We start from the raw sequence: 42,575 nt of genomic DNA on the forward strand, positions 1-42,575 counted from the left end.
CCCTTTTTAATCCACCTACAGCGACATTTGATTACATGCTGCTCGAGTTTGAGGCAGTTGGAGGAGGCTCAACCCTTGTAGAGCATGTTCTTACAGGGTTGCCATTGACTCTGTTGGCTTTTGCCGGTGAGAATGTTACAGGAGACACACCCCCCATCCAGATTAATGTCAATCAACTGTGTGAACTTGATATTACTTCAACAGTTACTCCTGCTCAAATTGGATTTGCAAGTGGTTCTGCAACTGTGTCTGTCACTGGTGGTGTTCCACCTTATTCATATCAGTGGAATGATCCTTTCATGCAAACAACAGCTACCATGTTCGGTGTATTTCCTGGGTTTTATACTTGCGTGGTTACAGATTCCCAGGGCTGCGTAGATGAAATTCAAGTTTTTGTCCCGCTTCAGATGGGAGTTGATCCAACAAGACTAGATATTCCCTTTTGTGACAATCCTGAGCCGTACTCAATTCTGGCTTTTGTAAAAGCCTTAACGGTGGCAAATGCCGTAGCCTACCAGTGGGAATTCAGAGACCTCGACAACAATTTAATCTCTGAATATACGAGGGTTGGCGGTAATCCCTGGATTCGGTTGGCTTGGGTTGACGGGCTTGAATTGGGGGAAACATACAACGTGCGGATTCGTGCACAGGTGGGAGCAGAGTGGGGAGTATATGATGTTGTATGTGCCATCACCATCAAGAACGATATTCCTCTGACCGAGCTGAGACCAGAATACACACCCACCAATGCTCAAGGGAATGAATACGTGTTTTGTGATTGGGCAATAGCATTCGCTTTAGAAGGCGCAGAGGCTTATGAATGGCGCTTTGATCCGGATACCGACCCTACAAACGGAAATGAAATACATTATATCAGAAATGCACCAAACCCATCGTTGCGCTTGTCCTGGGTTAACGGATTAATTCCTGGAACGACTTATAACGTGGCAATCCGAGCTCAATTTGGTGGTCAGTTTGGAGATTTCGGAAACGTTTTGCCTCTTACTATTTCATTGCCCCCACCAGTAAATGTTCGTCCACAGTTTTGCAATGTTACCCTTGCACCCAACGCTGTTGTGCTGTGTCAATCCGTATGCACGGCAGATTTTTATCAATGGGAATTTGTAAATACCGAAACAAATGTGGTGAGTGTGGCAAACAGACCGAATTATGGAATTCTATTGAATTGGAACGGAATTTCGCCGGCTCTTTCGCCAGGCAATTACGATGTGCGGGTAAGAGTGCAGCAAAGCGGTGTTATGGGCCCCTTTGGACAAGTTTGCAACTTTACTATTGATGCAGGACCGCAAGTGGGTGGAGGAACAGAGCAGGCTGCAAGGAGTTTGGAAGTGTCAGGATTTAAACTTTTCCCCAATCCAAACAAAGGACAGCAATTCCGTATTCAGATGGATGGTTTGGATAATGAGGGTCATATGATTCATGTACGTGTCTTTGACTCTTTCGGTAAGGCCGTTGCAGAGTCGGAGTTTGGTGAAATGGGTGAATTTGTAGATCGCGAAATCCTATTGCCCCAAAATCTTGCGTCAGGTTTATATCTGGTTAATGTATTTGTAGATGGTGAACGCTTCGCAACAGAACGAATGATTGTCCATTAAGCTTTAGATCCGGATGTTGGCTGCTGTTCGAGCATTTCGTGACAAGATCCATGTTGATTATACAAAGCCCCGATGATTGAATCGGGGCTTTTTCTTTCCAAACTGCATAGCGGAAATTGCTGCATTTGGAAGCAATCCAACGGGTGAGGCCTTTGCGATGTTATGGTTAAATACCTTCTGCATTAATTACGGATCACCTCCTAACCCGTGCAGTGGATACAAAAAACGCCCCCAATTCACCCCGGAGGTTCTTGGGGGCTTGTTTTGTTGTTTCACTTCGTTCGCTCAAACGCCTTGTGGAGGTGTTCCAGTGAGAGTTCTTGGGCGAAAATCTTGATTTCAATAGGTTGTACGTCCTCGGGATTACTTACGTGATCACCTCCTAACCCGTGCAGTGGATACAAAAAACGCCCCCAATTCACCCCGGAGGTTCTTGGGGGCTTGTTTTGTTGTTTCACTTCGTTCGCTCAAACGCCTGGCGGCGTTTGGCGACTTTGTGAAACAACAAAACCGCCACGGTTACCCGCGGCGGTTTGTATCATCAAGTGGAGCCGGAGGGATTCGAACCCTCGTCCAAACAAGGAACCATTCAGCTTTCTACATGCTTAGTTTCGCTTTGATTGTCGGGAAGCAGCAGGCAGCGCACAGCCAACTGAATCCGTAGTTCCTTAAGTCTCGTTGAGACGTCGGAACCTCGTCTCAACCAGCATCGAAAGATGTTGCCCCATATACCGAAAGTCCGATGCGACCTTTCAGCGGGACACCCGCCCCGGGTTACTGTGCTTCACCGCGGGCTAGAGCCATTTATCACAAAGTGAGATTAGGCTGCGAGGGCGTAGTTATTTTCGCCTTTTATGGTTTGAACAACCTGATTTACGAGCCCATTGTTCAACGCTCGGCATGCTTACTAAACGACTACTCTTGCTGTCAAAACCAGTCGGCCCCAAAGAACGTGTTGCAAAGATATGCCTAATATCATCAGCAAAAACCGTGCACTTTGCTCGGATGGCTTTCTTTACATTTGCAACAAATCATTGATGCATGAACTTGATAAAGGTTGCTTTGATTCGCGAAGGCAAAGTTCCGCCAGATAAACGTGTGGCCCTCACACCTGTACAGTGTAAAGAGCTGGTGGAGCGTTTCCCGTCACTTCAAATAGTGGCACAAAAAAGCGCCATCCGGGCCATCGAAGATGCGGAATACGCCAAACAAGGCATCGAATTGCGTGACGATGTGTCAGACTGCGACATCATGATCGGCGTAAAGGAGGTAAACATTGACGAGCTCATTCCCAATAAAACCTACCTCTTCTTTTCGCACACGTTTAAAAAGCAACCCTACAACCGCAAGTTGTTGCAAGCCATACTCAACAAGCGTATCCGATTGATTGACTATGAAGTAATGACCTACAGCGGAGGTGGCAGGGTACTGGGCTTTGGCAGATATGCGGGTATCGTTGGGGCTTACAACAGCTTACTGGCCTACGGACGAAAAACCGGCCTTTTCAGCCTGAAGCCCGCGCATAAGTGCTTCGATCGTACTGAGGTAGAACGTGAACTCTCCAAAGTGAAGTTTCCCGATAACTTTCGCATGGTGATGACCGGTTTTGGCAGAGTGGGCATGGGAGCCCGTGAAATCATTGATCTTGTTCCTGTGGAGCAGGTAAGCCATCACGATTTCCTGGAACGCGATTTTAATCGCCCGGTTTTCACGCACATCAACGTGGAGAACTACAACATTCACCGCGACGGAGAAGACTTCAGCCGGGAGCATTTCTACGCCTTTCCCGAGGAATACATGTCCACTTTTCCGCGATACGCCCACCGGGCTCAGCTCTATATTGCCTGTCATTATTGGGGTGCGGGAGCTCCGTACATTTTCACCCGGGAAGACACCAAACACCCTGATTTTGCCTTGCAGGTGGTGGGAGATATTTCCTGTGATATTGACGGACCGGTGGCCAGTACCCTGAGGCCCTCAACCATTGCCGACCCTCACTATGGCTACGATCCCCAAACCGAAACGGAGGTGGACTTTATGCATCCTGGGGCTATTGGGGTGATGGCCATAGACAATCTGCCGTGTGAATTACCGCGCGATGCCTCAGAGGATTTTGGTAGCGAGCTTATGGAAAAGGTAATGCCTTGCCTGTTGGGCCAAGACGACGATGGAATCATTGAACGGGCCGCGCAAACCACATTGCAAGGCGAACTGGCTCCTGCGTTTGCCTACCTCAAGGGTTATGTTGAGGGTAAGGATTAGGTTCTAAGGATTTTTCAGATGGGCAATGGCAGCAACCGGGTCATCGGCCCCAAATACTGCGTTGCCGGCTACGAGCACGTCTGCGCCAGCTTCCACCAGCTTTTTGGCGTTGCCGACCCCTACGCCACCGTCAATTTCAATCTTGGCTTTTGAACCATTGCGGTCAATCAGTTTGCGCAGTCGCTCAATTTTGCGGTAGGTGTTCTCAATAAACTTCTGCCCGCCAAACCCGGGGTTTACCGACATCAGGCAAACCAATTCTATTTCGCCGATAATGTCCTCAAGGTCGTTGATGGCGGAGTGCGGATTTACAGCTACTCCGGCATGCATATTCTCGGCCTTGATGGCCTGAATGGTGCGGTGCAGATGTGTGCAAGCCTCAACGTGCACGGTAAGTACGTTGGCGCCCGCCTCGGCAAAGCGCGTAATAAAAGGGTCAGGATTTACAATCATCAGGTGCACGTCCAGCGGTTTCAGGGTGTGCCTGTTTACCGCTTCAATCACCGGTAGCCCAAAGCTGATATTGGGAACAAACACTCCGTCCATCACATCCAGATGAAACCAGTCTGCATCACTTGCATTGACCATTTCAATGTCGGGCAGGAGGTTGGCAAAATCAGCAGAGAGCAGAGAAGGGGCTACAAGGTGTGACATATTTCAAGGGCTTGATTGAAGGGCAAAGTAACAAAAAAAGGAGGCCCAATGGCCTCCTTCTGTTTTCATAGCAAAGGTAATGTGCGTTAACCCAGGTAAGCTCTGAGAACCTTGCTTCTTGCGGTATGTTTCAACCTTCGGATGGCTTTTTCCTTGATTTGCCGAACGCGCTCACGGGTGAGGTCAAAGCGCTCACCGATTTCCTCAAGCGTCATGGAATGTGTATTGTCAATTCCGAAGTAAAGGCGGATAACATCTGCCTCGCGGGTGGTGAGTGTGTGAAGCGAACGTTCAATTTCTTTGCGGAGCGAGTCGGCCATGATGCGGGTCTCGGGCCCTGGTACGTCATCATTGCTGAGGATGTCGTACATGTTTCCCGATGAGCTCTCATCATTGGTGAGTGGGGCGTCCATGCTTACATGGCGTCCGGAGTTGCGCAATGTTTGTTTTACGTCTTCGAGCGACATTTCCAGCACCTCGGCCAGTTCCTCCATCGATGGCGGTCGCTCAAATTCCTGCTCCAGTTTGGAAAATGCGCGGTTTACCTTGTTGATGGAACCGATTTTATTGAGCGGAAGCCTCACGATTCGCGCCTGCTCGGCCAATGCCTGAAGAATCGACTGGCGAATCCACCAAACAGCGTATGAAATGAATTTAAACCCCCTCGTTTCATCAAATCGCTGCGCGGCTTTTATCAATCCGAGGTTTCCCTCATTGATAAGATCTGGTAGTGTAAGTCCTTGATTCTGGTATTGCTTGGCCACCGAAACCACAAAGCGAAGGTTGGCCTTGGTGAGCCTTTCCAATGCTTCCTGGTCGCCGGTTTTTATCCTGCGTGCCAATTCTACCTCCTCTTCGGCCGAAATCAGGTCCACCCGACCAATTTCCTGCAGGTACTTATCGAGCGACGCCGTCTCCCGGTTGGTAACCTGCTTCGATATTTTTAACTGTCTCATAGCTTTGTTTTCGAATGCGCTTTAATAAACGACAGGCGCTGATTTAGGTTACACTTCAGGAAGTCAAGGGCACAAAAAAAGCCCGCAATTACGCGGGCTTTTTCTTTAACGGTAGATTTAACCGATTGATCGGTATTAGTTTGCTGATTCAGGTTTAGGAAGCAAAACTTTTCGCGAAAGTTTAAATTTACCCGACTTGGGATCTTTTCCGGTAACCTTAAATTTCACCAGTTCGCCTTCTTTGATGGCGTCTTCCACGCGATCGAGGCGGTGCCATTCAATTTCTGAGATGTGCAGGAGTCCGTCCATACCGGGGAGGATTTCTACAAAAGCCCCGTAAGGCATAATGGACTTTACTTTCCCTTCGTATTCTTCGCCAACTTCAACGGTAGGAGGGAAGGCAATTTGCTTCACCATCTTCTCGGCGCGCTGAATGTCTTCCTTGTTTTGCGACATAATGGCTACTACACCAACGCCGTCTTCCTCATCAATGGAAATAACCGTATTGGTTTCCGCTTGAATCTCCTGAATGATTTTTCCACCGGGTCCGATAACCGGCCCGATGAATTCCTTGGGAATGGTGAAGGAAATAATACGGGGAGTGTGGTCTTTGTAATCCGCGCGCGGCTCAGAGATGGTTTTGAGCATTTCGTTCAAAATGTGCTCTCTTCCGTCTTTGGCTTGAAGCAGGGCCGTTTTCAGGGTCTCAAATGTGAGTCCGTCCACCTTGATGTCCATCTGGCAGGCAGTTATTCCCTGAGATGTTCCTGTTACTTTAAAGTCCATATCTCCCAGGTGATCTTCATCACCTAAAATGTCTGACAGAATGGCTATTTGCCCGGTTGATGGCTTGGCAATCATACCCATGGCTATACCGGAAACGGGGCGCTTGATTTTTACACCACCATCCATCAGCGACAATGTTCCGGCACAAACGGTAGCCATTGACGAAGATCCGTTCGATTCGAGAATGTCCGAAACGATACGAATGGTATATGGGTTTTCTTCCTGTGGAGGAATTACCGGCTTCAAGGCGCGCAATGCCAGGTTTCCATGACCGATTTCTCTTCTGCTGGTAGAGCGTATGGGGCGGGCCTCACCGGTACAGAACGGCGGGAAGTTGTAGTGCAGCATAAAGTCTGAACTTCCTTCAATTAATGCGCTGTCAATGGTTTGCTCATCGCGACTGGATCCGAGTGTGAGGGTGGTAAGCGACTGGGTTTCGCCACGGGTAAAGATGGCTGATCCATGGGTCATGGGCAGGTAATCCACTTCGCACCAGATAGGACGAATGTCAGTAGTTTTACGACCATCCAGACGAATGCCTTCGTTGAGCACTGCATCGCGAACAGCTTCTTTTTCAACTTTTTTGTAATATGTGTTAATGTACCAAGCCTTTTCAGCGAGCTCGTCTTCAGAGAATTTCGATACGTATTCCTCTTTTACGGCAGAGAACAATTCCTTGCGGAGAACTTTGGATGGATGTCCACTCTTGGCAATGTCATAACATGCCTGATAGCAAGCAGCTTTTACGTCTTCGTAAAGTGCTTCGTCAGGAACGGGTTCGTGCTGATATGTGCGCTTGGTGTGCGATTTAGGAACAGCTTGACCAAGCTCCACTAGTGCTTGGCACTGTTGCTTTACAGCAGCATGCCCTACTTCAATGGCTTTGAGCATGTCGTCCTCACTCACTTCACTCATTTCACCTTCCACCATCATGATGTTGTCTAGTGTACCAGCGATAATCATGTCCATGTCCGAATCTTTCATTTCGGTAGCGGTAGGATTCACCACGTACTCGCCATTGATTCGAGCTACGCGCACCTCTGAAACAGGGCCATTGAAAGGTATGTCGGATACAGCAATTGCGGCGGATGCGGCAAGGCAGGCCATGGCATCGGGAACATGCTCGCGATCACCTGAAATCAGGTTGATGATCACTTGAACCTCTGCGTGAAAATCATCGGGAAATAGCGGGCGCAGAGCGCGGTCTACCAATCGCATGGTTAATATTTCATCCTCCGACGGACGGGCTTCGCGTTTGAAAAACCCACCGGGGAATTTTCCGGTAGCGGAGTATTTTTCGCGGTATTCTACAGTAAGTGGCAGAAAATCTACGCCTTCACGTGCTTCCTGGGCTGCAACAACAGTTGCGAGTAGCATGGTGTTTCCCATTCGGGCTACTACAGCTCCATCTGCTTGCTTGGCAAGTTTTCCGGTTTCGAGGGTAATGGCCTTTCCATCACCGAGGTCAATTGTTTTTGTTACCAATTCGTAATTCATCTTCTTCTGGTTGTTAATTAATGCTTCTTCTTTCTTCTTGTGTTTACTTGTTCAATGGGGTGCAAAACAGGAAAAGGCAACCACTTAAGCAGTTGCCTTTCCGTTTGTTTCATGAAGTATGTGCGTGTGCTGGACGATCCTTACTTTCGGATGCCAAGATCCTTAATAAGGGCCCGGTACTTCTCAATGTCATTAGCTTTCAGGTAATCCAGCAAACGGCGACGCTTACCAACCAAACGCACCAACGACCGCTCGGTGTTGAAATCCTTGCGGTTGTTCTTCAGGTGCTCGGTAAGGTGCTGAATGCGGTAGGTAAAAAGGGCGATTTGCCCTTCGGTGCTTCCGGTGTTAGTCTCCGACTCTCCGTACTGCTTAAAAATCTCTTTTTTCTTTTCGGTAGTTAAATACATGCCAATATTGTTGAAATGATTCTTATGTATTTGGGGCGGCAAATATACGCCTATTTTCGGCAAAACCAATTATGCGTGATATTTTAACATGCTGAGCACATTGGCCAGATTGTCTTTGAGCTTGCGGCGATCTACGATGTAGTCCAAAAAGCCGTGTTCCTTCACAAATTCAGCAGTTTGAAAATCTTCTGGAAGATCACGACCTATGGTTTCGCGCACCACTCGCGGACCGGCAAATCCAATCAGGGCACCCGGTTCTGCTATGTTCAGGTCGCCCAACATAGCAAATGATGCGGTTACGCCCCCGGTGGTGGGGTCAGTGAGGATAGATATAAAAGGCAGTTTTGCGTTGGCCAGTTGGGTGAGTTTGGCAGAGGTTTTGGCCATTTGCATCAACGAGAAACCGGCTTCCATCATCCGGGCTCCCCCCGATTTGGAGATGATGATAAGGGGTATTTTTTTCTTGAGGCAGTGGTCAATGGACCGAGAGATTTTTTCTCCAACCACAGAGCCCATTGACCCGCCAATAAAACGGAAATCCATGGCTGCCACCATGACTTCGGTGCCATGTATCAATCCATAGGCTGTGCGAATAGCATCCTTAAGACCGGTTTTCTCCTGGGTTTGGGCAATCCGATCGGTGTACTTCTTGGTGTCTTCAAAATTGAGCGGGTCGCCGGAAGATAGATTTTTGTTGACCTCCACGTATTTGTGTTCATCAAACAGAAGGTAGAAGTATTCTTCTGAACCGATTTTTTCGTGGTACTCGCATTTGGCACAGACCCAAAGTGTGTCATAGTGCTCCTCGCTGGTTACTACATGCTTGCACTTCGGGCATTTGTACCACAGCCCTTCAGGGGTTTCCCTTTTGTCTTTGGTGGAGGTGGTAATCCCTTCTTTGTTTCGCTTAAACCAACCCATGGTGTTGTTTTTTACCCCTATGCCAGGGTGATATCCTTGTTCAAATATACCGATTGAATGGCGTTGAGCAAAGCTACCCCCTCATTCATGGGTTTTTGAAATGCCTTACGACCGGAAATCAGTCCGTGACCACCGGCTCTTTTGTTGATCACTGCGGTTTCGACGGCTTCTGCCAAATCGGTCGATCCCGCAGATGCTCCGCCTGAGTTAATCAAGCCAATGCGCCCCATGTAGCAGTTGGCTACCTGGTATCGGCACAGATCAATGGGGTGATCGCTGCTGAGCTGGTCGTAAACTCTGGTGTGTGTTTTTCCAAAATTCAGCGCGGTGTAACCTCCGTTGTTCGTGGGGAGCTTTTGTTTGATAATATCCGCCTGAATGGTCACACCCAGGTGATTGGCCTGAGCGGTGATGTCGGTGGCAGTATGATAGTCGGTACCGTCTTTCTTGAAACCGCTGTTGCGAAGGTAGCACCACAAAATGGTAGCCATGCCCAATTCATGAGCCTCTTCAAAAGCCTCGGCTATTTCTATAATTTGTCTTGAAGATTCCTCAGAACCAAAGTAAATGGTAGCACCTACAGCCGCTGCACCGAGGTTCCATGCTTCCCGAACGCTTCCAAATGGAATCTGGTCGAACTTGTTGGGGTAGGTGAGCAGTTCGTTGTGGTTAATTTTCACCACAAACGGAATTTTATGTGCGTATTTGCGCGAGTTGGCTGCCAGTACACCAAAGGTTGAGGCCACTGCGTTGCATCCTCCTTCAACCGCAAGCTTCACAATGTTCTCAGGGTCGAAGTAGATGGGGTTGGGCGCAAAAGATGCACCTGCGCTGTGCTCAATTCCCTGATCTACCGGCAAAATGGAAAGGTAACCTGTGCCGCCGAGGTTTCCATGCGAATAAATGCGCTCCAGATTGTTCAATACCTGAGGATTCCTGTTGCCGGGACCAAATGATCGTTCTACAAAATCGCCCCCCGGCAGATGGAGCAGTTCACGCTGAATGGTTGTGCATTCGTGCTGGAGTAGGTTGTTGGCTTTATCGCCCAGCAATTCAGTGATTTGGTTCAGAGTCATGGACGTCTTTTTGAGGGTCTTGAAAACAGGGGGCAAAACTAATAAAACTTTGAAGACTCCTTCTGTCTAGAACGGATATCCAATACCCAGATTCAGGTTCAGGCGCGGGCTGTAATAATTGGCCCTCCTCACGGGATTGGCCGCGTTGAAGTCATCTACTCTTCGGTTGTAGTCGTCTTTGGGTTGAAAGGCCCAGCGTTCCCCGGGCGCCATGGATGGGTCGCGCATTTGCATGGCCAGATCAAAGCGAATGATGAAGAAGTCAAAGTTCAATCGCGCTCCTACGCCTGCACCAATGGCAATCTCTCCTGCAAAGCGGTCAATGGCAAAGTGCCCTCCCGGACGAACTGGATCCGGACGGAGCAACCAAATGTTTCCGGCATCTATAAAGAAGGCACCTTCAAGGATGCTGAAAATTTTCTGTCTGTATTCAATGTTTCCTTCCAGATGTGCTTCTCCAATTCGGTCAAAGGTGGTGAAAACTGTTCTGTAAGAACCCGGCCCCAACGTTTGAATTAGCCATGCCCGAATGCCGTTGGCACCTCCTCCAAAGAAACTGCGCTCAAAGGGAAGTACCTCCAGGTTGCGCAGCGGAACTCCAACACCGCCAAAAAACCGCAATACCAGGGAACTGTTCTCGTTAAAGCGTCGGTAGTAACGCACGTCGTGATCGGTGCGCACGTAATTGGCATAGCGAATGTCGAACAACCTGAAACTACCCAGTGAGTCGCGCTCCTGCCCCGTGATTCCCATAACACCTGTGAGCACATTTCCGGCCGTTTCAGCATTACCACGGTAGAAAAAGGTGTTGGTGCGGCGCGTAAGTATTTGGTTGTTGAATATGTACGAAACTTTGAAAGCCGAAATCAGGTGGTCGCTGTAACTGGCGTTCAGAAAAAGGTCGTTCAGGGCGTCGAGGCGCTGCTGAAAGGCATCGGATTTGAAAATTTTAATAAAGCTGATTTCAGCAGGGGTTACAATCCACGTTTTGAAATCAGACTCGCGCCAGCGGTAGCTCATTCGCGCCCGGAGCATGTTTCTCGTAAAGTCGGGGCGTTGCTGAAAACCATAAGATAAACTCAGGTCGGTAAAGGGCCGCGCGGATTTGGCGATGCGGTCAATGCGAATGGGAAAAAGAAACTTTGGAATGGTAAGCGAAACCTCCGGCACAAATTCAACGGTGTTAAAAACGGTTTGATCCTGCAGCAAACCACTCAGTTCTTCCTGCACGCCCCCGCCTGTGAGCAACTGTTGCGCCTCAAACGCCCCGGAGAGCCGGATGCGGAAAACTTCGGCGCCGTTAAACAGGTTGCGGTTTCGGTAGGTTACGGATCCCGCTGTGCCGAAAAATCCGCTCTGATGGGTTCCGCGGGTTTCAAATACAATCTGTTGTCTTCTGGCAGGCGTGAGCAGCACCTGACAGTTGAGCATTCCCTCGCCTTCCGTCGTTTCTGGCAATCGCTCAAATCGTATGTTCACCCCGCTGAACGCTTCTAGTCCGGCCAGCGAGCGGTGTGTATTTTCCAAACGCTCCCGGCTGTAGAATTGCCCGGGTTCAAACCTGATCTGCTGCGCGAGAATTCCTGGCTTCACGTACACCGCTGGGTGACCTACAATGGTGTAGGGCTCGTACCGAACCGTATCAGTAGGAACCACGGCATCCATGCCCGGCCGAGGGGCTATATGTGTTCGGTTGATGATGACCTCGTTGAGTCGGTAGCGGATGTGGTTGAGCTCAATGAGCGAGTCGGGATTGAGAGCAAAAGGCCGCCGCAAGGGCTGAATACCCATCAGCACGTCCACTTGTAGATTGCCGATGGTGCTGTCCACCTGAAAGTAAATTTCCTCCTTGCTCAGGTCAAAAAAGCCTTCGTTCTTGAAAAAGCGCATGAGTCGGTCGCGCTCGCGGTCCATGCGTGTAACGCTGAACCTTTGCCCGGGGTGGATCAGGCTTCCTGCGGCTTCGCGGTCTGTAATGTACTTCAGGTTGAGGTCGGGTATCCTTTGGGTGAGGTTCCGTATGCGATGTGCCGGCCCTGATTTCACCGAATAAATAACCCTCGCACGCTTCCTTCCAAAGTATTCAACCTCATGTGTTACCTCATTTTGGAAGTAGCCTTCTTTCAGCATAAACAGGCTCATTTGCCGCGCCGCTTGCTCTGCCTGCATGGTGTCGAGCACCACCGGAGCTGTACCCAGCCCGTAGCGAAGCCACTCGCCAAAAGTCCTTTTGTAGCGTCGGGGCTGCTTGCCTTTGGCCAATCGTTGCTGATTGCGCTCCTCCAGCCTTTGGCGTTTTTTTGCTGCATTTCTCTCTACCACCTCTGGGTTGGGAAGGTTGTGCGCCCATACCGAAAGGTGAAACACACCCAAAAAATGTCGGTTGGGTTGTTGCCGAATGATTTCATTGAGCGCCGAACGGCGGATTTCGCTGTCGTCGAGCATCTCAATTTCGTTCTTGCGCAGCCAGTACTCATCGTCGGCAAGGCGCCGCGTAGGGCCGCAAGAAGCCATTACCACCGCCAATAAAACGATGGCCACAGTTTTATGTACCGAAGCTGTTCGCAAATGTTTTTCTTTGTGCTTCACGCGCCCCTTGGAGATACGCGCAAACTTAGTGATAAGCAACGCCGAAATAAAACGACTACGCCGACTTCATCAAAAAAAGTACCGCGACGCCGAGCGGCTTTTTCTGGCCGAAGGCACCAAACTCATGGAGGAAATGGCGCGTGCCGGTGTTAAACCCGCGGGCGTATGGGCTGCGCACAGCCTCAATGCTTCGCTGCCTTTTGAGGCTGAGCGGATTTCAGAGGAGCAAATGCGTAAAATAAGTGCCCTCAGTACACCTCCGGGAGTATTGGCTGTGGTGCCGTACTTGACTGATGAGGCGGTGACCCCATGGAGGGGATGGGCCATGTACCTGAGCGGCGTGAGCGACCCCGGCAATATGGGGACCCTGCTGCGCATTGCCGATTGGTTCGGACTGAGTGCGGTGTTTTGCTCGCCCGCTTGTGTGGACGTGTACAACCCCAAAGTGGTGCAGGCTTCGATGGGAGCGGTGTTCAGGGTTCCTTTTCGGCAAAATTGCGATTCAGACTGGCTTCAGGGTGTTGCAGAAAGTGGTATTACGGTGGTATCAGCTGAGATGCAGGGCACACCGGTTCAGGATTTTCAATGGCCTGAAAGGGGCTTGCTGGTGATGGGAAGCGAGTCGCATGGCGTAGAGCCCGGGGTTGAGGCATTGGTGAGTGAGCGCGTTACCATTCCGAGGGTAGGAGAGGCCGAATCGTTGAATGTGGCCGTAGCGGCAGGTATTATTTGTTCCCGCTTACCGGTTTCCGGCCGCTGAGCATTTCCGCACAAACCATTGCACATCGCTCGCCGTCCATGGCAGCGGATACAATTCCTCCGGCGTAGCCCGCGCCCTCACCGCAGGGATACAGTCCCGCCACCTCGGGGTGCTGAAGCGTGTCGGGCAAACGCGGGATGCGAACAGGCGATGAGGTTCTGGACTCAACACCTACCATCACGGCATCGCGGTGGAGGTAAGGCGGCATTTTGCGAACGGTTGCACGGAGCCCGTTTTCGAGCGCGGCGGCAACACTTGCCGGAAGTACCTGCCGCAGGTCATAAGGCACAATGCCGGGTTTATAGGAGCACTCCGGAAGTTCGGCAGAAGTCTTGCGATCCAGGTAGTCTTTTAGGCGCTGGGCAGGAGCGGATTGGCGCTTACCGCCTGCCTCCCATGCTGTTCGCTCTACTGCGCTCTGGTATTCGAGGGCAGCCAGCGGACCGGCATCTTTCCACGGCTGCCAGTCGTGCGGCAAAATGCTAACCACCACCCCCGAATTTGCAAAGGGGTTGTTTCGTTTGGAGGGCGACCAGCCGTTGGTGACCACCTCTTCCTGCGCGGTGGCGCATGGTGCGATGATTCCACCCGGACACATACAAAACGAGTAAATGCCACGGCCGTTGTGCTGGGCTGTCCAGGCGTAAGAAGCAGGTGGTAAAGTTTCGGGCCTTGTGCTGCATCTGTACTGCATACTGTCAATCACTTCCTGCGGGTGTTCTATGCGCACGCCCAGTGCAAAAGGCTTGGCTTCAATAGTAATGCCCTCGTTGTGAAGCAAACGAAAGATGTCTCTGGCAGAATGTCCCGTGGCAAGAATGACATGGTCAAAGCGGTGGCTCTCGCTTTGATTGATTTCTAGGCCGCGGATATTACCTGCTTCAATCACCAAACCGGTAAGTTTGGCTCCGAAACGCACCTCACCGCCGTGTTCAATGATGGTTTCTCGCATGGAGGTGATAATGCCCGGCAGTTTGTTGGTGCCGATATGCGGGTGGGCATCCACCAGAATGTCGGGGTGGGCGCCAAATTGCACAAGCGTTGCGAGTACGGAGTGTACGTCGCCCCGCTTTTTGGAGCGCGTGTAGAGTTTACCATCGGAATAGGTGCCGGCGCCGCCCTCGCCAAAGCAATAGTTGGACTCAGGATTTACAATGTGGTCGCGGTTGATGGCCGCAAGGTCGCGTCTGCGCGAACGAACGTCCTTTCCGCGCTCAAAAACAACGGGTTGAACGCCCATCTCCAGTAGCTTGAGGGCGGCAAACAACCCCGCAGGACCCGCTCCGATAATGGCGGCGCGCTTGGCCGTTTCGGGTTCTTTGAACACCCGCGGTGTGATGCCGCCCAATGCCGCTTCAGGCTTGTTGCTGAGAAGCACCCGCAACTGAAAGACCACGGGTTTTTTGCGCGCGTCTATTGAGCGGTGAATGATTTTGTGGCGGATGAACGAAGCCGCTTTGCCCCCCGTTTGTGCCAGTAGCTGCTCGTGAATTTTTTCGGGGTGATCCATGTCCTCCGGCCGCACGCGGATATCTACGGTAAGCTCATCCGGTTTTGCCATGGTGCTTTGCTTATCCCTCGAAAGTGAAGGAAATCATAAAGGTACGGGTGCGCAGCGACTCGATCGGATTGGAGAAAATGGTGTTGTCCTGAATAAGCATATTGGGTATTCCCACGCTTAACTTCAGCTCTATGCCGAACTTGAAGTAGGGCAGGAAAAAGTCAAATCCACCGCCCACTTCACCGGCAAAGTCGTGTTGACGCAGCTTTACGATCAACTCTTCGAGCAGCACGTTTCGCACATCTTTTTGCGTGGCCACATCCAGGCTGTATTTCCCGCCAAAGAGCACATACACCGCAAAGTTGTTGATGCGGTCTGAGCGATACTTAAAGTGTAGCGGAAAGTCAATAAACACACTTTCAATGCGCTTTTCGTAGCTCTGCACGTTGTTGAAGCCATCCGACGAGTAGAACTCGTAATTCAGCAGGCGCTCCTGAAAGGTGAGCGTAGGCACAAAACGCAGAGCCAGGTTGTTCACGAGTTTAAGCTGCGTTACAATACCGAGGTTAAAACCGGCCGCGCTTCCCGTGCTCAGGCTCAGGAGCGAATCCGAAAAGGCCGTGTTCAGGTTGGGGTTGATGTAACTGTTGGCGCTGTTTACACCTAGGGCAAACCCGAAATGATAGCGACGATCGTCGAAACCCTGCAGGTTGAGTTGCTTGTATTTATTGCGTTTCTGGCTGTGTGCCGGAAGCGCAGTAACCATGAGCAGCAGAACAAGTATGGTTCGGAAAGTACCCAAATCTTTTGCCTTGAGGGATGCAAAGGTATAAAAACGCAGCGCTGAGGAGTTTATTTTTCTGCGAGGTAGATGGTGGCAATACCGCCGGTAACGGGACGCACGGCACAGCTCTTAAATCCGGTTTTCAACACAATCTGCCGGAAGTCCTCTCCTTCGGGAAATGCCATCACCGACTCGGGAAGGTAGGTGTAGGCCGAGCTGTCTTTGGAAACGAGTTTACCGATAAAAGGCATCATCCTCCTGAAATAGAAGTAGTAAAACTGCTTAACCGGAAACTTGCGGGGCTTTGAAAACTCCAATATGGCCGCCTGACCACCGGGTTTCAGCACACGACTCATTTCACCCAGACCGAGTTCCAGGTTCTCAAAATTGCGTACCCCGAAGCCCACGGTAATCGCGTCGAAAGCGCCGTCTTCAAACTGCAGGTTTTCAGAATCGCCAATTTGCAGGGTAATGCGGTCGTCTTTTTTGCGCTTCTTCACTTTTTCCTTTCCCACCTCAATCATCCCGGCCGAAATATCTACTCCCACCACCTTGTCGGGGTTTAGGCGGAGCGACTCAAAGGCAAAATCTCCGGTTCCGGTGGCAATGTCGAGCACTTTTTTGGGCTGTGCTTTTTTCAGCAGAGCGATGGCTTTTCGTCGCCAGAGGATATCAATACCCAGCGAGAAGAGGTGGTTCAGAAAATCGTAGCGATGAGCGATGTTGTTGAACATGGTGGCCACCTGTTCTTTTTTGCTTCCGTCGGGGCGGTAAGGTTTTACGGTTTGTTCCGTGGATGAGGTCATGTGTGCTTAACAGCTTTTTAGGGTTGAGGTTCAGCGCGCGGGGTGTAATAGGCAGGCTTCGTTGTAGAGGTGATCAGCATCAATGGGCACTACACCCACCTGCTCGCAAACGAGTCCGCCGGCGAGGTTGCTTAAGGCCGCAATGATTCTCAGGTCGAGGTTCAGCGCCAGGCAAAGCGCCGCCACGCTGATAACGGTATCGCCCGCTCCCGACACGTCAATGATTTTTCGGTCGTGTGCGGGGAGGTGCTCAAAACGATTGCTTTCGGTGATGGCCACACCGCGTTCCGACAATGTGACAAGCGAAATGCGATTGCCGAGATTGTCGTGCAGCGTGCGCATGGCATTTCGCAGCGATACTTCGAAATCGGTGTCGAGGGGCAGGTTCAGGCCTTCACGCAATTCTTTGAGGTTGGGCTTGAAAAGGTCCACGCCGCGGTAGCTGAGAAACTGGTCTTTTTTGGGATCAACAGCTGTGGGGATGTTTCGAATACGGCACATTTCCGTGGTGCTTTCAATCACTTTTTCGGTGAGCACGCCCTTGTTGTAATCCTGCATGATGAGCACATGGGGCTCCACGTCGTTGAGCAATTGCTCCAGTCGCGCCAGCAGCTTCGCGCTCTCGTTGTCGCTCAGCAGATGGGTGTTTTCCTGGTCAACGCGCAGCAGGTGCTGCCCGTCGCTGATGATGCGCGTTTTCACCGTGGTGGGTCGTTCGTCGGAGCGAACGAGTGCTCCCGGATCCAGTCCGCTCTGTGCAAAACAATCTTCCAGAAGGGCGGTCTTGTCGTCGTTACCAACCACTGCGCAAACATGAACTTCGGCTCCGAGGGCGGCCACATTGAGTGCTACGTTGGCCGCGCCGCCCAGCCTGTTTTCGGTTTGGGTAACCGACACCACGGGCACAGGTGCTTCGGGCGAAATGCGTTTTACATCTCCCCAGAGGTAACTGTCAATCATCACATCGCCCAGCACCACCACCCGCAGGGTGCGGAATCGCTCAAAAATTTCTGGAAGCTGAGGGGTGAGCATGGTTAGTTGAGTTCAGCAATGGCTTGAGAAATGCGTTGTACTGCGTTTCGGAGGGTGTCTTCAGAGGATGCGTAGGAAATACGCAAGCAATCGGGAGCGCCAAAAGCACCACCCGATACCAGCGCTACGTGTGCCTTGTCGAGGATGTATTCGCAGAGGTCGTCGGCAGAGTTGATGGTCCATTCCCCGGCGCTTTTACCGAACAGGGCGGTTACATCGGGCAGCACATAAAACGCTCCGGGTGGTTGGTTTACCTTCAGTCCCGAAATTTCAGACAGCAGTGATACCACGAGGTCGCGACGTTTCAAAAAAGCTTCGCGCATGTAAGAGATTTCCGAAGGGTCGGCGTCCACAGCGGCTTTGGCTGCGCGCTGTGAAATGCTGCTGGGCGCGGAGGTAAATTGCCCCTGAACCTTGCTGCAGGCTTTGGCAATCCAGGTGGGCGCACCGAGGTAACCAATGCGGTATCCGGTCATGGCAAAGGCTTTCGATACGCCGTTCACCGTAATAACGCGCTCAGCCATTCCGGGCAGTGCGGCCATGCTGAAATGTTGACCGGTGTAGTTGATGTGCTCGTAAATCTCGTCACTGATCACATAGAGGTTGTTGTGACGCGCCACCACTTGCGACAATGCCTTCAGCTCATCGTGGGTAAACACACTGCCCGAAGGGTTGCAGGGCGAGCTGAAAATGATGAGTTTGGTTTTGGGCGTGATGGCGGCTTCGAGTTGCTCGGGTGTGATTTTAAAATCCTGCTCAATGGTGGTGGGAATAACCACCGGAACGCCACCGGCCATTTTTACAATTTCGGAGTAGCTAACCCAATAGGGGGCGGGTAGTACCACTTCCTGGCCGGGATTGATGAGGCTCAGGCAGGCGTTGGCAATGCTCTGTTTGGCGCCGTTTGACACTACGATCTGATCGGCGGCGTAGTTCAGTCCGTTGTCTCGCTTGAATTTGTGCGCGATGGACATCCGCAAATCCAGGTAGCCGTTTACCGGCGGGTATTTGGAGAAATTCTTGTCAACCCCTTCTTTGGCGGCCTCCTTGATGAAATCGGGTACGTCGAAGTCGGGTTCGCCAAGGCTGAGCGAAATCACATCAATACCTTGTTCGGCCATTTCGCGGCTGCGACGGGCCATGGCGAGGGTTGCAGATTCTTCCAGTTGATTGAGCAGTGCAGATAATTCTTGCATAAAAAGGGGGGATTAGCCGTTGGCGAATTCTGTTTTTGCTAAAGTGCGTCCGGGATATATCTTTAGTGCAGCATCCAGGCACCGCACCGCCTCGCGCAGTGAATTCTGGTTGAGAACGTAGGCCAAACGGACTTCCTGCTTGCCGAGGCCCGGTGTGGCGTAAAAGCCGGTGGCCGGTGCCATCATCACGGTTTGGTTGTCGAGTTCAAAAGACTCCAGCATCCACTGACAAAAACGATCGCAATCGTCAATGGGTAGGCGGGCAATGGTGTAAAAAGCGCCTCCCGGACGCGGGCAGAGCACACCTTCAATCTGGTTGAGGCCGTCCACCAGCACGTCGCGACGGGCCACGTATTCTTCAATTACATCGCGAAAATAGGCATGCGGGGTATCGAGCGCCGCTTCCCCGGCAACCTGTCCGAGGGAGGGAGGGCTCAACCGCGCCTGACCAAACTTGAGGGCAGTGTTGTAGATGTCCTGGTTGCGGGTTATCATAGCGCCTATGCGTGCACCGCACATGGAGTAACGTTTGGAAACCGAATCAATCAGCACCACATTGTCTTCAATGCCTTCGAGGTTCATCACCGAAAAGGGAGTGGCACCGTCGTAGCAAAACTCGCGATACACTTCGTCGGCAAACAAAAAGAGGTCGTGCTTTTTCACCACTTTGGCGAGTTTTTCCAATTCGCTTTGGGGGTAGAGGCGGCCGGTAGGGTTTCCCGGATTGCAAATCACAATTCCGCGTGTTTTGAGAGTGATTTTCTCCTCAAAATCGGCCATGGACGGAAGGGCAAAATCTTTTTCAATGTGCGCCGTTACGGGAATCACTTTTACGCCGGCCATTACAGCAAATGCGTTGTAGTTGGCGTAAAACGGCTCCGGGATAATCACCTCGTCGCCAGGGTTCAGGCAGCTCATAAAGGCAAAAACCAGTGCCTCGGAGCCTCCTGTGGTGATGAGAATCTGCTCGGGAGAAATGTTGATGCCATTGCTGATGTAGTAAGTGGCCAGCCCCTCGCGGTAGCTTTCATTTCCTGCTGAGTGGCTGTATTCAATCACCCGTGGCTCGTAGTTGCGGATGGCCTGCAGGGCCACGTCGGGTGTGTCAATGTCGGGCTGGCCGATGTTGAGATGGTACACCTTGCGACCCGCTTTACGGGCCATTTCGGCGTAGGGAACCAACTTGCGGATGGGGGAGGCGGGCATCAAGCGGCCTTTTTCAGAAATCTCTGGCATGGTTTGTTAGATATAATGGTGGGCAAATATCCGAATTTGGGGGGAACTGGTTGGTAGGGGTGAAAGTGTTGTTGCGCAGCTTGTTTGTTGGGTGAATCCGCTTCTCAGTCAGAGGGCTCTGTTGTTCTGACCCCCAAATCTCCACCAACGGCAAAGGAATGGTGCCGAGCCCAACAAGGCAATATGCCAACCAATGGCCCGTTAATTGACTGACCAACTTCACCAAACGCCATGCGCTGCAACACGTTTATCCTGACGTTTTTTGTTTTCCAAGTTCAGGTTGCCATCGGGCAGCAAATTCTGAACGGCGGATTTGAAGATATCCTCACTACAGACTCACCTCACGCCTTTCCTGTTCCTGAATTTTGGGAAAGCTATTCTTCCGAACTTGGATTCGGCGCAGCAAGCCTCGTTGATGACAGCCACGCCGGCGAGTGGTCGGTGAAACTAGAAACCTCCAACCATGCTGATTTGAAAGCGGCCAGATTGACCACATTGTTTCATGCACCGCAAATGCCGTTGGAAATATTCGCACACCCATTGAATCATTCACCCAATCAACTTTCCTTTTACCACAAGTACTCGCCCCAAGGGGGTGATACCGCACAGGTTTCGGTGTTGTTGTTTAACTTTCCAGACTCGCTGCCCTTTCACGATCCGTATCTTTCGTTTGTTGACACCCTTTTTTATGTTGAGCAGGGTATTGCAGATGCGGCAAACGCTTACACGCAAATGGCACTGGACCTGGATTATGAAAGCGATGTTGACCCACAATACATTCAAGTGGAATTTGTGAGCAGTAAGCATGCATTGGAAAACGGCAATCTTACTTCTGCTCAGGGCACCCCTGGCACCGCTTTGTGGGTTGATGATATAGAGCTAATGTACCCGGTTTCTACTGCCAACAGAAAAGATACGCATACCGATATCACGCTTTTTCCGGTTCCTGCGGTTGAATTCTTTGAAATTCAGAAACCTGAGAGCACCATTGTTCAGCTTGCAGTGCTTTATGATTTAAATGGACAGCAAGTCATGGTTTTGAATCCCGACCTTACCCAGCATTCGGTGAGTAATCTGCCCCGTGGAATGTACTTGCTTCATTTGGAATTGAATGAAGGCCATGCGGTAAAAAAGCTGTTGAAGCAGTAATGGAGTCATAGGGGTAATTTTAAAGGCGCTTTAGGAGGGCGCAGCTTTTCTGCCTCAACACAAGGTATCCACCCATATCGTAAAACCGTAGTCATGCCAGACCCCATTATCTACAAAACGCTCGAGTAAACGCCCTTTGTTTACAGAAGGGATAGGTTCAGGTTTATCAGGCTTACCAAAATAGTGAGCAGGGATGAGTTCCTTGCCGACGATCACCTGATTCCTTTGCTGGTATGTAATCAGCACAGGATTTACCCGGACGAGTTTCAGGATTTAAAACTGCTGAGGGGCAGAACCATTGCCCTTGTGGGAATAACCTACCTCTCGGGAGTGGAGTCCAACATAGAGAAGTATTACCTGGATGATACAACCCTCTTTATGCTCACCTTCGCTGAGGCAAACCTCATGACCAGGGAGTATGTAGACACCAAAAAATACAACTTGCGCTTGCGGAACTACTGGCAGCGAAACGTGTAAGCACGCTGTATAGGGGCTTTTTTCATCCGGTACACTCGGTCAAGCATAAAAAAAAGAGGCGCCATACCGACGCCTCTCTTATTTTGTCCAAAACGATGATAACCTAATGGACACGAAACGTTTACGTTGAAGTCCTCAAACATACCGTTGGGGTTGGCTTTCCACACCCACACGTGCAGCGCATAATCTGCAAATGGCTGAGGGAAGGGGTGAAAATGTACCTGTCCGCCAAACATGGGCGACTCTTCACCTACGTAGAGGTACTCTACTCCGGTGAGTTTGTACTCGCCGTTGTTCTTGATTTCGTAGAGCAGCACCTCGGGCTCAAGCGGGTTGAATACATCGTCAATCCAATCCATTTTTACAAAGTGCACTCCCATGGCTCCTGCTCCGGGAGGGCCTTCCACGCAGTCCATGGTGTTAATATAACCGGCAGCCAGGGCAGCTTCTACGTCGTGGTACTGAGTAGTGGCTTTTCGCACATCCGCCAGCAGTTTGTTGAGCGCTGAGGGATTTTTGGCAAGGTTATTTGTTAGTTCCGAAGTTGCTACGGCTTCTTCAGGAAGATCTTCGGCCTTTTGACAGGCGGTTACGCCGATCACCATCCCGGTGATGAGCGCAACATAGTAGTGTAGTTTTTTCATTTTAATGATGTTTGGTTTGTAATACAGCTGTTGTAATGCAAACCTATCACCATCGTAGCACGAGGCATTCCCTCTAAAGAGTGATTTTCAGATTGGGCCGGCGCCGGGAGTTTTTTGGCTATTTGGAGGGCGGCTTGCTAGGGCGTACCTCAATTTTTGAAGGCAGGGTGCGCGGATGCATGCGCAGCAGGTCCACAATCATCTGTCCGATATCTTCGGGCTGAATTTTCCAGGCGTCTTCCGGAACCGGCACGTGATCATTAAAATGGCTGGTTACTGAACCCGGGCAAATGGTGGTTACTTTTACGTCGTGCTGGCGCAGGTCGAGCATAATGGCTTGCGAAAATCCCACGAGGCCGAACTTGCTGGCGTTGTAGGCGCTTCCGGCTTTGAAAAAGTTAACCCCCGCCAAACTCGCAATGGTAACAATGTAGCCCTTCTGCTCAATCAAGGCAGGAATACACGCCTTTACGCTGTTGAATACGCCCGTGAGGTTGGTGTCAATCATCTGGTGCCAGTCGTCGTGTTCCATCTCCTGAATGGTGGCAAACTTGCCCAGGCCCGCGTTGGCAATCAGTACGTCGAGTCTTCCCCAAAGAGCAAGAACTTCCTCTACAGCCCGCTCCTGATCCTTGTAGTTGCGCACATCGGCCTCGATGCCCAGGGCGCATTTGGGATGGTTGGCACACAAGCGCTCGGCAGCTGCCTGTGCGTCGGCGAGATTTCTTCCGGTGATGGCCACCTTGTAGCCAGCGTTCAGCAGCACTTCCGCCACACCGTATCCGATTCCCTTGGTTCCTCCAGTAATCAATACCACCTTGCTTGTGTCTTCCATCTTTTCGGGTTTTAAATGATGCCCCGAAGTTAACTTTTAATGTGCGGCCTGCCTCGAAAAAGGGCAGCAACATTAAAGCCGATTCCGTAACTTTGAACGCTTAATCATTGCAATATGCTCAAACAAACGCTTCAGCAAAAGCTCCTGCAGAAACTCTCTCCTCAGCAAATTCAGCTGATGAAGCTCCTGCAGGTACCCACCATGGAACTGGAGCAGCGCATCAAGGAGGAAATTGAGGGAAACCCCGCGCTGGAAGAAGGTGCCGACGCCGACGAAGAAGAACTGCGCGAGCGTGAAGAGTACAACAACACCGATGACAACGACAACGATCGCGATGAGGAACGAAGCCGCGACGATGACTTTGATATTTCCGAGTACATGCAGGACGACGAAATGCCGTCGTACAAGCTCTCGGCCAATAACCACAGCCCCGACGATGAAGACCGCAGCATGCCCATTTCGTCAGGACGCACCTTTCACGAAAACCTGCTCACCCAGCTTGGGCTTGCCGATTTGGATGAGCACGAGCGAGAACTGGCACTCACCCTGGTAGGTAACCTCGACGACGACGGATATCTGCGCCGCGACCTCATTAACATTGTGGATGACCTGGCCTTTTCGCAAAATCTCTCTACCTCAGAGTTAGAACTGGGTGAAGTGCTCAAGGTGATTCAGGAGTTTGAACCTGCGGGCGTGGGGGCGCGCAATTTGCAGGAGTGCTTGCTCATTCAGATCAAACGCCGAAAAAACCAGGGTCCGGCCGTGCAACTGGCCACCCGCTTGCTCGAAGACCATTTTGAGAGCTTCACCAAGAAACACTACGACAAAATTACCAGGCGGCTGGATGTGAGCGAGGAAGAGCTCAAGGCCGCTGTGGATGAAATCATACGCCTCAATCCGCGGCCCGGCAACAGCATGACCGATACCTCTCGCAGCATTCAGCACGTAGTGCCCGACTTTTTGCTGAGCGTTGAAGACAACGATATCAAGCTGAGCCTGAACGGACGAAATGCCCCGGAGTTGCGCATCAGCCGAACCTATAAAGACATGCTGCAGACCTACGCCGAAAGCAAGGAAAAAAGCAAGCAGGACAAAGAGGCGCTGATGTTTGTAAAGCAGAAGATTGATTCGGCAAAGTGGTTTATCGACGCCATCCGGCAGCGTCAGGAAACCTTACTGTACACCATGAATGCCATCGTGGAAATTCAGAAGGAATACTTCCTAACCGGCGACGAGACCAAGCTCAAGCCCATGATTCTGAAAGATGTGGCCGAAAAAGTGAACCTCGATATCAGCACCATCAGCCGCGTGGCCAACAGCAAGTACGTGCAAACCCCTTACGGAACTTTTCTGATCAAGACCTTTTTCAGCGAATCACTCAGCACCGACAGCGGCGAAGAGGTATCCACCCGCGAGGTGAAGAAAATTCTGCAGGATGCCATCGACCAGGAAAACAAATCGAAACCCCTTACTGATGATCGGCTCGCCAAGCTGCTGAAAGACAAAGGCTACAACATTGCTCGGCGCACTGTGGCCAAGTACCGCGAGCAACTAAACATTCCGGTGGCGCGCTTGCGCAAGGAACTCTAAACCATGCTCAGGGCTACTTCGCACCTCGCCAGCTACTTGTTTCTGCCGCTGTTTATGCCTTTGCTGGCGTTGTACGTGGTGGTGAAGGTTGACCCCTTTTTGGGTTATTTTCTGGCACCGTCGCAGGCCCGGATTCTCTTTATAGTGGTATTGCTGAGTACGGTGGTTTTTCCACTGATTAACCTGTTTATCCTCAGAAAGTCGGGCATCATTACCAGCTATGGGTTGGTGCACCGGCACGAGCGACTGGCTCCTGCGGTGAGCACTGCAGTGTACTTTGCGCTCGGGTATTTTTTGATTCGCAAAGGGGCACTGCCTACGGTGATTTATTCGCTGTACCTGGGGGCGATGGTGTCGGTGGTGATGGCGCTCGTCGTAACCCTGAAGTGGAAAATTTCCATGCATGCCATTGGCGTGGGCGGGGTGCTGGGCGGTTTGGTAGGCGTGTTTGTCCTGCACGACTTTGTTCATTTTCCGGCCATGATTGCGCTGATTTTGGCCGGAGGCTGGGTGATGACGGCTCGACTGGCCTTGAAAGTGCACACTCCCGCGCAGGTGTATATCGGCTATGCCACAGGTTTTGCCATTACATGGATAAGCGTGGTGAATGGGTGGAACATATAACCGTGTGTAATCAGGCACAGACTCATTCCGGAGCCCTTTTCTGCCTTTTTGAGGGACCCCATGGCAGGAACCAATCGGGTATAACTTACAATCTTCTCGTACATTTACCGTACTGACATGCAGACCAAAGCTTCACTTCAGGATTACCTGTTGCACCATGCGAAGATGCGGCCCGAGGCTGTAGAGCGGCTGTTGCAACACACCCAAACCCGCGAATGCGAAAAAGGAGAAATCCTCATGCACGTGGGGCAGGTGTGCCGGCAAACATTTTTCGTTGAAACAGGCTTGTTGCGTCTGTTCTCTACCGACAGCAAAGGCCGTGAGCACGTGCTGCAGTTTGCTCCGGAAAACGGATGGATTACCGACCGAAGCAGCTTGTATTTCAATGAACCCTCAGGTTACCAGATTGACGCCATTGTGGTTACACGTGTGCGTGTGCTGGAAGAATCATTTTTCGGAAAAGCCCGCGAGCTCAGCCCCGTTTTCAGGCGTTTTAATGAACAACTGCTCCAGAACCACATCCGGCATCTGCAGCACCGCATCAACCTGCTGATTGGTGCCGACGCCGAAACCCGTTACATGGATTTTGTACAGCGCTACCCCGATTTGATGCTTCGGGTGCCACAGTGGATGATTGCCTCCTACCTGGGCATCACGCCCGAAAGCCTCAGTCGGGTGCGCCGCGACCTGGCCGAAAAGAATTTCAAAAAGTAATGCCCCAAAACCGAACTTACCATAGGTCAATGTGGGAGAAAAGGGCTTGAAATACCTTTGTATCACAATTCTAAAAACGACCCCTTATGGCAACAAGAAACATTGAAGCGGTGGTTACACCACGTCCGCCCCACTACGTAGGCGACGGATTCAGGGTGCACAACTTTATTCCCTCCGATCAGCGACTCAATATGATTCGCATGGATCCCTTTATCATGCTCGATTACAACGCCCGATTTTACTTTCCGCCCAGCGAGAAGCCACGTGGCGTAGGTGTTCACCCGCATCGCGGTTTTGAAACCGTTACCATTGCCTACGCGGGCAAAGTGGCACACCACGACAGCAGCGGCGGGGGAGGAGTAATAGGAGAGGGCGATGTTCAGTGGATGACCGCCGCATCGGGCGTGCTCCACAAAGAGTACCACGAAGAGCAGTTCAGTAAAGAGGGTGGCGATTTTCAAATGGTGCAACTGTGGGTTAATCTGCCCGCCAAACACAAAATGGACCCTCCCGGATACCAGGGCATCAAAGCATCGGACATGGGCCGACATATCCTTCCTGACGGTGCCGGTGAAGTTGAAGTTATTGCAGGTAATTTTCGCGGCACAGCCGGTCCGGCCCTTACCTTTTCGCCCCTGCACCTGCAACACGCCCGGTTGAATGCCGGGGGTGAAGTGGAGTTTGAGTTTCCCGCACAGTACAACACGGCCTTGCTGGTGGTTGAAGGCAGCGTTCAGGTAAACGACCGCGACGTTGCAGTGAGTCAGTTCGCGCTGATGGCTAACAATGGCGAGCGTTTCTCAATTCGCGCCACTGAAAAATCTGTGGTGCTTGTGCTGAGTGGAGAACCCTTGAGAGAGCCCATCGCCGCGCATGGTCCTTTCGTGATGAACTCTCGCGAAGAGCTGATTCAGGCATTTGAAGATTTCAATACCGGTAAGTTCGGGTATCTGGAGGATTGATTATCAATTAGCACAGGCGCAAAGGGAGCCAGGAGTACTTGCTGAAAAAGCACGTTTCCGCTGTCTTTGCGCCTTTTTTATGCTGCCCAACCTTCTTTGCAAGTAAGTCCGATGCGTCTCCTTAGAAGCGATAAATACGCACCCCCTCAAAATCACCAATCTGATGCTCGAGAAAAGGTTGCAGGTAGGGCGCGTTGAGCAGGTTATCGTCAATGATGATAAGATGTGTGGCGCCCCGCAGTTTCAAGTGCTCGATGTCTTCTGCTGTCTGAAAAAGCTCTCTGCCCGTCCAACCTTTGCGATTCAAGAGGTACAAGGTAATGTTAAACGATTCATCGGGCAGCACCACCACACGTGCGCTTTGGTCAACACCCAGTTCATTCAGGTACGATTCCATCCGTGTTAAACGGTTGAAGTTTGTTTCTCGCTCCCAGTTAAAAAAGTCTCTGATTTCAAGAAATGGCTTGTTGGTAATCAGCACCCTGCTCCAGTTCTTGTAATCGGATTGGAGATGTACCACGGCCATGCAGTACAACATATTGAATGCAAGAAACCCGATGGCAACGTAGCGCACTGGCTTTTGCAGCAACACTTTTGAGTGGTGTTCACGAAGGTGAAACAGGGCAGGTAAAAGAATGGCGGGCACCAGTATGAGCAGGGCGATGTAATAGTAGTCGTGGTGGCTCATCAGGGGTAACCACAAAAAGAAGTAGAGGGCTCCGCCAAAAGGTATCACTGTGGTGCTGAAGCGCGCCAGCCATGAAAGTTGTTGAAAGCGCGCCAGGTTGTAAATGAGAGTGAGCAAAAGGAGGGTGAGCACCGAAACATGATAAATAGACGAATAGGTGTACATCTCGAACATTTCGCCAAAGCGCTGCATCTCTTCGGTAGTGCCTTTCCAGAATGGATGAATGCTGTTGAAAGTGTATTTGAAATCTGATTGAACATTGTACAAGTGGGCGTAATAGTACCATGCAAAAATGAGCACCGGTACCCACATCAAAACGGCAGCCTCTCTGAGCGGGCGAGCGAAGAGTTTTTTGTTACCAAGCGCTTTGATGCCCAGTGCTTCCATGCAGAAAACAAAAACCAGGAACACAAAAGCTATTAGGCTCGACACCTTTAACAAGCCCGCCAGGGCAAAGAGCACCATGCTTCCTGCCAACCATCCGAAATGCCCATTTTGGTGATACCTCAGAAGCGCGTACAAAGCCATCAGTACAAATGAAAAGGCTGGCACATCGCTAAGAAAACTCACTCCGTAGTACACGTAAATGGGTGAGGTGAGGAGCAGAAAGCTCATCCACGCCGGCCGAATTTGCCGCCAAAAACCAAGCTTAGTGAGCGATAAAACGACCAGATTCCAGCCAAAAAAATCAACAGGTAAAATAGCCTGAAGCTGAGGTAAGATTTGCCAAACACCTTCCAGAACCCCGCCACCGCATAGTACAAAACCGGAAATTCGCCAGCTGACTTGCCCGAGGTGTATTGATGCCCGAGTTGGATGTGCATTTCTGGCTCCAGAAAAGAATTGCCGGTGTAGTAGTGGTGCGTGAGGGACAAACAATCGGCCTGACGCCACATGTGCGTGCGCATCATTCCTTCGCCCAACAGGGGTGTAAGGTAAACGAGTAAAACCAGAATCATCCCACCCAACACAAGTTTGTCAGCACTCAACGACCTGATGATTAAGCGCATGCGATGAATGAAGCCAGTGCGCGTTTGCAATGCGTGCGGTTTTGATTTGCTTTTCAAAGCCTTCATGGGGTGATGTTGCTTTATACGGGCATCAATATTACGGGGTATTTGGGTTGAATTGAAAGAACAGAAGTACTTTTTCGGGGGCGAATATCATACGCATGCCACCCCACTACAGATTTCCTACCTTTGCAACTTCCGGCCAGATAGTTGGCCGGGCAAGTGATTTGCCCCATGAATATAGACGACAACACCATTGATCACCTCGCTAAACTCTCACGCCTTGCGTTTACGCAAGAGCAAAAAGAGCAGATTAAGAGTGATTTGCAAAATATTCTGAATCTTGTGGACAAACTTGGTGAGCTGAATACCGAGGGCGTAGAGCCGCTCATCCACATGACCGAACATGTGAATGTGTTGCGCGACGATGTCGTAAAGGAGAGCATCACCCGCGAGGAAGCCCTTCGCAACGCTCCCAAAAAAGACTCCGATTATTTTAAGGTGCCCAAAGTAATTGCACAACCTTCACAAAGTCAATGAGCCATGGCCTCCATACGTCAGGAAAAAATAGCCAGTTTGATTCAGCGCGAAATGGCGCAGATTATCCAACGCGAGTCGGCACATTTTGGGCCGGGGGTGATGGCATCGGTTACTGTGGTGCGCGTATCGCCCGACATGGGTTACGCAAAGATTTACATCAGTCTGTTTGGCGCCAAAAACCCCGACGAGCTGATAGAACAGGCCAACCGCGACAAAGGTTTCTACCGTAAATTGTTGGGCGATGGAGTGGGAAAAGTGCTGCGCAAAGTGCCCGATTTGCGTTTTTTTCTGGATGACTCACTGGATTACTCCGAGCAGATTGACGAATTGCTGCAATAGGCACAGCGGGTGAATTTTCCGTTTTACATAGCCCGTCGCTACCTCTTTTCCAAAAAGTCGCACAACATCATCAACGTTATTTCCGCTATCTCACTTTCGGTGGTGGCAGTGGTAACCATGGCCATGATTATCGTGCTCTCGGCCATGAACGGCATTGAGGGCTTGGTAAAGAACCTCTACAGTATTTTTGAGCCGGATATTACCATTACCCCTGCACGGGGCAAAACCTTTGAGGTGGGTGCAGCCGATACAGTGGCCCTGGCAAATGTGCCGGGCGTGCGCTATGTGTTGCCCGTGATAGAGGAAAACGTGCTCATTGAATACGGCGGTGCGCAGCGCATTGCAACACTCAAAGGAGTACACGACAACTACGCCGACTTTACCCGCCTCGATTCGGTGCTGGTAGATGGCTCCTTTATGCTGCACGACCGCGGACTCTATTTCGCCATGGTGGGCTACGGGTTAAAGTACGAATTGGGCATGAACCTTTATCAGGCTTCCATGCGCCCGCTCAAGGTGTTTGCACCCATTCGAGGCAGGCGCATCAGCCAGAGCCAGGAACGGGCATTTAACCGCAAAGACATGATGATTGGTGGTATTTTTAGTATCAGTCCGGATTTTGATAACCGCTATGTGCTGGCCTCCATGGACTTTACCGCTGATCTGTTCGGATACCAAAACGAGCGAACGGCGCTGGAGATTGGGTTGCAGCCGGGCGTGGATGCCCGTCGCATGCAGCGCACCTTGAGTGAGGCGGTGGGCGAGGATTTTGTGGTGAAAACACGAATGCAAAAGAACGAGCTGATTTTTCAAACCAACCAGAGCGAAAAGTGGATCACATTCTTCATTCTGTCCTTTATTCTGCTGATCGCCTCGTTCAACATCATCGCATCGCTCACCATGCTCATCATCGACAAGAAGAAAGACACCTTTGTGCTCAGCAGCATGGGGGCATCGCGCGCGGCCATCCGCCGCATCTTTTTCTTCGAAGGGGTGCTGATCAATGCCATTGGCGCCGGGCTGGGGCTGGGGCTGGGCTACCTCTTTTGCGTGTTGCACCTGCAATTTGGTTTGATTCCGCTCGAAGGGGGAATCGTACCCTATTATCCCATGGAGATGCTTCCCGGTGATTTCTTTGCTGTGTTTGGTGTGGTGATGCTGGTGGGGGGAATAACCAGTTCGGTGCCTATCTACTACTTTACCAGAACCATGCAAGCGTCGTGATGGGGTGTTTTTACCTGCCGCCGGGTATTTCGAAATAGAAGCTACGTAGAACAGGCGATGAACAGCACGAAAAAATCGCGATTCGCCACACTCATATTTTGGCGGTTATCAAAAATAGTTCTACCTTCGCAGCCCGATTTTAGGAAGGAGTAGTTTTTAACAAAGCATTGTTGACGTGAACACCTTAAGTTACAAGACCATTTCGGCCAACCGCAACACCGTAAAGAAAGAGTGGGTGTTGGTAGATGCCGAGAACCAGACGCTGGGTCGTTTGGCCAGTAAAGTTGCCAAAATCATTCGTGGCAAAAACAAGCCCGATTACACCCCGCACGTAGATTGCGGAGACAATGTAATTGTGGTAAACGCCGAAAAGGTAAAACTGAGCGGCAACAAGATGCAGGACAAAGTGTACCTCCGTCACACGGGTTATCCCGGTGGCCAGCGCGAGCTCACGGCCCAGCAACTGCTCAACCGCAAGCCCATCGCCTTGGTTGAAACAGCCGTTCGCGGTATGCTTCCCAAGAACAAATTGGGCAGCAAGCTCTACACCAATCTTCATGTGTTTGAGGGCCCCTCGCACAACCACGAGGCACAAAAGCCCCGCACCATCAACCTCGACGATATTAAATAAGGAACAGCGATATGGATATCAATAACACAACCGGTCGCCGAAAAAATGCCGTAGCGCGTGTGTACCTCAAGGAAGGTAACGGAAAGATCACCGTAAACAAGCGCGACGTGTCGGAGTATTTCAACACCATGATTTTGCGCTATCGCGTGAACCAGCCCTTCATCCTTACCGAAACCGAAGGCAAGTTCGATGTGAACGTAAACGTACACGGTGGTGGTTTTACAGGTCAGGCGGAAGCTATTCGATTGGGAATCTCACGTGCTCTCGTTGAGCGCGACCCCGAATTCCGCCCGATGCTTAAAGTTGAAAGCCTCCTGACCCGTGACCCTCGTATGGTGGAGCGCAAGAAATTCGGTCAGAAGAAAGCCCGTAAGAAGTTCCAGTTCAGCAAGCGTTAATCCGGCTTCGGATTATCGTTGGTTTAGCATCCAAACCATCAGGACTGCGCATGCACTACCTGCTGGTTGACTTTCAGAGAACGTAAACCTAAATTAAACAAACATAATGTCACGTACCAATTTTCAAGAGCTTCTGGAAGCCGGAGTGCACTTCGGTCACCTCAAGCGCAAGTGGAACCCTAGCATGGCTCCCTATATTTTCGGAGAGAAAAAGGGAATCCATGTAATAGACCTTAACAAAACCGTACACAAAGTAGAAGAAGCTGCTGCCGCGATGAAGCAAATTGCCAAGTCCGGACGCAAAATTCTTTTTGTGGCCACCAAAAAGCAGGCTAAAGACCTCGTTGCCGAGCGCGTAAAGGCCATCGGAATGCCCTACGTAACCGAGCGCTGGTCGGGTGGTATGCTTACCAACTTTGGAACCATCCGCCGGGCGGTGAAAAAGATGAGCACCATCGATAAAATGCAGACAGACGGTACATTCGAGAATATTTCCAAGCGCGAGAAACTTCAGATCCTTCGCCAGCGCGAGAAACTCGAAAAGAACCTCGGAAGCATTGCCGATATGAACCGCATTCCCGCGGCTATTTTCATCGTGGACATCAACAAAGAGCATATTGCCCTTGAAGAAGCAAAAAAGCTCAACATTACCACCTTTGCAATGGTTGATACCAATGCAGATCCTAATATGGTTGATTTCCCTATTCCTGCCAACGACGACGCTACCAAGTCAATTGCGCTGGTGCTTGATATCATGATCAAGGCTGTTCAGGAAGGAATGGGTGAGCGCAAGAACGACCGCGATAAGAAAGAAGAAGCTCCTGCCACCGAAGCTGCAGAAGCCGACAAGCAATAACACGCAAAAAATTCAGGAAGCATGAATATTACTGCTGCAGATGTAAATAAACTGCGCAAGCAAACCGGCGCAGGTATGATGGATTGCAAAAAAGCATTGGTTGAGGCCAATGGCGACTTTGAAGCTGCTGTGGACATCCTCCGCAAGCAAGGTCAGAAAGTGGCTGCCAAACGCAGCGACCGCGATGCCGCCGAAGGTCTTGTAATAGCCAAAACTACTGCCGACGGCACCAAAGGTGTAATGGTGGTAGTAAACTGCGAAACCGACTTTGTAGCCAAAAACGAAGATTTCGGAAAATTCGCCAACCAGATTCTAGACGTGGCCATGGAGCACAGCCCAGCTGATATAGAAGCTCTAAAGGCCTTGCCCTTTGCCGGAAACGGTATCACCATCGGTGAGAAAATCATTGAGCAAACGGGTGTAATCGGAGAGAAAATTGACCTGAGTGGCTACGAGCAAATCAACGCCGCCATGGTTTACGCCTACAACCACCCCGGAAACAAACTGGCTTCGATGGTTGGTTTGAGCAAAGGTGGCGACTTCCAGGAAGCAGCCAAGGACGTGGCCATGCAGATTGCTGCCATGGATCCCGTTGCAGTGAGCAAAGAGGAAGTTCCCCAGGAAACCATTGACCGGGAAATTGAGGTGGGCAAGGAGCAAGCCATTCAGGAAGGTAAGCCGGCCGACATGGCTGAGAAAATTGCCATGGGTCGCCTCAACAAGTTCTTTAAAGAGAACACCCTCCTCAGCCAGGAATACATCAAAGACAACAAGAAAACCATTGAGCAATACCTCAAAGGCTTCGACGCTGAACTTACCGTCACAAGCTTCAAAAGGATAGCGCTCAGCGTTTAATCATTTCACAAAAAAGAGAGAATCACGGTTCTCTCTTTTTTTTGCTATCATTGGCAGCATTCATTTTAAAACCTACCGCAAAACACATCCCCCAATGAAATACCGACGCGTTCTGTTGAAGCTAAGTGGTGAAGCCCTGATGGGAAACCAGCAATTTGGCATCGATCACAACCGACTGATGCAGTACGCCTACGATATTAAAGCTGCTTGCGATCAGGGTGTGGAATTGGCGCTCGTAGTGGGAGGAGGAAATATTTTCCGCGGTGTGCAGGCCGTAGAAGGAGGCATGGAACGCACCCAGGGAGACTACATGGGAATGCTCGCCACCATGATCAACAGCATGGCACTGCAGTCAGCCCTCGAGTCTATTAATGTGCAAACGCGTTTGATGTCGGCCATTAAAATGGAGCAAATCGCGGAATCATTCATCCGCCGCCGTGCCATTCGCCACCTTCAAAAAGGCCGTGTGGTAATTTTTGGCGCCGGTACTGGTAACCCCTATTTCACAACCGACTCTGCCGCTTCACTGCGCGCCATCGAAATCAATGCAGATGTAATTCTGAAAGGAACCCGGGTGGATGGGATCTACTCGGCAGACCCCGAAAAAGATGCCTCAGCGGTAAAATACGATACCGTTACCTTCGATGAGGTGTACTCTAAAGGTTTGAACGTGATGGACCTCACCGCATTTACCCTTTGCAACGAAAACAAACTGCCCATCATCGTATTCGATATGAATGCTCCCGGAAATTTATCAAGGGTAATCACAGGTGAGCACGTTGGAACATTGGTAGAATTTTAATTTTGTAGCCATGAACGAAGAACTCGACCTTATTTTCGACACCACGCGTGAGGCCATGCAGAAAGCCATTGACCACCTCACTACAGAGTTGCAGAAGATCCGCGCCGGAAAGGCCAACCCTTCTATGCTCGACAGTGTATCGGTTGATTATTATGGAGCCACCACGCCGCTAAGTCAGGTGGCCAACATCAATACCCCGGACCCCAAAACCATTACGATACAGCCCTGGGAAAAAAGCATGCTCGATACCATTTCGAACGCCATACTCACTGCCAATCTGGGATTTGCTCCACAAAACAATGGAGAGATATTGATTATCAGTTTGCCACCAGTTACAGAAGAACGCCGCCGCGAATTGGTGAAAAAAGCGCGCGCCGAAGCTGAGCACGCCAAAGTGAGTATCCGCACGGCGCGTAAAGAGGCGAACGACGAAGTCAAGAAACTGCAAAAAGATGGCCTGTCAGAAGATGCGGTTCGTGGGGCAGAAGATGAAGTGCAGGAAATGACCAACTCTTTTTCCAACCGCTGCGACAGCATCGTAGACCGCAAGGAAGAGGATATCATGAAGGTGTAGCCCAATACGAATGGATTGGCAGATTGTATTGTTTGCAGCTTGAGACGAGAGCTCCTGAGAGTAATTTAGGGGATTTGTTCATCTGCCTCACACAATGAAAATGTTCACCCCAGTGAATAAAAAGCTTTAAAAACCTTACCCCAGTGAATAAAAAAGGGTCAAAAAAGGTTCGCGCGGGTGAGTAAAACGTAGCGTTTACGCCTCTGACCACACCTTGGTGCCTTCGGTGCAATTGGTACAGATGTCAATTTCCGAGCGCGAGCGAAGCAGCTTTTGGCGAAAGTTTCGGTACACGGGGCCGCGCCAAACTTCTTTCATGGGGGTATTTTTCAAATCGCCCATGCGGTGCTTGGCGTCTTTATCGAAACAGCAGGGCACCACCAGCCCGTCCCAGGTCACTACGCAGCCCTGCCACATACGCCAGCACTGGTTGAGCAATTGATTTTTGATTCGGTATTTGCCGTTTTTGCCCTTGCGGTAGCGCGAGTATTTTTCATTGCTGGGAATAAGTGAATTTCCGTTTTCGTAATCGTACACCTGGGCGGTTTTGAACACCACCTGGTCCACCCCAAGCTCTTCGCCTAGTTTCAGCACATCGTCTATCTGGTGCTCATTGGGCCTCACCACCAGAAATTGAAACACGACCAGTGGTTTGGAGGCATTGAGTTTCTTTCTCCACTTCAGAATGTTACGGGTGCCCTCCAATACTTTGTTGAGTTTGCCGTGAACACGATACGACTCATACACCTCCTGCGTAACGCCGTCAATCGATATGATGAGCCTGTCCAACCCCGACTCTATCGTTTTCTTCGCCATTTCATCGTTCAGAAAATGCGCGTTGGTGGACGTAGCAGTGTAGATGTTTCGCTCCGAGGCGTACTTCACCATGTCGAGAAACTTCGGGTTGATGTACGGCTCACCCTGAAAATAAAAGGTGAGGTATGAGAGGTGACCCTTGCTTTCGTTGATTACTTTTTCGAAAAACGGCTGCTTGAGGTTTCCCGTATCGCGACTAAATTGGCGCAGTCCGCTTGGGCACTCGGGGCAGCCGAGGTTGCAGGCAGTGGTAGGCTCAATAGACATGCTCATGGGTAAGCCCCAGAGAAAAGGTTTGCCCGTATAGCGCGAAAGATGGTAGCTCACGAATAGTTTGGCGGCATTCCATGCCCGCGAGGGCGTTGTTTTGCGCAGAATATTCCAGGTATCGGAGCGAATGGCGGCCATGTGGAGCCAAAGTTACGGCTATTGCTCCTGAAATGCACTTCCCGAACCAGATGCTTTGGTATCGTCTGATTTGATATGCAGATCGCGCTGTGGATAGGGAATGCCTATTCCGGCCTCCCGGAAGCGTTTATCAATTTCAAATCGCAAATCGCTTTTTACAATTTCGATATTCCAGGTCTGGATGGCCCAGAAAAACAACTCGAACTCGATGGCGTATTCTCCAAAGTTGGCAAAACGCACAATAACAGGTCTGATATTGCTTACCTCCGGGTGGCGCGTAGCCACGTCCTGCAGAATGTTTTTAACCATCATCGTGTCGCTTCCATAGGCAACCCGGGTTTCAACTTTAAACCTCGTAAGTTGACTACTGTGACTCCAGTTCGTAAGGTTATCGCGCGTAAGGGTTGAATTGGGGATGATGATAAAGTTACCGTCGCGGGTAACGACCTTCGATGTGCGAACATCAATACGTTCAACCCTGGCCACCAGTCCGTTGATTTCAATCACATCGCCCACTTTAAACGTGCCTTCAAACAGCAGAATAAACCCCGAAACAACATCGGCAAAGAGGTATTGCAGACCGATACCTACACCCACCAACAGGGCGGCCGAGGCCAGCACCAGCGATGATAAGTCAGCGCCGATAGACTCCACCGCCACGATAAATGCCACCGTGTAGATGAAGTAGGTACTCAGTTTAAAAATGGTGAATTCCTTGCCTTTGTCTATCCAATCGCGCTGTAGCAGGTTCTTCTTAATGACAATGCGAACCATGCGCGCGATGAAACCGGCAACCACAAAAATGGCCACGATGATAAAGATGTTCCCTACAGAGAACTTGAATCGCGTTTCGCGGCTTTCAAAAAAGGTAAAGCTCATAAAGGCTTCTACCAATTCCCACAACCCCAGTCCGGCAAAGCTGAAGAATGCTGCGAGGATGATCAGCGTATAGGTGCCGTACTTGCGCATAAACCCGGCGCGCTCGTCGTCTATCCAGTCGTTGCGCCGGAAGAGATTGGTGACAAAACGCCGGTAAAAAATCACAGCCTTTCGCGTCAGAAAGATAATCAGCGCGATGAGAATCAGCTTGAGCAGCGTGAAGTCGAAATCACCGGCTGTGAAAAGTGGGTAGGTAAATATGTCTTTTAACCAGTTCATTACAGAATGGTACTGCCAGAAAACTCGGCGAGTTTCATTTTTACCGTATCGAGGCGTTTTTTGCGCTCAAGCAGTTGCATAATGTCGGTTTCGGGGGTGGCGTTTTTCATTTCCTCCTCGGTTTTGGTAATAAGCTGCATTACGCGCCTCAGTTTAAAGGTGTAAATACCGTCCATCACGGAATGCATCAGCCGCTTGTCTTCGGTTGTGGTGTAAATATGAAAGCGCTCTTCCCACATGGCACTCAACTCATAGGGTTGTGAAACCAGGTCCACAGCCAATTGGCTGATGTGAGGATCTTCGTGGCGCATAAACCAGTCGTTGGAGGGCAATTCTTCGCGTTCGCGGAATTCGCAGTACTCATTGAAAATGCGTTGGTAGCGAAAGTTTTCAAATTGCAGGCCGTCGGTTTCGAGTTCACCGATAATCACATCGCACACAGGAAGGGTAACCTCTACTTTTTCAGCTTCTTCACCGCCCGGAAGTGGAACGTTGATTTCCTCGTTGCCATAGGTTAGTAAAAGTCGCATCAGCTCGCGTTCCTGCGGGGCGGTGCCGCTGGCCGGTGCAAGGGTTTGGCGCGGTGCTTTGGCCTCTGTCTCCGGAACCACATCTTCGCCCACTTGCAGTTTTTTGCGGGCATCCTTGCGGAGCAGTTTGTTCAGCTCGTTTTTGAGGGCGATTTCCTCAATATCGAGCCGTGTACTGCATGCCTGAATGTACACCGACCGCGTAATGTGGTCGGGGATAAGCGCTATGCTCTGCACAATATCTTTTACCGCAGCTGCTTTTCGCAAGGGGTCATTCACCGCGTCCTGCATCAGCACCCCAGCTTTGAACACCACAAAATCCTGCGATTGGTGCTCGAAGTACTGCTTAATTTCCGTGTAGCTGCGCTCGCGCGAGAAAGAATCAGGGTCATGGCCGTCGGGCAGCAGCAGTACTTTTACATTCATTCCTTCGGCAAGGATGAGGTCAATACCGCGGAAAGAGGCTTTGATACCGGCCGAATCTCCGTCGAAAAGTATCGTAACGTTTGGCGTGTAGCGCCGGATTAGCCGCACCTGATCGGGGGTGAGTGCTGTGCCGGAAGAGGCCACCACATTGGTAATTCCAGCCTGGTTTAAGGCCGTTACATCGGTGTAGCCTTCCACCAGGTAACAATTGTCGGCTTTGGCTATTTCCGCACGCGCCTGAAAGATGCCGTAAAGCACCTTGCTTTTGTGGTAAATCTCGCTTTCGGGCGAGTTAAAGTACTTGGCAACTTTGCTGTCGCGCTGCATGGTACGCGCACCGAAACCCAGCACACGACCGCTGATACTCTGAATCGGGAAAATGATACGTCCCTTGAAAAAATCGAAAGGTTGGTCGTTTCGCTGCCGGGTCAGTCCCAGTTTTTCGAGGTACTCCAGCCGGTAGCCTTTGGCAAGCGCGGCCTTGCTGAATGCATCGCCTGCGGAAGGGCAGTAACCGAGGTTGAATTTCTCGATGGTTTTGCCGTCGAACCCTCTCTCCTTGAGGTAGCTGAGGCCAATGCTTTTGCCTTCGTCGGTGTGGTGAAGCTGGTCCGTGAAAAACTCCTGGGCAAAGGTGTTAATCAGCATCAGGCTCTCGCGCTCGTTGGCGGCAGCCTGATCCTCTGCGCTCATTTCCTCGGCTTCGGGAATTTCAATGCCATACTTTTTGGCGAGATAGCGCAATGCCTCGGGAAAGCTGAGGCTTTCATGCTCCATCAGGAAGGTTACCGCGTTGCCGCCCTTGCCCGAGCTGAAATCTTTCCAGATGTTTTTGGAAGGAGATACCACAAACGAGGGCGTGCGCTCATTGTTGAACGGACTAAGGCCTTTGTAATTGGCCCCGGTTTTTTTTAATGATACAAATTCACCGATAACCTCCTCAACACGAGCGGCATCAAAAATTCGGTCAACAATTTCGCGTGGAATCAAGAGGGTGCACTTTGTTGCCCGAAGGTAATCAAATTTGCTTGCTTACTTCGGGCCTGCTGAAAAAATCAGACGTGCGTTTGCTCTTTGTTAGCGCGTTTGCAACCCAAGTTAAGGTTTGGGTATTTGAAGGATGGATTTAAAGCAGCTCGTGCCGGCTTACTTCTCTTTTTTGTCTTGAAGTTTGGGAGTGAGATCTTCGTTTTTCTCGAGGTAGCCTTCTTCGTTGTAAAACTGCCAGATTCCCGTTTTGTAGTCGTTGTAGTATTGACCCGAGTAGCGCATAATTCCGCTCTCGTAATACGAGCGTGTGGTGCCGTCTTTAATGCCGTTGCGAAAGGTGGTTTCGCTCCATTTGAGGCCGTTTTGATAATAGGAGGTCCACATTCCGTGTCGTTCGCCGTTTACGAGTCGGCCCTCCAGTTGCAGGCTGCCGTCTTCGTAGTATTCGCGGTGCATTTGCCCCTCTTCTTTGCTTTTTTCCGGCGCTTTTCCGGCGGCGGTTCGGGGTTCTGGACTTGCTTTTTCTTCAGGGGAGTTGGCAGGGCTGCATGCTGTGGTCAACAGCAATAACAACACATACAAGATGCTTCGCTTCATGTTACTTTACTGTTTTCTTTCAATGGAGAATGCTACAAGTGATTCGAGCGCTGAACGCGCGGGCGAAGGTTCAAAGGTATGCAATATCTCTAACGCCTGGTCTTTGTAGCGGTGCATGGCTTCAACGGCTCGTTTGATTCCATCGGTCTGCTGTACGTAGTTCACCACTTCTTTCACTTTTTCGGGATTCTGGTGGTGGTGACGTACGGTTTTCACGAGCCAGCGTCGGTCTTTTTTGGGTGCCGTGCTGATGGCGTGAATGAGTGGCAGGGTTATTTTGCGCTCTTTGATATCAATGCCGGTGGGTTTTCCGATGCCGCTGCCGTCGCCGTAATCAAACAAGTCGTCTTTAATTTGAAAAGCAATTCCCACCGCGCTTCCAAACTGCCGGAGTTGTTCCGTTTGCTCGTTTGAGGCTTTGGCAGAAATCGCTCCGGCCTGACAGCAGGCTGCAATCAGCGTGGCCGTTTTATAGTCAATGATGCGGAAATAGGTGGCTTCGTCAATATCCATTTTCCGCGCTTTTTCCATCTGAAGCAGCTCACCTTCGCTCATTTTCTGTACCGCTTCCGATACCACCTGCAGCAGGGCAAACTCTTTGTGTTGAGTAGCCAGTTGCAGTCCGCGGCTCAATAGGTAATCGCCTACCAAAACGGCAATTTTGTTTTTCCAGAGGGCATTGAGCGAGAAAAATCCGCGACGCAGATTGGAGTCGTCCACCACATCATCATGCACCAGCGTGGCTGTATGCAGCAGTTCAATGAGTGCGGCCGCGCGATAGGTAGAGTCGTTGGTTTCTCCAAACAATCTAGCCGTAAGGAATACAAACATGGGCCTGATTTGCTTGCCTTTTCGCTTTACGATGTAGTGAATCACATTGTTGAGCAGGGGTACATCCGTTTTGAGCGAGGCGCGAAATCGCTGTTCAAATTCGCCCAGTTCCTTTTGGATGGGCTCTTTTATGTGTTTGATGTCCTTCAATTCTCCGGGTAGAAAATCTCGCCAAATTTATCCTTTCCGCTGCTTTCACCATAAATGATTTGACGGGCGTTTTGGTGCTCCGAGCTAAAATCGGGCCTCAGAATGGCGTCAAAGTCACCACTGCTAAAGAGGGCTTCTGTGGTCATTTTTCCTTTGCGGTCTATAGTAGCAATAACCGCAGCGGCACGAGTGTAGTTGCTCAGTGTTCGCACCTGCCCGGGTTGCCGCACCATGTTGGCGTTCGCCGGATGGTCGTTGAACACGATGTATGTTTTGTCGGCGTACTGATTTACAGCAATGGAGCCGTACAAACTTGGGTCGTTGGCCGAAATCTGTGATTTTGGAAGCACGCGCGCCCATTCCAGCAAGCCCTCGGGTGAAAGGCTTGTGACAAGAACATCGTCGTAGTGGTAGTTGTAAGTAATGAGCCGCTGCCCTGTGTATGGGTCAAAGAATGATGAGGTTGTAACGTAGTCTTTTTCGGCAATAAGTACAATGCTTTCATCCGGTCGAACGAGCATATGCTTCATCTCAAATGAGGCCAATCCACCGTAAAGAAGCTCGTCGTTGGATGTAACCGCAATCATCACGTCGCGCGGCAGGGGTTCAAAGCCGTGGTTTACCACATCACCTGAACGTATGTTGAATCTCACCAGAAAAGTACCGGCGATATTTCCCTGCGATGAGCCTGAATAGAAGCCCGCGGCTACAAGCGTTGAGTCGTTGGTGAGCGAGAAGCGGGCAGAGTGAATCCACTTGCTGTCCAGGTTGATTTCAAATTCGGTGAGCCTGCGGTCTAAATGGCTGTACTGTATGAGGGTGTATTTCTTGTTGGCACCGGCTTCCGCACCGCGCATAGCACCCCTCCCGTGGTGGCGGCAAACCATGTACACGTTTTGCTGATTATCGGCAATAGCCGTTACCACCTCAAAATCTTCGTCGGGATATGGCATGCGAAACATTCTTTGCCACAATGGGTTGAGTGAGGCGTCGAAGAGTTTCACCGAGAAGCTGGTATTCTGATAACGCCTGAAAGGCGTGTTGTGAAAAGCCATCAAATAGCTGCTGTCTGGCGAGAGGCGAAAGGCAAAATGACCTGCGTTTTTGTGATTGGTTACGTCTTCAATCTTATCTACCGGAACCATGGCTTTGATATAATTGCCCTGTTTGTCGAGCAATGAAGCAAAGGCTAGGTGCTGGTTGTTTTCCAGATCCAGAAACGAGGTGAAAAGCAGAAAGTGATGGTTGAGAAGAAAAACTCGCTCGAACTGAGTGGCCCTTTTTCCCAATACAGGCAGGTCAATGTGGAGGGTTTGTTGGCGATTATAGTCGTTTAAACTGTAGGCGTCAATGCGAATGTAGCTGTCGTGATGGCGGTTGAGGCGGTACACGTAAAACCCGCTTGTGTCGCGGCCAATCAGCCCGGAGGCTTTGATCTTGGCAGCGTCTTTATCCTCGCCCCATTTTACTTCTACGCGCTGCGCTATAAGATTGCCGAAGATTATCAGGCAGAAGAATGGAACAGACAGAATGATTCGCACGGTCATGAGAAATACAACTAAATTCGCGGAGCAAAGTTGATTTGCACACACGAAATTACCGATTATCATGCCAACGCGTTGTTTCACCGCTTTTTTTGTATTGCTCAGTTTTGTGCTGAGTGGGCAGGTGCCCG

Annotated in this window: 41 protein-coding genes and 1 other RNA gene; 18 read left to right on the plus strand and 24 right to left on the minus strand. The window is 50.7% G+C overall.

The genetic code is table 11. From position 1 onward, the window contains the following. On the plus strand, positions 1-1,616 hold a 1,616-nt coding region (locus tag EA392_01960), incomplete at its 5' end, for a hypothetical protein (protein TVR41207.1). 543 nt (positions 1,617-2,159) lie between these two features. Here EA392_01960 and ssrA read toward each other — a convergent pair. Next, positions 2,160-2,561: a transfer-messenger RNA gene (gene ssrA, locus EA392_01965) on the minus strand. Positions 2,562-2,657: 96 nt separating this feature from the next. On the opposite strand from ssrA, the gene EA392_01970 reads away from it, so the two are divergent. Then, positions 2,658-3,878, plus strand: coding sequence for an alanine dehydrogenase (locus EA392_01970; GenBank protein ID TVR41208.1), 1,221 nt, complete (start codon positions 2,658-2,660; stop codon positions 3,876-3,878). Positions 3,879-3,881: 3 nt separating this feature from the next. Here EA392_01970 and EA392_01975 read toward each other — a convergent pair whose 3' ends face one another. The 7 genes from EA392_01975 to EA392_02005 form a co-directional block, all read right to left on the minus strand. Further along, complete coding sequence (locus tag EA392_01975) at positions 3,882-4,532, minus strand: ribulose-phosphate 3-epimerase (GenBank protein ID TVR41209.1); 651 nt, start codon at positions 4,530-4,532, stop codon at positions 3,882-3,884. Positions 4,533-4,618: 86 nt separating this feature from the next. Beyond that, entirely contained in the window at positions 4,619-5,488 is an 870-nt protein-coding gene (locus EA392_01980) for a sigma-70 family RNA polymerase sigma factor (GenBank protein TVR41210.1), read from the minus strand. 135 nt (positions 5,489-5,623) lie between these two features. Beyond that, positions 5,624-7,771 carry a polyribonucleotide nucleotidyltransferase gene (locus EA392_01985; GenBank protein ID TVR41211.1) on the minus strand — a complete coding sequence of 716 codons (2,148 nt, stop codon included), beginning with the start codon at positions 7,769-7,771 and terminating at the stop codon, positions 5,624-5,626. Between the two features lie 140 nt (positions 7,772-7,911). Then, positions 7,912-8,181 (minus strand): 30S ribosomal protein S15, encoded by a 270-nt coding sequence (locus tag EA392_01990; GenBank protein TVR41245.1) that lies wholly within the window; start codon positions 8,179-8,181, stop codon positions 7,912-7,914. A gap of 69 nt (positions 8,182-8,250) precedes the next feature. Then, positions 8,251-9,102 carry an acetyl-CoA carboxylase carboxyltransferase subunit beta gene (locus EA392_01995; GenBank protein ID TVR41212.1) on the minus strand — a complete coding sequence of 284 codons (852 nt, stop codon included), beginning with the start codon at positions 9,100-9,102 and terminating at the stop codon, positions 8,251-8,253. A 17-nt stretch (positions 9,103-9,119) separates the two neighbouring features. Continuing rightward, positions 9,120-10,178 (minus strand): class I fructose-bisphosphate aldolase, encoded by a 1,059-nt coding sequence (locus tag EA392_02000; GenBank protein ID TVR41213.1) that lies wholly within the window; start codon positions 10,176-10,178, stop codon positions 9,120-9,122. Between the two features lie 66 nt (positions 10,179-10,244). After that, the gene (locus EA392_02005) at positions 10,245-12,806 is read right to left on the minus strand and encodes a hypothetical protein (protein ID TVR41214.1); all 2,562 of its coding nucleotides are present in this window, start codon (positions 12,804-12,806) and stop codon (positions 10,245-10,247) included. On the opposite strand from EA392_02005, the gene EA392_02010 reads away from it, so the two are divergent. Next, a complete protein-coding gene (locus EA392_02010; protein TVR41246.1) occupies positions 12,577-13,527 on the plus strand; it encodes an RNA methyltransferase in 951 nt (316 codons plus the stop codon). The two genes, EA392_02005 and EA392_02010, sit on opposite strands and share 230 nt — an antisense overlap. Here the strand turns inward: EA392_02010 and EA392_02015 are convergent. Genes EA392_02015 through EA392_02040 form a run of 6 tightly spaced genes read right to left on the minus strand, consistent with a single transcriptional unit; the run spans position 13,493 to position 20,082 of the window. Next, a complete protein-coding gene (locus tag EA392_02015; protein ID TVR41215.1) occupies positions 13,493-15,088 on the minus strand; it encodes an FAD-binding protein in 1,596 nt (531 codons plus the stop codon). The two genes, EA392_02010 and EA392_02015, sit on opposite strands and share 35 nt — an antisense overlap. 10 nt (positions 15,089-15,098) lie before the next feature. Then, positions 15,099-15,830 (minus strand): PorT family protein, encoded by a 732-nt coding sequence (locus tag EA392_02020; protein TVR41216.1) that lies wholly within the window; start codon positions 15,828-15,830, stop codon positions 15,099-15,101. Positions 15,831-15,880: 50 nt separating this feature from the next. After that, positions 15,881-16,618 (minus strand): bifunctional demethylmenaquinone methyltransferase/2-methoxy-6-polyprenyl-1,4-benzoquinol methylase UbiE, encoded by a 738-nt coding sequence (gene ubiE / locus EA392_02025; GenBank protein TVR41217.1) that lies wholly within the window; start codon positions 16,616-16,618, stop codon positions 15,881-15,883. Between the two features lie 30 nt (positions 16,619-16,648). Beyond that, positions 16,649-17,650, minus strand: coding sequence for a D-glycero-beta-D-manno-heptose-7-phosphate kinase (locus EA392_02030; GenBank protein TVR41218.1), 1,002 nt, complete (start codon positions 17,648-17,650; stop codon positions 16,649-16,651). 2 nt (positions 17,651-17,652) lie between these two features. Further along, complete coding sequence (locus EA392_02035) at positions 17,653-18,846, minus strand: pyridoxal phosphate-dependent aminotransferase (protein ID TVR41219.1); 1,194 nt, start codon at positions 18,844-18,846, stop codon at positions 17,653-17,655. A 12-nt stretch (positions 18,847-18,858) separates the two neighbouring features. Next, complete coding sequence (locus EA392_02040; GenBank protein TVR41220.1) at positions 18,859-20,082, minus strand: pyridoxal phosphate-dependent aminotransferase; 1,224 nt, start codon at positions 20,080-20,082, stop codon at positions 18,859-18,861. Positions 20,083-20,313: 231 nt separating this feature from the next. Here EA392_02040 and EA392_02045 point away from each other — a divergent pair, with 231 nt between their 5' ends. Next, the gene (locus EA392_02045; GenBank protein TVR41221.1) at positions 20,314-21,231 is read left to right on the plus strand and encodes a T9SS C-terminal target domain-containing protein; all 918 of its coding nucleotides are present in this window, start codon (positions 20,314-20,316) and stop codon (positions 21,229-21,231) included. A gap of 183 nt (positions 21,232-21,414) precedes the next feature. Beyond that, a complete protein-coding gene (locus tag EA392_02050; GenBank protein ID TVR41222.1) occupies positions 21,415-21,708 on the plus strand; it encodes a hypothetical protein in 294 nt (97 codons plus the stop codon). On the opposite strand, the gene EA392_02055 is transcribed toward EA392_02050, so the two are convergent. Beyond that, the gene (locus tag EA392_02055) at positions 21,687-22,352 is read right to left on the minus strand and encodes a hypothetical protein (protein TVR41223.1); all 666 of its coding nucleotides are present in this window, start codon (positions 22,350-22,352) and stop codon (positions 21,687-21,689) included. The two genes, EA392_02050 and EA392_02055, sit on opposite strands and share 22 nt — an antisense overlap. Positions 22,353-22,470: 118 nt before the next feature. Continuing rightward, positions 22,471-23,187: an SDR family oxidoreductase gene (locus EA392_02060; protein TVR41224.1), complete on the minus strand. Its 717-nt coding sequence runs from the start codon at positions 23,185-23,187 to the stop codon at positions 22,471-22,473. Between the two features lie 114 nt (positions 23,188-23,301). Between EA392_02060 and rpoN the strand changes: the two genes are divergently transcribed. From rpoN to EA392_02080, 4 genes are all read left to right on the plus strand, one after another. After that, a complete protein-coding gene (gene rpoN / locus EA392_02065; protein TVR41225.1) occupies positions 23,302-24,777 on the plus strand; it encodes an RNA polymerase sigma-54 factor in 1,476 nt (491 codons plus the stop codon). A 3-nt stretch (positions 24,778-24,780) separates the two neighbouring features. After that, positions 24,781-25,401 carry a hypothetical protein gene (locus EA392_02070; protein TVR41226.1) on the plus strand — a complete coding sequence of 207 codons (621 nt, stop codon included), beginning with the start codon at positions 24,781-24,783 and terminating at the stop codon, positions 25,399-25,401. A gap of 117 nt (positions 25,402-25,518) precedes the next feature. Then, positions 25,519-26,115 (plus strand): Crp/Fnr family transcriptional regulator, encoded by a 597-nt coding sequence (locus EA392_02075; GenBank protein TVR41227.1) that lies wholly within the window; start codon positions 25,519-25,521, stop codon positions 26,113-26,115. An 86-nt stretch (positions 26,116-26,201) separates the two neighbouring features. Continuing rightward, positions 26,202-27,077, plus strand: coding sequence for a pirin family protein (locus EA392_02080; protein ID TVR41228.1), 876 nt, complete (start codon positions 26,202-26,204; stop codon positions 27,075-27,077). 121 nt (positions 27,078-27,198) lie between these two features. Here EA392_02080 and EA392_02085 read toward each other — a convergent pair whose 3' ends face one another. Beyond that, positions 27,199-28,380 carry a hypothetical protein gene (locus EA392_02085; protein ID TVR41229.1) on the minus strand — a complete coding sequence of 394 codons (1,182 nt, stop codon included), beginning with the start codon at positions 28,378-28,380 and terminating at the stop codon, positions 27,199-27,201. Next, complete coding sequence (locus EA392_02090) at positions 28,377-28,841, minus strand: hypothetical protein (GenBank protein ID TVR41230.1); 465 nt, start codon at positions 28,839-28,841, stop codon at positions 28,377-28,379. Before EA392_02090 ends, EA392_02085 begins: the two co-directional genes overlap by 4 nt. Positions 28,842-29,009: 168 nt before the next feature. Here EA392_02090 and gatC point away from each other — a divergent pair, with 168 nt between their 5' ends. From gatC to EA392_02135, 9 genes are all read left to right on the plus strand, one after another. Beyond that, positions 29,010-29,315, plus strand: a complete 306-nt coding sequence (gene gatC, locus EA392_02095) for an Asp-tRNA(Asn)/Glu-tRNA(Gln) amidotransferase subunit GatC (protein TVR41247.1) — start codon at positions 29,010-29,012, stop codon at positions 29,313-29,315. 3 nt (positions 29,316-29,318) lie between these two features. Beyond that, a complete protein-coding gene (gene rbfA, locus EA392_02100) occupies positions 29,319-29,654 on the plus strand; it encodes a 30S ribosome-binding factor RbfA (protein TVR41231.1) in 336 nt (111 codons plus the stop codon). A 9-nt stretch (positions 29,655-29,663) separates the two neighbouring features. Beyond that, the gene (locus EA392_02105) at positions 29,664-30,878 is read left to right on the plus strand and encodes an ABC transporter permease (GenBank protein ID TVR41232.1); all 1,215 of its coding nucleotides are present in this window, start codon (positions 29,664-29,666) and stop codon (positions 30,876-30,878) included. A gap of 175 nt (positions 30,879-31,053) precedes the next feature. Beyond that, complete coding sequence (locus EA392_02110; GenBank protein ID TVR41233.1) at positions 31,054-31,509, plus strand: 50S ribosomal protein L13; 456 nt, start codon at positions 31,054-31,056, stop codon at positions 31,507-31,509. Positions 31,510-31,520: 11 nt separating this feature from the next. Further along, on the plus strand, positions 31,521-31,907 hold the full coding sequence (locus EA392_02115; protein ID TVR41234.1) for a 30S ribosomal protein S9: 387 nt from the start codon (positions 31,521-31,523) through the stop codon (positions 31,905-31,907). A gap of 106 nt (positions 31,908-32,013) precedes the next feature. After that, complete coding sequence (gene rpsB / locus EA392_02120; GenBank protein ID TVR41235.1) at positions 32,014-32,763, plus strand: 30S ribosomal protein S2; 750 nt, start codon at positions 32,014-32,016, stop codon at positions 32,761-32,763. Between the two features lie 21 nt (positions 32,764-32,784). Next, on the plus strand, positions 32,785-33,618 hold the full coding sequence (locus EA392_02125) for an elongation factor Ts (GenBank protein TVR41236.1): 834 nt from the start codon (positions 32,785-32,787) through the stop codon (positions 33,616-33,618). Positions 33,619-33,712: 94 nt separating this feature from the next. Next, complete coding sequence (locus EA392_02130) at positions 33,713-34,420, plus strand: UMP kinase (GenBank protein TVR41237.1); 708 nt, start codon at positions 33,713-33,715, stop codon at positions 34,418-34,420. A 10-nt stretch (positions 34,421-34,430) separates the two neighbouring features. Next, positions 34,431-34,994, plus strand: coding sequence for a ribosome recycling factor (locus EA392_02135; protein TVR41238.1), 564 nt, complete (start codon positions 34,431-34,433; stop codon positions 34,992-34,994). Positions 34,995-35,189: 195 nt separating this feature from the next. Here the strand turns inward: EA392_02135 and EA392_02140 are convergent, their stop codons facing one another. The 6 genes from EA392_02140 to EA392_02165 form a co-directional block, all read right to left on the minus strand. Next, entirely contained in the window at positions 35,190-36,218 is a 1,029-nt protein-coding gene (locus tag EA392_02140) for a radical SAM protein (GenBank protein TVR41239.1), read from the minus strand. Between the two features lie 18 nt (positions 36,219-36,236). Continuing rightward, positions 36,237-37,376, minus strand: a complete 1,140-nt coding sequence (locus tag EA392_02145) for a hypothetical protein (GenBank protein ID TVR41240.1) — start codon at positions 37,374-37,376, stop codon at positions 36,237-36,239. Further along, complete coding sequence (gene dnaG, locus EA392_02150; protein TVR41241.1) at positions 37,376-39,322, minus strand: DNA primase; 1,947 nt, start codon at positions 39,320-39,322, stop codon at positions 37,376-37,378. The genes EA392_02145 and dnaG overlap by 1 nt, the downstream gene beginning before the upstream one ends. A gap of 156 nt (positions 39,323-39,478) precedes the next feature. After that, entirely contained in the window at positions 39,479-39,919 is a 441-nt protein-coding gene (locus EA392_02155; protein TVR41242.1) for a hypothetical protein, read from the minus strand. Positions 39,920-39,925: 6 nt separating this feature from the next. Further along, positions 39,926-40,900 carry a polyprenyl synthetase family protein gene (locus EA392_02160; GenBank protein ID TVR41243.1) on the minus strand — a complete coding sequence of 325 codons (975 nt, stop codon included), beginning with the start codon at positions 40,898-40,900 and terminating at the stop codon, positions 39,926-39,928. Next, a complete protein-coding gene (locus tag EA392_02165; protein TVR41244.1) occupies positions 40,897-42,447 on the minus strand; it encodes a hypothetical protein in 1,551 nt (516 codons plus the stop codon). The genes EA392_02160 and EA392_02165 overlap by 4 nt, the downstream gene beginning before the upstream one ends. Positions 42,448-42,575: the final 128 nt, after the last annotated feature.

The organism is Cryomorphaceae bacterium (assembly GCA_007695365.1).
Taxonomy (GTDB): Bacteria; Bacteroidota; Bacteroidia; order Flavobacteriales_D; family SKUL01; genus SKUL01.

Coding starts and splice junctions, on each gene's coding strand:
- EA392_02055 (TVR41223.1), bottom strand. CDS start 22,352: ATGAAAAAACTACACTACTATGTTGCGCTCATCACCGGGATGGTGATC.
- gatC (TVR41247.1), top strand. CDS start 29,010: ATGAATATAGACGACAACACCATTGATCACCTCGCTAAACTCTCACGC.
- EA392_02155 (TVR41242.1), bottom strand. CDS start 39,919: ATGAAGCGAAGCATCTTGTATGTGTTGTTATTGCTGTTGACCACAGCA.
- EA392_02115 (TVR41234.1), top strand. CDS start 31,521: ATGGATATCAATAACACAACCGGTCGCCGAAAAAATGCCGTAGCGCGT.
- EA392_02070 (TVR41226.1), top strand. CDS start 24,781: ATGCTCAGGGCTACTTCGCACCTCGCCAGCTACTTGTTTCTGCCGCTG.
- EA392_01995 (TVR41212.1), bottom strand. CDS start 9,102: ATGGGTTGGTTTAAGCGAAACAAAGAAGGGATTACCACCTCCACCAAA.
- EA392_02165 (TVR41244.1), bottom strand. CDS start 42,447: ATGACCGTGCGAATCATTCTGTCTGTTCCATTCTTCTGCCTGATAATC.
- EA392_02085 (TVR41229.1), bottom strand. CDS start 28,380: ATGAGCTTTCTGCTCCTCACCTCACCCATTTACGTGTACTACGGAGTG.
- EA392_02135 (TVR41238.1), top strand. CDS start 34,431: ATGAACGAAGAACTCGACCTTATTTTCGACACCACGCGTGAGGCCATG.
- EA392_02040 (TVR41220.1), bottom strand. CDS start 20,082: ATGCCAGAGATTTCTGAAAAAGGCCGCTTGATGCCCGCCTCCCCCATC.
- EA392_02080 (TVR41228.1), top strand. CDS start 26,202: ATGGCAACAAGAAACATTGAAGCGGTGGTTACACCACGTCCGCCCCAC.
- EA392_01985 (TVR41211.1), bottom strand. CDS start 7,771: ATGAATTACGAATTGGTAACAAAAACAATTGACCTCGGTGATGGAAAG.
- EA392_02000 (TVR41213.1), bottom strand. CDS start 10,178: ATGACTCTGAACCAAATCACTGAATTGCTGGGCGATAAAGCCAACAAC.
- rpsB (TVR41235.1), top strand. CDS start 32,014: ATGTCACGTACCAATTTTCAAGAGCTTCTGGAAGCCGGAGTGCACTTC.
- EA392_02030 (TVR41218.1), bottom strand. CDS start 17,650: ATGCTCACCCCTCAGCTTCCAGAAATTTTTGAGCGATTCCGCACCCTG.
- EA392_02015 (TVR41215.1), bottom strand. CDS start 15,088: ATGGCAAAACCGGATGAGCTTACCGTAGATATCCGCGTGCGGCCGGAG.
- EA392_01990 (TVR41245.1), bottom strand. CDS start 8,181: ATGTATTTAACTACCGAAAAGAAAAAAGAGATTTTTAAGCAGTACGGA.
- ubiE (TVR41217.1), bottom strand. CDS start 16,618: ATGACCTCATCCACGGAACAAACCGTAAAACCTTACCGCCCCGACGGA.
- EA392_02130 (TVR41237.1), top strand. CDS start 33,713: ATGAAATACCGACGCGTTCTGTTGAAGCTAAGTGGTGAAGCCCTGATG.
- rbfA (TVR41231.1), top strand. CDS start 29,319: ATGGCCTCCATACGTCAGGAAAAAATAGCCAGTTTGATTCAGCGCGAA.
- EA392_01970 (TVR41208.1), top strand. CDS start 2,658: ATGAACTTGATAAAGGTTGCTTTGATTCGCGAAGGCAAAGTTCCGCCA.
- EA392_01975 (TVR41209.1), bottom strand. CDS start 4,532: ATGTCACACCTTGTAGCCCCTTCTCTGCTCTCTGCTGATTTTGCCAAC.
- rpoN (TVR41225.1), top strand. CDS start 23,302: ATGCTCAAACAAACGCTTCAGCAAAAGCTCCTGCAGAAACTCTCTCCT.
- EA392_02145 (TVR41240.1), bottom strand. CDS start 37,376: ATGAACTGGTTAAAAGACATATTTACCTACCCACTTTTCACAGCCGGT.
- EA392_01980 (TVR41210.1), bottom strand. CDS start 5,488: ATGAGACAGTTAAAAATATCGAAGCAGGTTACCAACCGGGAGACGGCG.
- EA392_02045 (TVR41221.1), top strand. CDS start 20,314: ATGCGCTGCAACACGTTTATCCTGACGTTTTTTGTTTTCCAAGTTCAG.
- EA392_02035 (TVR41219.1), bottom strand. CDS start 18,846: ATGCAAGAATTATCTGCACTGCTCAATCAACTGGAAGAATCTGCAACC.
- EA392_02090 (TVR41230.1), bottom strand. CDS start 28,841: ATGAAGGCTTTGAAAAGCAAATCAAAACCGCACGCATTGCAAACGCGC.
- EA392_02060 (TVR41224.1), bottom strand. CDS start 23,187: ATGGAAGACACAAGCAAGGTGGTATTGATTACTGGAGGAACCAAGGGA.
- EA392_02140 (TVR41239.1), bottom strand. CDS start 36,218: ATGGCCGCCATTCGCTCCGATACCTGGAATATTCTGCGCAAAACAACG.
- EA392_02125 (TVR41236.1), top strand. CDS start 32,785: ATGAATATTACTGCTGCAGATGTAAATAAACTGCGCAAGCAAACCGGC.
- EA392_02010 (TVR41246.1), top strand. CDS start 12,577: ATGATTTCATTGAGCGCCGAACGGCGGATTTCGCTGTCGTCGAGCATC.
- EA392_02075 (TVR41227.1), top strand. CDS start 25,519: ATGCAGACCAAAGCTTCACTTCAGGATTACCTGTTGCACCATGCGAAG.